Raw genomic sequence first — 56960 nt, 5'->3', positions numbered from 1 at the left:
CATCATCCTCGGCGCGACGGACAAGCGCGTCAGCCCGGCGGTGGCGGGCCTCGCGATCGGCCTTGCGCTCACGCTCATTCACCTCGTGACCATTCCGGTGACCAATACGGCAGTGAACCCCGCGCGCAGCACGGCACCGGCGCTGTTCGTGGGCGGCGCGGCCCTGTCGCAACTCTGGCTGTTCTGGGTGGCGCCGCTGCTGGGAGGCGCGATCGCGGGCGCTGCCTACGGGTTGCTGCGCAGCAAGGACTGACGGGGCCGTCCGGTCGCTGTAGAGTGGGAAACAAGCCCAAGACCAATGAAGGACGATCCCCCATGTTCATCAAGAGACTCGCCCCGCTCGTCCTGGTCGGACTTCTGCCGCTGGCGGCCGCCGCCCAGCAAAATGTCGAGCTGAAGTTCCGCTTCAAGGAGAATCCCAACAGCATCTCGGGCTGCATCCAGCTCGATCCCTCCTTCACCCGCGAACACACCTTCACGATCGCCAACGGTCAGGTCGAACTCAAGTCGGCCGGCGGCATCGACGTGAAAATGAAACCGATCCGCGCGAACGTCTATGAAGGCCGCTTCGATCTCGGCCGCATGAACATCATCTACACCGCCGATCTCGGCGCCACCCCGCCCACCCTGGTCGCGCAGAGCCAGGATGGCGGCTGCAAGTGGAATGCGGTGAAGGCCTGACGCTTGCGGCTTTCGCGTTGTTCTAGGGGTTGAATCCGGTGCGCCGGTCCATTCCGTTCAGCGTCACCATCCTGACGCTGATGGCGCTGGTCGTGGTGCCGCTGACCAGCGTGCTGCTGTGGCTCGGCTGGCGTTCCGTCGATCTGCTCGAACAGCGCAGCGCCGACCAGAAGGTCTCGCATCTCGAATCGGCGGTGGAAGACTTCCTCACGGATGGCCTGCATGTGGTGATTTCGGTCGGCCAGGCCCTGGCCTACGGTCCGAGTTTCAACGCCACGGAAAATCCGGTCGTCGACGAGGAGCGGCGGCACCAGCTCATCGCCATGCTGGAGCGTCACCCGGCAGTGCAATCGGCGTATGTCGGTTACGCCGACGCCAGCTTCATCTATGCCGGGCGTCCGGAAACCTTCACGATCGAGCAACGCATCGAACTGGATGCGCCGGATGGCGAATCGATCATCGTGCGGGTGATCGAGGCGGGCGAGCCTCCGCGCAAGGAAACCTACTGGTTCTATCTGCCGGACGGCAGTCACGGCCCCGCCCGGACCGCCACGACGACCTTCGATCCCCGTACCCGGCCCTGGTACGTCCAGGCGATGAAGGCGAAGCAGGCGATTCTCACCGAGCCGTATCGCTTCGTTCAGACGCCGGACGCCGGCATCTCCGCCGCCATTCCGCTGCGCACCGATATCGGCGTCATGGGCTTCGATTTCACGCTCCGGACGCTCTCGGAGCTGCTCACCGCCTACAAGATCACCGAGAACTCGGTGATCGTGGTGGGCCATTCCGGCGGCGCGGTCGAGATCGAGTCGGAGCCGTGCGCGCCGGCGCTGCCCGGATGCCTGCCGTCCGACGCGGCCGTGCGGCAGATCCTGCACAAGGCCGTCGAGGAGGCGGTCGCCACCGATGCCAAGATCGATCGCCAGGTCGAGGCCGGAGGCCACACGTATCGCGTGATCGTTCATCGCATGCCGCCGTTGCTGGGGCAGCGCTTCGTGATCGGAGCGGCGGTGCCGGTCTTGGAGCTGACGGCCGAGTCGCGCGTGCTTCTGCAACGCGCGGGCGCGGCCGCAGCCATCGCCGTGGCGCTCGCCGCGCTCGGGGCGCTGGCCGCCTCGCTCATCCTCTCGCGCTCGATCGCGCGCATCGCTCTCAAGACGGAAAGCATCCGCCGGCTCGATTTCTCCGACCAGCAGCCGGTGCGAAGCCGCATCACCGAGATCGTGCGCCTGTCCGACGCGGTCGAGAACATGCGCGAGGGGTTGGAAATCTTCGGGCGCTACGTGTCCAAGGACCTCGTGCAGCAGATCATGCGTTCGCCCGAGAGCAGCGGCGTCGGCGGCACGCGCCGCGAGATCACGGTGATGTTCACCGACATCGAAGGCTTCTCGCTGCTCACCGAGACGATGGAGCCCGAACTGCTGACCAGCCGCCTGTCGCGCTACTTCGAGGCGCTGGGCTCGGCGATCTCGGCCAACCGCGGCATGATCGACAAGTATATCGGCGACAGCATCATGGCGTTCTGGAACGCGCCGGAGACCGATCCCGAGCACATCGCCAATGCCTGTCGCGGCGCGCTGCAGGCCGCCGCCGCCGGCCGGGCCCTTTCTGAGAAGTGGCGCGAGCGCGGCCGACCGGGCTTCCGCACGCGCTTCGGCCTGCATACGGGGCCGGCCGTGGTCGGCAATGTCGGCGCTCGTGAACGCATCAACTACACGCTGGTCGGCCAGGTCGCGAACCAGGCCTCGCGCCTCGAAGGCATGAACAAGGTGTACGGCACCGAGATCCTGGCGAGCGGCGAGGTCGCCGAGCCGACTTCAAGCTTGTTCGTCTGGCGCCACATCGATCGTGTCATAGCCGTCGGCACGACCGAGCCGCACGATGTCTATGAACCCATGGGAGAGGCCACCGTCCGGGCCGAGCACGCGGCGTTCCTCGTCGCTTGGGATCGCGCCCGCGCCGCCTATGTCGAGGGCCGCTTCGACGACGCGCTGGCCGGCTTCCAGGCCGCGGCGGCGATGCGTGAGGAGGACGCGCCGTGCCGCGTCTTCATCCGGCGGTGCGAGAGATTCCAGAAGGAGGGCGCGCCTGCTGCGTGGGACGGCACCTGGCACATGGACCAGAAGTAGCGCGTTCAGAACCGTGCCGAGAGCCGTCCGCTGAAGACGTGGACCGGGCCGCGCACCGCGTTGTAGGCGGGGTTGGCCAGCAGCTGATAGTCGGCAGTTGCCACGACGCCCTTTACGATCTGGAAGGCATAGTAGGTCTCGACGACCGCTTCGGAGGCATAGGTGAGGGCGCCGTCGCCCACCAGGACGCCGAGGCCGCCGGCGGCCAAGTAATTGCTGTGATCGGCCGAAATGGAGTTGAGGGCGCCCGCGATGCCGATCCTGTCGTCGGGCCGGCCCCAGCGCGTGCCCTTGATCGAGGCACCGAGCGAGATGCTGGTGTCGATGTCGGTGAAGGCCATGATCTCCGACGCGCCGTTGTTCCAGCTGAAACGGCCGAACAGGCCGATATCGTCGGTGATCTCCTGTTCGAGATTGAGGTAGAGCCCGTACTTGGTGCGGCCGCGCCGCGTCTGGTCGATCGTGTCGTTGGCGGTCAGGCCGGGCGTCTGCGCGGCAAGGGCGACGGCCTCGTTGTAGGAGCCTGAGAAGGCGCTGTTCATCCAGGTGCCGAGACGCACCGCGCCCGCCCGGTCGAACGGCCGGTAGCGCAGCTCCAGTTCGGCCACATAGCCGCCGCGGACGAACAGGGCCGTATCGAACGTGTTGGCGTTGGGCTCGTTGCCCACGAGGAAGTAACCGGCGCGCAGGCTCCAGCTCGGCTGGTTGAGTTCCGCGGCGAAGCCCCAGGTGAGGCCCAGGCGATCGGCGGGATAGTCGAAGGCGCCCGAGGCCCAGATCGACCAGTTGAGAAAGTCGATGCGCGGATCCTCGGCGTAGGTGTTGCCGTCGAACAGGTCCTTCACCGAAAACTTGCCGATCTGCAGCGTGACGCGCGAGACGTCGCGCTCGCCCGAAAGCTGGCCGTATTCGCTTTCCACCTTTTCGCGCTCGCCGCCCAGCCCGATCTCCTGCCGCAGGAACAGGCGCGAGGTGTTGTAGCGGGGGTAGGGGAAGTTCGACTTCTGCGCCTCGCCGTTGGGATAGCCGCCGGCGCCCGTCGTGTTGGCGACTCCGAAGCCCTGCAGCAGTTCGGGATTGTAGTAGAGCTCGCCCCCCTGCCAGAGCCGCACGCCGAGGAAGGCCGAGACCGTCCAGGTCTCGCGGCTCTGTCCGTCCGCCGGCAGGCTGTTCGCGCCCGAATAGGCCGCCGCGATCGGTGGATAGCCCTGGAAAATGAAGGTCGTCTGGCCGTGGATTTCCCACGAGCCCGGCCCACGATCGGGCTTGTCGTCAGGATCCTTGTCGGCGGCGCCGAACTTGTAGTTCAGGCCGACCCTGACCCGGTGCAGGTCGTAGAGCGAATCGTAGCGTGACGGCGCGGCGAAGGTGAAGCCGTTCAGGGGCAGGCTGGTGTAGAGATGTTCCGCGCGCGCCGACCACTTCGAGTCCAATCGGTAGTCGACGCCGGCTCCCAGCACGTAGCCTGCGCGGACATTACCTGGCGTGGCGTCGTCGTTGCCCGTCGTGAGATCGATGCGCTCGGTGCGCGTGCTGGCCCAGGCGATGCCGCCGGTGACGAAGGGCGTCCACCGATCGAGCGCGTAGCCGACGCGGCCGCGCAGGGTCGCGAGATATTCGAGTTGCTGGTTGGCGGTGGCTGTCCCGGTCGCCCGGTACGACATGACCTGCCCGAGATCCTGCGCACCGGGGAAAGACATGTCGAGCTCGAGGCCGAGCATCAGCCGGGACGGAAAGTAGTGCTCGTAGCCCGCCTGCACGCCGCCGAACACGGTGCCGTAAGGTGTCGTGCCGCCGGCGGTCGCGCCGGGGATCGGATCGGCGAAGGTGGCGGTGGCATTGCCGAAGAGATAGCCGACATGGCCGCCGACATAGAATCCCGAGCGTGGTGCGTCGGGCTCGTCGCCTCGCGCGGGCGCAGTCGCGAGCAGGACTGCGGCGACCGCGGCGATGGCCGTTGCGGCCCGGCGGGTCCGTGTTTCGGAGGGTGATCGTCTCGTCGTCATGGGCGGCTCGGTATCACATGGGCAGCGTTACCGCCCTGTGACGATTTCAGAACCTGACGGTTACACCCAACGTAAAGAATTTGGTGTTCACGACATCGTAGGTGGTCCCCACGAGGAGGTCGAAATCGAACCTGGGATGGGCGGCCGGTGTGTAGCGAAGGCCCATCTGGTTGCCGATCACGCCGGGCTGGCGGCCGAAGGCTTCCATCATGAGCGTGACGTCCCAGCCGACGTCGACCTCGACCTGGCCGCCCCAGAAGAACGCGGTGGGATTGTCGCTGTCCAGGTAGCTCCATCCGCCGTTGACGTTGACCCTGAACTTTTCCGTGACGGGAATCGTCACGAGCCCGGTCAGGCCTGCCAGACCCAGCTCGCCGGTTCGCGTATTGACGGCGGCGTTGAGGCCCAGGCCGAAGCCCACGCCCTTCGATGCGGGCTGGAAATTGATCTTCATCTGCGGCCCGATCAGCGGTCCGGAGATCACCTGATCCCAGTAATGGGCGTAGGCCGCCCCGATCTCGAGCCACGGAATCTTCAGGGTGGTGCAGGCCGGTGCGACGTTGGCGTAGCCGTCGCCCGGCACGAATTCCGCTGCCCAGAGTTCGACGTGGCAGGTGCCGGGAGTCTCGACCTCGGAATCGTCGACGACATGGGCACCGCCGGCCGCCAGTGTCGGCCCGGCGGACACAGCGGCGGCGACCCAAAGCAGAGTGCCGATGAGAATGCAGTAGCTGTTATTTTTCACGCAGCGAGAAGTTCGCCCGGGACCGTTACACCCGCAAGTCGTTTCAGGTGCGCATCAATGTCCGCACATGCGTGGCGACGGATTCGGCAAGCGCCGCGAGATCGTAGCCCCCCTCCAGGACCGACACGAGCCGGCCCTGGGCATGGCGATCGGCGATGGCGAGCAGCTCCTCGGTCAGCCAGACGAAATCCTCGGTCTCGACGTCGAGCTGGGCCAGGGGATCGCGGCGATGGGCGTCGAAGCCCGCCGAGACGATGACGAGTTCGGGTGCGAAATTGTCGAGCGCCGGCAGGAGCCGGTCGGCCCAGGCGGCGCGGAATTCGGGGCTGCCGGTCCCGGCGGACAGGGGCACGTTCACGACATTGCCGTCGATGCCGCGTTCGCGCGGCGAGCCTGTGCCGGGATAGAGCGGATACTGATGCGTCGAGGCATAGAACAGGTCGGGATCGGTCTCGACCACGGCCTGCGTGCCCTGGCCGTGATGGACGTCGAAGTCGATCAGGGCGATGCGCCGGACGCCATGGGCGGCCCGCGCATGCAGGGCGCCGATTGCGGCATTGCTGAACAGGCAGAAGCCGCCGGGCACGTCGGGCGTGGCGTGATGGCCGGGCGGGCGTACGGCCGCGAAGGCGGTGCGGGCCTGGCCGCCCAGCACGCCGTCGACGGCGGCCACGACGGCCCCGGCGGCATGGCGCGCGGCATTGGCGCTGCCGGTGCTCATCACGGTGTCGGCATCGACATGGACCAGTTCGCCGGGTGGCGGGCGGATGCCCAGGATAGCGTCGACATAGGAGAGCGGATGGACGCGCGTCAGCTGCTCGATGGTGGCGGCGGGGGCGATCAGCCGTGTGAGGCCGTCGAATTCCTCGTCCGCCAGGGCCGCCGTCACCGCCCGCAGCCGGTCGGGCCGCTCCGGATGATAGTCGCCGGTGTCGTGCTCGAGGAACGACGGGTGGCTGATCAGCAGCGTCATGCATCCCCCTCTAGCGCGCTTCGGCGATCTGCGACAGAGTCACCCGCAACCCATCGATCGCTGTGAGGTTGTTTTGTCAAAGTTGCATTGTCTGGTCGCCGCCGTCCTGGTCCTTTTCGCCGGGCAGGCCTCCGCCCAGGAAACCACCTTCCGGCTGAAGAATTCGATGGAGTATCCGATCGCCCAGCTCTCGGTTTCGCCGACCCAGCTCAACATGTGGGGGCCGAACTTCCTGCGGCCACCGGTCATCCGGCCGGGCGAGGCACGCGAAGTGTCCTATCGGGCGCCGACCGACTGGTGCATGGGCGATCTCAAGGTCACCTTCGCCGATGGCGGTCCGCCCGCCGTCTGGGGGTACCTGAACCTCTGCACCCTGCAGAACATCTCGCTCCACTACGACCGCATGAGCGGCATCACCACCGCGCGCTACGACGAGTAGGAAAATGGACGCCTTGCCGGGACTGCCGTTCGACAACAGCTATGCGAAGCTGCCGGAGCGGTTCTATGCCCGGCTGGCGCCGACGCCGGTGGCGGCACCGCGCCTCGTGAAGCTGAACGAGGCGCTCGCGCTGCAGCTCGGCCTGGAGCCTGCCGCGCTGGCCTCACCCGAGGGCGTGGAGATGCTGGCCGGCAACCGCGTCGCGCCGGGCTCGGAGCCGATCGCGCTGGCCTATGCCGGGCACCAGTTCGGCAACTTCGTGCCGCAGCTCGGCGACGGGCGCGCCATCCTGCTGGGCGAAGTCGTGGACCGCGACGGTCGGCGCCGCGACATCCAGCTCAAGGGTTCGGGCCCCACCCCCTTTTCGCGCAGCGGCGATGGCCGCGCCGCGGTCGGGCCTGTGCTGCGCGAATACATCGTGAGCGAGGCGATGGCCGCGCTCGGCATTCCCACGACGCGCTCGCTGGCCGCCGTCACCACGGGTGAGCCAATCTGGCGCGACGGCGAGCTGCCGGGCGCCGTGCTGACGCGCGTCGCCTCGAGCCACGTGCGTGTCGGCACCTTCCAGTTCTTCGCCGCGCGCGGCGATACCGAGGCGTTGCGCCTGCTCGCCGACCACGTGATTGCACGGCACTATCCAGAGGCGCGCGAGGCCGCCGCACCCTATCGCGCGCTGTTCGAAGGCGTCATCGGCCGCCAGGCTGCACTGGTGGCCAAGTGGCTGCTGGTCGGCTTCATCCACGGCGTGATGAACACCGACAATTGCTCGATTGCGGGCGAGACCATCGACTACGGTCCGTGCGCCTTCATGGACGCCTACAATCCCGAGACGGTGTTCAGTTCGATCGACCAGCAGGGCCGCTACGCCTATGCGCATCAGCCGGGCATTGCCCATTGGAACCTGGCGCGGTTCGGCGAGACCCTGCTGCCGCTGCTGGCCGACGACAGCGACAAGGCCCTGGCGATCGCCAACGAGACCCTCGCGACCTTCCGCCAGCATTACGTCGCCGCCCTGGTCGGCGGTTTGCGCCGCAAGCTCGGTCTGTTCGCGGAGGAAGAGGGCGATGCCGCGCTGGCGCAGGACCTGCTCAACGCGATGACCGACGGGCAGGCCGATTTTACGCTCACCTTCCGCCGCTTGGGAGACGTCGCCGCCGATGCCGCGTCCGATGCCGGGGTGCGCCGCCTGTTCGGCGACAAGCCGCAAGCGTTCGACGCCTGGCTGCCGCGCTGGCGTGACCGCCTGTCGCGCGAGGCGCAGGACGGGTCCAGCCGGCGAGCGGCCATGCATGCCGCAAACCCGCTCTACATTCCGCGCAATCACCGGGTCGAGCTGGCGCTGACAGCCGCCGCCGAACGCGAGGATTATTCGCCCTTCGAGGAGTTGCTGGCGGTGCTGGCCAAACCGTTCGAGGAGCGGCCGGAATTCGCCGCGTATGCCGAACCGGCGCCGGCCGACCAGGGTATCTACAGGACCTTCTGCGGTACGTAGGGCCGAGCAAAGCTCGGCCCCCGGAGCGTCAGGACATCGCTTTGCGATGTCCGGGAGCGCCGAAGAAAGTACGATCAGACACGAGCCCTCAGCATCGCCTCAGAGATTGACGGCGCTGGGCCGTGCATCCTTCCAGTCGATCCACCGGTCGAGATGCATGAAGCGCCCGTCGTCGGCGCCGATCTCGCGGGCGATCAGGGCGTTCAACTTGCCGTTCATCATCGCGATCAGGTCGCGGTTGTGCTCGAAATCGTGGGCCAGGTTCACGATCTCGTCGGGATCGTTCGCGAGGTCGTAGAGTTCGAGATCGTTCTTCGCCCGCAGTTCCTCCAGCGTCGCCGGCGTGTTGAAGCCGTGGAACGAGAAGTAGCGGCTGAACTTGTAGCGCTCGTCGACGATCGAGCGGATGCACACGCGCAGCTTCCAGTCGACCGGGAACGATTCGATCTTCTTGAACTGCTCGGATCGCGCGATCGATTTGTCCTGCAGGGTCTCGTAGAGCGTCCGCGTGAAATTCGCGTCGTGCACCATGAGCTGGCTGTAGCAGAACAGCGTGCCGCCGCGCTGCTGCGTGAAGGCGGGGTTCACCGGCTGGCGCAGCAGGGGCGAGAAATCCTGGCCCTTCATCTGCTTCATCGTGTCGGCCACCGGCGCCGTCGACTTTGCCGTCATCGCGACGATGGTCGGCACGAAGTCGAGATGCGACGTGAGTTCCCGGCAGCTCTGCCCGCCCTTGATCTCCGGATGGACCACGAGCATCGGCACGTGGTTCTGCTGGCGGTAGGTGGTCGTGCCCTTGCCCTGCAGGCCGCCATGGCTGGCCAGCAGCTCGCCGTGATCGGACGTGAAGATCACGATGGTCTTGTCGGTGAGGCCGAGCCGGTCGAGCTGTTCCAGCACCTGCACGATCTGCTGGTCGGCGTCGCGAATGGCGTTGAAGTAATAGTTCTGCCGCAGCCGCATGCGCCATTCCTCCTGCGGGATCAGCCCGGTCAGGATGGCATTGGCGCCCTTGTAGATGCGATGCGCCGGCACGCGGTCGGGTGTGTCGAGCGACTGCTGCCAGGTCTTCTGCAGCGGGATCTCGTTCCATTCGCGCCGATAGAAGGAATCGTCCGGCGGATAGTCGATCTTGAGCTTGGCCTCGATGGCTTGAACCGGCTTCTCGCCGCGTCTGTCGGTGTTGACCCACATGACGTCGTGCGGATTCACGAGGTTCACCGCGAGATACCAGGGCTGATTCCGGTCGGTCATCGGCCGGCCCTTCGCTTTCAGCCACTGGATCGCCTGCGCCGCCGTGATCTGGTCGTACTGGTAGCCGCCCTGCGCGCCTTCGATGAAGTCGCCGACGCCGGTATAGTCGTAGAAGCCGTAGTCGCGATCCATCATGGTCTCGAACAGCGTCTTGATGTCGTCGGCGTGGTTCTCCATCGCCATCGCGCCGTTCAGGTGCCACTTGCCCTTGTAGGCGGTGTAGTAGCCCATCTTGCGCAGGATCTTGCCGATGGTCGGCAACGACGAATCCAGGCTCTTCATGTAGGGCACGCCGGCATTGTCGAAGATGCCGTTGTGCGGCATGTGCAGGCCCGTATAGATCACCGCGCGCGAGGCCGAGCACATGTCCGCCGCGATCTGGTGATTTTCGAAATAGGTTCCCGTCGTGCGCAGCCGTTCGTGTCCCGGCAGCGGTATGGGCCAGCCCGGACCCATGTAATGCTCCTGGTCCGTCAGGATGAACAGGATGTTGTAGCCGCCCTCGTTCGAACCCGGCGCGTCGGCGGACGGAAAGGCCGATTCGGTGCCGCCGGTGATACGGGTCGTCTGCGCCTGGGCCGGCGTATCGCAAGCGACCGTGGCGGCGAGCGCGGCACTGCCGGCGATGAAGGACCTGCGCGATGGATCGGTCATGGCTTCCTCGTAGAGAGCTCGCTCACCTCGTAGCACCGAATCGGGGCGGGGGTGTGAATTCGAAGAGCCGCGCGCTCGCATCGAATCTTCGTGCCCGCCGCGAGGAAGCGCGTCGACAGGCGCCTTTCCGGACCCTATCTGAAACGCGGACGCGCCCCAAGACGTCGGAACCCGGCGCGTTCGGGCAGGTTAGGACAAACGATCGGTGGAGTTGATGGCGACGCATCCGCATTTCGACGCGGCCTTCCGGGCCGAGTTTCGCGAACTGGTTCTGTGGCGGCGCGACGTGCGGCGGTTCCGCACCGATCCAATCCCCCGCGAGCGCATCGACGCGCTGCTGGAAGTGGCAAGCCACGCGCCGTCGGTCGGGCTCAGCCAGCCCTGGCGGTTCGTGCATGTCGAATCCCCGGCGCGTCGCCTCGCTGTGGTCGAGAGCTTCACGCAGGCGAACGAGGAAGCGCTTGCCGGTTACGACGGCGAGAAGCACGCGATCTATGCCGGCCTGAAACTGGCCGGCCTCAAGGAAGCGCCGGTCCATCTCGCGGTCTTCTCCGACGACGGCACCCATACCGGCAGCGGGCTGGGCCAGCAGACCATGCCGGAGACGCTGCATTATTCCGTGGTCGCGGCGATCCAGACCCTGTGGCTGGCTGCGCGCGCCGACGGCATCGGCATGGGCTGGGTTTCGATCCTCGATCCGAAGAAGGTGACCCGGGCGCTCGATGTTCCGGCCGGCTGGAACCTCGTCGCCTATCTCTGCCTTGGCCTGCCGGCGGAGGAACATCTCGATCCCGAACTGGAACGGCATCACTGGGAAGTGCGCAGCGACCTCAGCGACATCGTCCTGACTCGCTGATTCTTTGACACGCCTCCCCCGGCGGGCATTATTGCACCGCAGCAAGGGAGGGCAGGCGTGAGTTCAGGGGATCGGCCGGCGGAGCAATCGATCCCCGATGCTTTGCTTTATGTGCTCGCGGCCCTTTGTGGGGTGGCTACCGGTGTGCTGGGAGCCGCCTTCCATCTTGTCGTCGATACGCTGGTCCGGTGGCCTTCGTGGCTGGTGGCGTACATGGGGCACGGGCCCCTCACCTTGGCCGCAGCGGCCGCCACGGCTGCCATCGCACTGGTGGCGGCCTTCTTACTCACGCGCTCGGTTGCGCCCGAAGCGGCCGGCAGCGGCGTGCAGGAAATCGAAGGCGCCATGGAAGGGTTACGCCAAGTGCGCTGGCGCCGCATCCTGCCGGTGAAGTTCGTCGGCGGCGTGCTCGCTTTGTCGTCGGGCCTCGTGGCGGGACGCGAGGGTCCGACCATTCATATGGGCGCGTCGATCGCGCAGGCCATTTCCGAGCGCTTCAAGCTCAGCGAAGCGGAGTTGCGCGGTCTGCTGGCGGCGGGCGCCGCCGCCGGCCTCGCGGCGGCCTTCAACGCACCTCTGGCGGCGATCCTTTTCGTCGTCGAGGAGACACGCAAGCAGTTCCGCTACACTTTGCGCTCCTACACCGCCGTCATCATCGCCTCGGCGACCAGCGCCATCGGCATGGAGCTGGTGGGCGGCACCGCGCCACAACTCAAGCTCGACAATGCGGAGATGCCGCTGTCGCTGCTGCCGGCCTTCCTGGTGCTGGGCGTGTTCCTGGGCGGGCTGGGTATCGTCTTCAATCGCACGCTGCTGTTCCTGCTCGACTGGGTAGCGGACACGTTCCGAAGGGTGCCGTACGTGCCGGCCCTCGTGGTCGGCGCCGCAATCGGCGCACTGGCGCTGGTGCTGCCGCAGGCGGTGGGCGGCGGCGAGCTGCTGATCCCCGGTATCGTCACCGGCAACCTGCCGATCCAGATCCTGCTGCTGCTGTGCCTGCTGCGTTTCGTCGGCGTCATGCTGAGCTATCCGGTGGGCGTTCCCGGCGGCATCTTCGCGCCGCTGCTGACCCTGGCCACCACGGTCGGCCTGATCGCGGCATCGCTGCTCCAGATGGCCGTGCCGCTGCCGCCCCTGGCGGGCGCTGCTTTTGCCATCGCCGCGATGGGGGGGCTGTTTTCAGCGTCGATTCGCGCCCCGCTGGTCGGCGTCGTGCTCGCCGCAGAGTTGACGAACGGCTACGCGCTCATCCTGCCGCTGATCGTAACCTGCGTGACGGCCAACGCCGTATCGCAGGCGCTGGGCGGCCGGCCGATCTACGAACTGCTGCTGGAGCGCACCCTGCGGCTTGCCGGAAAGGTGCCGCCGCCGGCGGTCACGACCGGCGTTCTTTCACCGGTCGGCGTGGACGAGGAGCGCCGTTCCTAGCCCGGCGTTCACATCGGTGTAGCCGCGCTCAAGGGGGAAGATGACATGACACGCGTTTTGCTCGTTGGGCTACGGCCCGAAGCCGTCGACTTTTCAGATCCCGCACTGCCGCCGGGCATGACTGCAGAGAAGATTCATGCGGGAATTGCTCTGGCCCTGACGCAAATGGCCGATCGCGGCTGGCATGCCGAGGCCTGCTTGGTCGAACCCGACGCGACGGCCGCTCCCACTCTGGAACGGCGGCTCAGCACCGCGCCGTACGATTGCATCGTCGTCGGCGCCGGCGTTCGACTGCCGCCCAAAAGTCTCTTGTTGTTCGAGAGCATCATCAACGCCGTTCATCGGTGCGCGCCAAATGCTTCGATCGCATTCAACACGCGACCGGAAGACAGTGCCGACGCCGCTGCCCGCGGGTTATCCTCGGCCGCGCCCGCGAGATGATGGGGCTCTAGGTGGCGCGGGGCAGGAACCAGTCGAGGATCCGCGCATTCTCGTCGCGCGGATAGGTGTGGGAGAGGTCGGCGATCTCGCGATAGGTGACGTCGGCGCCGGCCTGCCTCAGCGCGCGCTCTGCGCCCTGGGCCATCTCCGGTGGAAACATCCAGTCCTGCGTTCCATGCACGATGTGGACGGGCAGGCCGCGGACGCGATCGGGATCGGCGGCGGTCATCAGCATCGGATGGAAGCTCGCGGCGACCGGCGCGAGGTGGGTGAAGCGGCACTCGCCGTCGAGGCCGACGACATAGGTGAAGGTGCCGCCGTCGCTCATGCCGGTCAGGAGCTGGTGCGAGGCATCGACGTTCCAGTCATTGGCGACGCCGGTCGCCATTCGGTCGATCAGCGGCCCGTCGATCTCCGGTTCCATCAGCGACCAGGTATTGCCCGAGGCCGTGGGCGCCAGCACGATGAAGCCGCGCGTGCGCGCCTCGCGCACCCAGCTCCACAGGAACGCGCCGCCGTTGCCGCTGCCGCCATGCAGGGCCACGACCAGCGGCCAGCGCCTGGCAGGGTCGTAGTATTCCGGCACGTACAGCGAGAAGGCGCCGCGTGTGCCGGACGGACCGCCGACATGCATGAAGCCCACGTCTTCCCGCGTCGGATCGGCAGCGGCCAGACGCGCCTGCAGGTCCGCGTCACTGCGCGCCGGCTGTTCGAGGAAGAAGTTGCCGATGGGCCGAAGGAACGGCGACAGCGGATAGAGCGCCTCGCAGGCCCGGGGATAGCCGCGCAGGCTGCCATAGGCCGCCATGATCGGTTGCGGTGCTTGTGGCGCGGCGAGCAGGCCCTGGATCGCCTCGGCGGCAAATACCGCCGCACGTTCGAGGTGATCGCGCACCGGCGCCAGCCGGCCCGGCCAGTCCAGGGCGCGCGAGGTGGCGAGCGCGGGCGCCAGATCGTCGTTGCGGCCGGCGAGGGCCTCGACGACCTGCGGCAGGGTGTGCGGCGAGAGGTGCCGGCTGGCGAACTCGATGGCGTGCAATGCCCGCAGGGTCGCCGGTACCAGCGCCGAGAGGGCCTCGGTGGCAGCCTCGTCGGCCATCAGTCCTTCAGCATCACGGCGTCGAGTGCGGGTTTGCCGCGGATCATGTCGGCCGCCTTCTCGGCGATCATCAGGACCGAGGCGTTGAGGTTCGCCGACGGCATGGTCGGCATGATCGAGGCATCGACCACGCGCAGCCCTTCGAGCCCGCGGACGCGCAGCTGGTCGTCGACGACGGCGGTCGGGTCGGTGTCGGGCGCCATGCGGCAGGACCCCATCAGATGGAACGTCGTGGTGCCGCGCTCCTTGGCGGCCTGCATCAGGTCGGCATCCGACTGCTTCTCGGCGCCGGGGAATTCCTCGCGATCGTAGTATTTGCTGAGCGCCTTGGAGCCCAGCAGCCGGCGCGCCAGCTTCATGCCGGCCAGCAGCACCCGACGGTCGCTCTCCGCGGCGAGATAGTTCGGCTGGATGATCGGATGCTCGAACGGATCGGCCGAGCGGGCGCGGACGTAACCGATCGAATCGGGCCGCTGCTGCCACGAAGCGATGGTCATGCCGGGGAAGTCGTCGAGCGTCGACTGAACGCCTTCCTTGTAGCTGGCGGGGGTGAAGGTGAGCTGCAGGTCGTAGTTCTCGATGCTCTCGTCGGACTTCCAGAACACGTAGATCAGTGTCGGATTTAGCGTCAGCAGGCCCTTGCGCGTCGTGACGTATTTCAGGACCTCGCCGGCCAGGCGCAGTCCCTTGGAGCGCTCGTTGATGCTCATGGCGTTCTTCACGCGCGCCACGAAGCGCGGCGCGTAATGATCGCGCAGATTCTCGCCGACCCCCGCCAGCTCGTGCTTCACCTCGATGCCGAGCGACTTCAGCAACGGTCCCGGGCCGATGCCCGAGAGCTGCAGGAGCTGCGGCGAGTTCACCGTGCCGCCGCTCAGGATCACTTCCCGCGTGGCGCGGATCTCCATGGCCGTGCCGTTGCGCCCGCCCTTGCGGTAGCGCACGCCCACGGCGCGCTTGCCCTCAAGGACGATCGACGTCGCCTGCGCGTGGGTGCGCACGGTGAGGTTGGACCGCGACATGGCCGGATGCAGGTAGCCGCGGGCGGCGCTGACCCGGCGGCCGTTCTTGATGATGCGCTGGACGTAGCTCACGCCCGCCTGTTTCGTGCCGTTGTAGTCTGGATTGCGCGGGATGCCTTGCTCCACGGCGCCTTCGATGAAGGCCTCGCACAGGGGATCGCGCCATTCGAGGTCGGTGATCGGCAGGTTGCCCTCGCTGCCGCGGAAGGTGGCGTCGGCATCGCTTGCCATGCGGTGCTCGCTGCGGCGGAAGTAGGGGAGCACGTCGGAGTAGCCCCAGCCGCGATTGCCGCGCTGCGCCCAGCCGTCGAAGTCGAGGCGCTGGCCGCGATTGTAGATGTGGCCGTTGATCGAGCTCGATCCGCCCAATGTCTTGCCGCGCGGGGCGGCGATGGCACGGCCGCCGGTCCATTCGCTGGGCTCGGACTTGTAGAGCCAGTTCACCTTGGGATCGACCAGCGTGTACATGAAGCCGGCCGGGATATGGATGAAGGGGTGCCAGTCGCGAGGGCCCGCTTCGAGCACGCAGACCGTGACCTTGGGATCCTCGCTCAACCGGCTGGCCAGCACGCTGCCGGCCGAACCGGCCCCCACGATCACGTAGTCGAAACTCTCCATCCGGTTGCTTCCTCCCTAGGAACGGGATTGACCACCGGATTTGGGCAGGAAGCAATGCTCCATCGCGGGAAAACGTCGAGCCCGCACATCGGCCCCGTAGGCGGCGGCCGCCTCGGCGATCTTTCCGCCGAGATCGGCATAGCGCTTCACGAACCGCGGGGTGAAATCGCTGAACAGGCCGAACACGTCCTCCGAGACCAGGATCTGGCCGTCGCAGGCCGGCGAGGCGCCAATGCCGATGGTCGGAATCGGCAGCGACCTGGTGATGGCGGCGGCCACCGGCTCCAGCGTGCCTTCCAGCACGATCGCGAAGGCGCCGGCCTCGGCCATCGCCTCGGCATCGCGGGCCACCTGCTGCGCTTCCTCCTCGGAGCGACCGGTCGCCTTGAAGCCGCCGGCCACGTTCACGGCCTGCGGCATCAGCCCGACATGGGCGCAGACCGGGATGCCGCGCTGGGTGAGGTAGCGCACCGTCTCGGCCATGACCTCGCCACCCTCGAGCTTCACGCCACTGGCGCCGGTCTCGGACATGATGCGTGCAGCGCTGTGGAACGCCTGTTGCGGACTGGCCTGGTAGCTGCCGAACGGCAGGTCGACGATCACGCAGGCGTGGCTCGAGCCGCGCATCACGGCGGAGCCGTGGGCGATCATCATGTCGAGCGTCACGGGCAGCGTGCTGTCGAACCCGTAGAGCACCATGCCCAGCGAATCTCCGACCAGCAGGAGATCGACATGCGGATCGAGCCAGCGTGCCATCTGCGTGGTGTAAGCGGTGAGACAGACGATCGGTTCGCCGCCCTTGCGGGCGCGGATCTGCGGCGTGCTCACTCTCTTGGCTGCGGTGACGGCGCTCATGATCTCCTGACCTTTCGAAAGCCGGCTAGTGGACGACGAACCGGGGCAGCACCATCCTGACCGACAGACCTCCGGCGGGGCGGTTGGCGACCTTCACCTGGCCTCCCAATGCCTCGACGTTGCGGCGCACGATCCAGAGGCCGAGACCCGAATGCTCGACGCTGCGATCGCTGCCTATGCCATCGTCGGGACGCGAAGAGAAGTAGCGTTCGAACACGCGGTCGATCTTCTCGTCGTCGATGCCGGGCCCTTCGTCCTCGACCGTCAGTTCGACCGTGTCGGCGGACGCGTGCAGCGAAACGGTCACCGTGGTGCCGCCCGGCGAAAAGCTGATGGCATTCTCCAGAACGGCCTGCAGAGCGGCTTCGATCATGCCGGCCGCGGTGCGAACGGCGATTCCGCGATCGAGCCTCAGGACAAGGCCGATCTCGCGCACCGCGACGATCTCCTGGACATGCCGCGCCGCTTCTTCGACCAGGGGCGCGAGTTCGGTCGGCACGCGCGGCGCGTCGATCATGTCGGCCGTTCCCATGTCGTGGCGCTGCGCGGCATTCACGAGGCCGAGCAGGCGCGCCAGCGAGGAGTCCACGATCTCGAGGGCCCGCCGGGCGCGCTGATCCTGCTCCGGCACGGCGCGGTGCACCGGACGCAGCGCCGACTGCACGGCGGCGAGCGGCGTCTTGAAGGAGTGCGCATTGTCCTCCGCGGATTGCCGGATCTCGCGCGACACCCGGCGGAGTTCATGGACCAGGCGGTCGAAATCGCGCGCCACGCCCGCGAGTTCGGGCACGGTGTTGCGCTCGACGAAGGTCGCATCGGCGGCGCGGCCCAGTGCGATCTCGTCGGCGACGTTGCGGAAACGGCGCAGGCTGAGACGCATCCCCAGCGCCACCAGGACGGCGAGCAGCGCGCCGCCGAGATAGATCGCGGCGGCGATGCGGACCTCGCGCGTTTCCCAGTAGGGGCGGCCGATCGAGGTGTTGAGGAAATCCGACGCGACGTGGGTCGTCGTCAGGATCCAGCAATTGCCGCGGGCGCGGATCGGAATGATCGAGGTCAGCAACTCGACCGTGCCGTCGGCACGGCGGTAGCGCATCTCGTCGGAAGCGTTCCACGTGCAGGCTTCGGACAGGCGCTGCAGGAGGCCGCGCTGGCTCAGTTCCTCAAGTTCCGCGCTCACCGCCTCAGGCGCGAGCGGTGGCGCCGAGCCCACGAGAAAGAAGCGGCTCGCCGAACGCGCCGCGGGCGGCTGGTACATCAGCTTCAGAACGGTCCCGCTGCTCGCATACTTCTCGAGCTCGCGGTTCATGTTCATGGGCGCTGCCGGATCGGTATCGCGCAGCACCGGCGCCAGCGCTTCGGCGATCAGCGCGCTGCGATCCTGGATGGCGCGCGTCACCAGGTTCCGCATCTGGCTGTCGGCGCTTTCGAACTGGCCGTAGAGCACGATGGGCAGCGCCACGAACAGGCCGATCAGCACCACCAGCTTCAGCGTCAGCGAAGCGGCGAGGCGGCGCAGCAGAGGCTCCACGGGCCTAAGGTTCGCCAAGGAGAGGCACCGTCGTCTCGACTGGAGCGCCCCTCGGAAGCCTTGGGGCAGGCTCCACACCTTCGGTGCTCCGGTCGAGACGACGGAACCCATTCTTAGGGCGCCTTTGCCTCATGCCAGGCTAGTCCTTGCCCCAGCGGTAGCCGAACGACTGGTAGTTCTGAATCTCGCCGAACTCGGGATCGATCGCGCGGAACTTGTTGCGGATGCGCTTGATGCAGGAACGGACATTGGTCCGGTAGCCGTTCTCGCCACTGCCGGCGATGAAGCCGACATAGTGCATGCAGTCGTAGACGGCGCGGTAGCTCACATAGCTGCCGACATTGGCCGCGAGCGTATGGACGATCTTGAACTCGGTGACCGTCAGGTTGAGATCGGTCTCGTTCCAGTAGGCACGGCTGACGGCGGGCTTGAGCAGCAGGCGCCCGCAATGGAAGTTGCCTTCGCCATCGGCCGCCATCGGCTTGCCGGCGCGATCGGCGATCAGGCGCAGGCGGCGCGCGAGGATCGGCACGCCGCGCGACTTGTCGACGAAGTCGATGGCGCCGCGATCGAGGGCGATCTGCTCGTAGTTGGGCTCGCTGCGGCCGGTCAGGAACACCACCGGCAGATTGATGCCGGCGCGCCGCAGCCGGGGTAGAAGGTCGATGCCGGAGATGCGCGGCAGGCTCCAGTCGAGCACGACGATCTCGATGTCGTCGGCCGTCTCCAGGAATTCGACGAGACCGGTGCCGTCGGCGAAGGCCGTGACGTCGAAGCCATGGTCGCCCAGTTCGCCGCTCGCGGCCTCGCGGAAGTCGTCGTCGTCTTCCACGAAGGCGATTCGGACCCGCCGGCCGGTTTCGCTCTCAGCGTCCTGCGGGAAGCCGGGATTGGAGTTGGGCCAGGCAGAACCGTCGTCCTTCGTCTGTGTCGTCATCGCTCTTCACCTTGTACGCGAGGGTTCCGTACTGCTTGGTTTCGACATCCGGGTAGAGCTGGATGTCGAGAGTGCACCTGCCGGTGCGATAGCGCCACTGCTTGCCGGGGGGGTGCACCTCCTCGCTGGTCGGCGGCCCCAGCATCGCGCGCAACTCGGACTCCCGGTAGCCCGTGAGCACCGGCGGCGGGGCGCTGGCGGCGACAGGAGCGGGCGGCGCAACCGGGGCAGAGGTCTCCGGACTAACGGCGTCGGCGGCCGGGGCAGGCTTGGGCGCGACGCGCACCGCTGCCGGCTTGACGGCAGCCGTCGTCTTGCGCGCGCTCGCGGACGCAGGCGGCGAGGGCGTCGTGAGACGCTCGAAATCCGCGCGCATCGCGTCGCACCCGGAAAGGAGCAGCAATCCCAATCCCGCGCCCAGGGTCCGTGCTGCCAAAGTTCCAATCGTCATCCGCACTCGAGAAGCCTGCTGGAGGCCTAAAGCGGCCATGTGGCGGGTTTGCGGCACGGCCCCCGTGCCACATTCGCGCGGTCCGGTCGGGAACCGCGCTTCCATGGCTGAGGATTGCGGCGAACCGTCACCAGGGGCAAGCCCGATTTCCGTGGAGGGCGCGGCTGTCGTATTGAGGAACCATGGATATCAGCAAGGACATGACCGCCAGTCCGCGGGCGATTCACCGGGGCGACTACACGCCGCCGCCGTTCCTGATCGATACCGTCGATCTCGACGTGGATCTGGGACAGGAGACGACCAGCGTCGTCGCGCGATTGGCCGTACGTCGCAATCCTGCAGCGGCGACCAGGGCCGCGGACCTGATCCTCGATGGCAAGAAGATGGAACTCGTGTCGGTCCGGCTCGAGGGCAAGCCCGCTGTCCACGAGGTCACGCCGGAGACGCTGACGGTTCGCGGCGTGCCCGACGCCTTCACGCTCGAGATCACGACGCGCCTGCGTCCGCAGGACAATACCGAGCTCACCGGCCTCTACAAATCGCGCGATCTCTTCTGCACCCAGTGCGAGGCCGAAGGCTTCCGCCGCATCACCTACTTCCTCGACCGTCCCGACGTGATGGCCCGCTACACCACGCGCATCGCGGCCGACCGGCCGCTGGTGCCGGTGCTGCTGTCCAACGGCAACCTGGTCGACAGCGGTGCGCTCGACGGCGGCCGGCACTTCGCCACCTGGGAAGATCCGTTTCCCAAGCCGTCCTATCTCTTCGCGCTGGTCGCGGGGCGCCTCGACTGTCTCGAGGACCGTTTCACGACGCGCTCGGGCCGCGAGGTCACGCTGCGCATCTACGTTCGCCCCGGCGATGTCGGGCGCTGCGGCCATGCGATGGAGTCGCTCAAGAAGTCGATGAAGTGGGACGAGGATGTCTACGGTCTCGAATACGATCTCGACACGTTCATGATCGTCGCCATCGACGACTTCAACATGGGCGCGATGGAGAACAAGGGGCTGAACGTCTTCAACTCCAAGCTCGTCCTCGCCAATCCGGAGACGGCGACGGATCTCGACTATCATTCGATCGAGGCCGTCATCGCCCACGAATATTTCCACAACTGGACGGGCAATCGCGTCACCTGCCGCGACTGGTTCCAGCTCTCGCTCAAGGAAGGCCTGACCGTCTTCCGCGATCAGCAGTTCTCGGCCGACATGGGCTCGGCCGCCGATGCGCGCATCGACGATGTCCGCCGCCTGCGCGCCGGCCAGTTCCCCGAGGATGCGGGGCCGATGGCCCATCCGGTGCGGCCGGACTCGTATATCGAGATCAACAACTTCTACACCGCGACCGTCTACCAGAAGGGCGCCGAGGTGGTGCGGATGATGCACACGCTGCTGGGGCCGGAGCGCTACCGCAAGGGCATCGACCTCTACTTCCAGCGCCATGACGGCCAGGCCGTGACCTGCGACGACTTCGCGAACGCGATGGAAGACGCCTCGGGTGTGGACCTCACGCAGTTCCGCCTGTGGTACGCCCAGGCCGGCACGCCGGACCTCAAGGTCGACGGCAGCTACGACGCCGCGGGCAAGCGCTACACGCTGACGGTCGGCCAGAGCCTGCGGCCCACGCCGGGCCAGCCCGAAAAACAGCCGATGCACATTCCGCTTTCGGTCGGCCTGCTCGACGGTGCGGGCCGCGACCTGCCGCTGCGGCTTTCGGGCGAAGCCAATGCCGGCGGCACGACGCTCGTGCTCGACGTGCGCACGCCGAGCGACGTGTTCGTGTTCGAGGACGTGCCGGAGAAGCCGGTCGCGTCGCTTCTGCGCGGCTTCTCCGCGCCGGTGAAGCTCGAGGCGCCACGCTCCGACGACGAGCTGACCTTCCTGATGGCGCATGACAGCGATCCGTTCGCACGCTGGGAAGCCGGCCAGCAGCTCGGCGCGCGCCTGATCCTCCAGCTAGTCGCGGCGCGCAAGGCCGGCCAGCCCCTGGTCGTGCCGGATCATTACGTCGATGCCATCCGCCGCACGCTCGACGACCAGCGGCTCGATCGCTCCTTCATCGCCGACGCGGTGGCCCTGCCGGGCCTCGCCTTTCTCGGCGAACTCATGCCGGAGATCGACATCGACGGTCTGTGGGCCGCGCAGCAGCGCGTGCGGTCGGTGCTGTCGGATCGTCTCGCCGATCGCTGGAGTTCTGCCTACGACGCGAGCCACGCCGCCGGGCCGTATCGCTTCACGCCCGACGAGGTCGGACGCCGGCGTCTGCGCAGCACCGCGCTCCAGTATCTCTCGACCGACAAAGGCGAGGCGGCGCGGCGGCGGGCGGTCGCCTACTTCGAGAGCGCGACCAACATGACCGAGCAGGTCGCGGGCCTCACCGTGCTCGCGGAGCTGGGCGGCGCCGAGGGCGAGGCGGCGCTCGCGTCCTTCTACGAGCGCTGGAAGGACGAAGCGCTGGTGCTCGACAAGTGGTTCGGCATCCAGGCGCGGACGCCGACCGAGGGAGCGCTGGAACGCGTGAAGCGCCTGGTCGACCATCCGTCCTACGATCGCAAGAATCCCAACCGGGTCTATTCGCTGATCGGCGCCTTCGCGTCGGGCAATCCGGTGCAGTTCCACGCGGCAGGAGGCGGGGGCTATCGCTTCCTCGCCGACCAGGTCCTGGCGACCGACAAGCTCAATCCGCAGATCGCGGCCCGCCTGCTCGGGCCTCTCGGCGCCTGGCGGCGCTACGACAAGGACCGGCAGGCCCTGATGAAGCACGAGCTCCAGCGCATCGTCGCGGAACCTGGCCTGTCGCGCGATGTCTTCGAGATCGCCTCGAAGAGTCTCGCCTGATGCCGGGCAGGCCGGTTGAAAGGTTGCCATCGAAGTGCAAGAATTAGAGATATGGCAATGAACAAGAAACTCATCGTTTCGGGCGTGGCCGCGGCGGTTGTCGCGCTCGCGGCCTACTTCTTGGCGCAGACCTTCCTGTTCGGCGATTCGGCCGTCGCGCGCGCCGAGGCGCAGTTCGCGGCGGCCCCTCGGGCGGCCCTGGCCGCAGGTGATTCGACCTGCGCCTCGCAGCATCAGGAACGGCCGGGCGTGGCGGCGTGGGACCTGCTGGCCGATGGCTACGAGGTCAAGGCGGCCGTCCCCGGCGGCATCTGGCTGCAGAAGAGGAAGGACGTCTTCTACTGCAATTCCGGCATCGTCCGGGACGACGAGACGATGTGCTGGAAGATCCGGGCGCCGCTCAAGGGCCAGAACTGCACCGACGCCGTCAACAAGGCGCGCGCCAAGGACATCCGCGGCTAGGAGGCGTTCTGCGGACGAGAGCGTTTCAGCTCGTCCGCCATCTTCTCCGCAATCATGACGGTCGTGAAATGCGTGTTGGCGCGCACCACGGTCGGCATGATCGACGCATCGATCACCCGCAGTCCCGAACAGCCGATCACGCGGCACTCGGGATCGACCACCGAGAGCGGATCGTCCGGTGCACCCATGCGGCACGTGCCGCTGGCGTGCTGGGCGTCTGAGCATTCGGTGAACATCCAATCGTCCATTGCTTGCGCTTCGAACGGGTCCTCGATCGAACGTCCCGTCGTGCCGTACTCGACCCGCGTCGAGATCGCCTTGAAGGCGGGCTGCAGGCAGAGGTCGCGCATCCGCTGCACGCCGTCGCGCATGCGTAACAGATCGCTTTCGTCGGAAAGCATGCGTTCGTCGACCTGCGGGTCGATGCCGGCGTCGCGCGTGGTGATGCGGACCGTGCCTTCGCTGAAGGCCTGGAAGGCCGAGACGGCGAGGCGCGCGCGTGCCGTGCCGCCATCTTCCTCCGGCCTGAGATTGCCGGCGATCATGATCATGTCGTTCACGCCGGCGCCGCCGAGCAGCGAGGAGTAGCGCAGGCAGCAGTTGGTGTGGCGATGCATCAAGGTGCTCACGCGCGCATCGTCGCGCAGCTCGAGCATCAGGCCCAGGATCGGATGATCGAGCAGGTGCTTGCCGACCGGCCGGTCGGCCACGACCTCGATGCCCAGGGCGCCGAGCCAGTCGCGCGGGCCGATGCCGGACCGTTGCAGGATGGCCGGCGAATGGATCGCGCCGGCCGACAGGATGACCTCGCGCCGGGCCCGGACGTGCCGCGCCTCGCCACCGATCTGCACGCGCACGCCACTGACATGAGGACGATTGCCTTCGAATTGCAGCGTGTCGACGATGGCTTCGCCGACGATCGTGAGATTGGGACGACCGCGCGCCGGCTCGAGATAGCCGTCATTGGTCGAGATGCGCAGTCCCTCGCGGCTGTTGATCGCGTAGGGCCCGACGCCGCCGCCCGTCGGCGCATTGTGGTCGTCGCACCAGGGATAGCCGAGGGCCAGCGCGGCTTCCCGCAGCGCGCGGTCGACGGTGCCCCATTGATCGATCGGGGCGCGATAGACCGGCAGCGGGCCATCCTTGCCATGATAGGGCGCGTCGCCGAAATCCATGTCGGTTTCGAGCTTACGGAAATAGGGCAGGCAGGCATTCCAGTCCCAACCTGTGGCCCCCATCGAGGCCCAGTCCTCGAAATCCTCCGGGATGCCGCGGATGGCGATCTGGCCGTTGATGGTCGAGCTGCCGCCGATCGCGCGGCCGCGCCACAGCAGCTTGGGTTCCTGGCGCTCGGTCCGACGCGCCAGCAGTTTCGGGTAGCGGTAATTGTCGTCGCCGATGGCGCGCAGCGGATTGGGAATGCGCAGATGGTGCGGCGTCTCGGCGGTCCGGAAGTCGCGGCCGGCTTCGAGCAGCAGCACCCGCAGCGCAGGATCCTCGCTCAGCCGGGCGGCGAGGGTCGCGCCGGCCGAACCGCCGCCGATGATGATGTAATCGTAATCGTCGTCCATGATGTCTTCGTCGCTTTCGCTGGCTGGCACGCTTCTTGGTTAGAATGCCACCACCCGTTCAGAAAGCCGCACGCAAAAGGAGCGCCGCATGGTCGCAAACGTCCTGGAGGTCAATCCCGAGCGCCTGTGGGAGAGTCTTGAGCGGTCGGCGGAGATCGGACGCTTCCGCGACGTCGGCCTGCGCCGCCTCGCGCTGTCTGCCGAAGACAAGCAGATGCGCGACCTGTTCGTGGATTGGGCGAAGTCGGCGGGCTGCACCGTCGAGATCGATCGTCTCGGCAACATCTTCGCGCGCCGAGCTGGCACCGACCCGTCGCTGCCGCCGGTCGCGATCGGCAGCCACCTCGATACGCAGATCTGCGGCGGCCGCTACGACGGCATTCTGGGCGTACTGTGCGGCCTCGAAGTCGTGCGGACCTTGAACGATCGCGGCCTGCAGACCAAGCGCGGCATCGAGGTCATCTGTTGGACCAACGAGGAGGGCGCGCGCTTCAACCCGCCGATGATGGGCTCGATGGCCTTCGCCAAGGTGATAACCCTCGAGAGCGTGTTGGCCACCACCGACGATGCCGGCATCACGGTCGAGCAGGCGCTCGACGAGATCGGCTACGCTGGCGCCGCGCCGGTGGGACGCGAATTCGATTCCTATCTGGAACTGCACATCGAGCAGGCGCCGGTGCTGGATCGCGAGGGCTGCGACATCGGCATCGTGGTGGGCGGCTACAAGACCCAGGCGCTGCGGCTCACGATCAACGGCGACACCGGACATGCCGGCGGCACGCCGATGGCGCAGCGGCGCAATGCGCTGGTCGGCGCCGGCTACGTCATCGCCGCCGTCAACGACATCGGCCTCGCCTATGCCGCTGACGAGGGCCGCACCACGACGACGCGCATCGAGAGCTTCCCCAACCTGGCCGGCACCTATGCCGAGCAGGTCAAGCTCACCATCGACTTCCGCCATATCGATGGCGACCGCTTCAAGGCGATGCGCGCCGAGGTCGATGCCGCGATCGCCGCAGCGGCGAAGAAGGCCAATGTCGAGATCGAGGTCGCCGAGGGATGGAGCTGGGGCAGCGAGCTGTTCGCGCCGGAATGTATCGAGCTGCTGAAGTCGACCGCCGACGAGCTTGGCCTGCCGTATCGCGAGATGCGCAGCCAGGCCGGCCACGATGCCTATGCGGTGGCCACGATGGCGCCGACGGCGATGATCTTCACGCCCTGCTTCGAGGGTATCAGCCACAACGTGAACGAGGCGATCGAGCTCACCCGCTCGGTGCCGGGCGCCAACCTCCTGCTGAACGCTGCCGTCACTCGGGCCAATCGCTAACTCATCCTTCTCCTCCTCCGTCTCACGGGGGAGGGACGAATTGGCATCGGATCGGTGGCATGGCTTTTGCGTCCATCTCGCCAAGACTGTTCGCGTTTCACGGCCCGTAACGGCGGGTCGGCATGGGGGTGCAGTCATCGTCGAAGCCGCGTGTGGCGTGGCCGATCGATGACGTGAAGGCGGCGAACGGCGTCCTTTCATCCGGCGAATGGTGGCGACATGAAGCGGCGAGTTCTTCTGCAAGGTGCGGCGGGTGCAGCGTTTCTGGCGGGAGGGGCGTGGCCGGCATCGGCACAGTCCCGCGCCGAGACGCTGAGATACGTGACCGGCGCGACCATCAACACGCTCGACACGACGATGCCCGGCGCCACGCGTGAGTCGTTCGGTCTCAGCATGAACGTCTACGACCGTCTCTTCAGCTTCGGCCGTAAGAAGGTGGGCGACAACTGGACATTCGATCCCGACACGATCCGTGGCGAACTCGCCAAGTCCTACAGCATCAGCCCGGACAGCAAGGTCATCACCATCACCCTGCGGCCGGATGCGACCTGGCACGACGGGACCCCGGTCACGGCAGAGGATGTGAAGTGGTCGCTCGACAGGCACGTCACGGCGAAGTCGCTCGCGGCGCCGCAGTTCACCACCGGCTCGCTGACCAGTGCCGACCAGTTCAAGATTGTCGATCCGCAGACCGTGACGGTGACGCTCGACAAGCCCGACCGACTGGCCCTGGCCAACCTCTGCGTCTGCTACGCCATCATGATCAACAGCAAGCTGGCCAAGAAGCACGCGACGGCCGACGATCCGTGGGCGATGGAGTGGATGAAGACGAACACGGCGGCCAGCGGCGCCTACATCATCGACAGCCACAAGCCCGGTGAGAGCACCGTGCTTCGCCGCAACGAGAAGTGGATCGGCGGGGCCGGCGGTGCGCTGCCCTTCTTCAAGCGGATCATTATCCAGACCGTGCCGGAACCGGCGACGCGCGCCAACCTGATCGAGCGCGGCGATGCCGACCTCGCGATCGACCTGGCGGCCAGCGACCTGCCGACCATCGAGAAGTCCGCAAAGTCCAAGGTCGTGTCGATCCCGCAGACCAACGGCTTCACGCACATCTCGATGAACACGCAGATGGCGCCGTTCGACAATCTCAAGGTGCGCCAGGCCGTTGCCATGGCGCTGCCCTACGAGGATATGTTCAAGGCGGCGATCTTCGGCCGCGGCACCAAGCTCTACGGCGGCACCTGGGCCACCGTGCCGCCCGATGCGAGCTTCCCGCAGGCGATTCCCAACAAGACCGATCTGGCGAAGGCCAAGGCCCTGCTGGCCGAGGCCGGCCATCCCAACGGCTTCTCCACCACCTTCGCCTTCACCGCGGGCCAGACGGCGACGGCGGAGCCGATGGCAGCGCTGGTCAAGGAGTCGCTGGGCAAGATCGGCATCCAGGTCGAGATCCAGAAGAAGCCCGATGCCGAGTTCAACACGCTCGAGTCGGAGAAGAAGATGCCGCTCTTCACCGATGGTGCGACCGCCTGGCTGCCCTACACCTACTACTTCTTCTATCTCTACTTCACGCGCGACCAGCGTTGGAACTTCTCGAGCTGGAAGAGCAAGAAGATGGAGGATCTGACGCTCGACGCCCGCTATCAGACCGACAAGGCGAAGTACGACGAGGGCTGCAAGCAGATGATCGAGCTGTTCAACGCCGAGACGCCGTTGATCATGCTGTGGCAGCCCAACCACGACGCCGTGATGGCCAAGTCGGTCGACGGTTACACCTACCAGTTCTACCGCCAGGCCGACTTCCGCGACCTCAAACGGGTCTAGCACGATGCTGGCGGGGATCCTGCGCCGGGTCGGACGACGCCTGCTGGCGTCGATCCCGGCCCTGTTCGGCGTGGTGGTGGTCACCTTCGTGCTGATGCGCGTGCTGCCGGGCGACCCGGCGGTGTTCTTTTCCTCCGGCCCTTCCGCGGGCAAGGAGGAGATCGAGGAGCTGCGCCGGACAATGGGCCTCGACAAGCCGATTCCCGTCCAGCTCGTGCGCTATCTGGGAGAGGTTGCCACGGGCAATCTCGGCCGCTCGATGACCACGGGGCAACCGGTCGTGGTCGACATGACCCGTCGCCTGCCGGCCTCGCTCGAACTCACCTGCACGGCGCTGTTCATCGCGCTGATGTTCTCAATCCCGCTCGGCGTGGCCGCCGCGCTGCGGCCGGGCACCGCGATCGACCATATCGTGCGCATGTTGTGTACCCTGGGAGTCTGCGTGCCGACCTTCGTGTCGGGCCTGCTGCTGATCTACGCCTTCTACTACCTGCTGGGCTGGGCGCCCGATCCCACCGGTCGAATCGACATCTTCGCCGGAGCGCCGCCCGACATCACCGGCTTCTTCCTGATCGACTTCGCCCTGAAGGGCGATTGGGAGGGTTGGTGGGCCGCCTTCTCGCAGCTCCTGCTGCCGGCCTGCACCATGGCGCTGTTCGTCCTGGCGCCGCTGGCGCGCATGACGCGGGCCTCGATGCTGGCGGTGCTGGGAAGCGACTTCATCCGCACCGCCCACGCCATGGGCCTGTCGCGGCTGCGCATCATCGTGGCCTATGCGCTGCGCAACGCGCTGCTGCCGGTGCTTACCATCACCGGCATCGTGTTCTCGACCATGCTGGGCGCCAACGTCCTGGTCGAGAAGGTCTTCTCCTGGCCCGGTGTCGCCTCCTATGCGCTCGATGCGCTGCTCGCCTCCGACTATGCGCCGGTGCAGGCCTTCGTGCTCCTGATGGCGATGATCTTCGTCATGGTGAACGTCACCATCGACGTGCTGTACGGCATCGCCGATCCGCGGGTCTCCGTCGCATGAGTGACCTCGTCCTCAACGGGTCCTCGACCGGCCGCCACATCGTCTACGTGCTGCGCTCGAACCCGGTCACGGCCCTGGCGGCCACGGGCACGCTGCTGCTGGTGCTGATCGCGATTCTCGCCCCCGTTCTGGCGCCCTACGATCCCGTCGCCTCCAACGTGCCGCAGGCGCTTCAGCCGCCTTCGTGGTCGCATCTCGCCGGCACCGATCAGCTCGGACGCGACATCCTGAGCCGCATCATCTGGGCGGCGCGACTCGATTTGGTGATCGCGGTCTCGGCCGTCAGCCTGTCGTTCGTCACCGGGGCCGTGATCGGCGGCTTCTGCGGCTATCGCGGCGGACGGCTCGACCGCTGGGTCGGCCGCTTCGTCGACGTGCTCATGGCCTTCCCACTGTTCGTGCTGGCGATGGCCATGGTCGCCGCGCTGGGCAACCGGGTGGAGAACATCGTCATCGCCACCGCGGTCATCAACCTGCCTTTCTACATCCGGTTCGCGCGTGCCGAGGTGAACGTGCGGCGCAATGCCGGCTGGGTCGAGGCGGCGCGCGCCTGCGGCGACAGCCATCTCTCGGTCGTTCTGCGCGTCCTGCTGCCCAACGTCCTGCCGGCCATGGCGGTGCAGATTTCGCTCAACCTCGGCTGGGCGATCCTGAATGCCGCCGGCCTCTCCTTCATTGGCCTCGGCGTGACTGCCCCGACGCCGGAATGGGGAATCATGGTGGCCGAGGGCGCGCGCTTCATCACCACGGGCAAGTGGTGGCTGGTCGCGATGCCGGGGCTCGCGCTGATGCTGACGGTGTTGTGCTTCAACCTGCTGGGGGACGGGCTGCGCGACATCCTCGACCCGCGGATGCGCACATGACGCAGACCCTGCTGCAGGTCGAGAAGCTGCAGGTTGCCTTCTCGACCCGCCACGGCACCGTCACGGCGCTGCACGGCATCGACATCGCGCTGGCGGCGGGCGAAACGCTCGGTGTCGTGGGCGAAAGCGGGTCGGGCAAGTCCGTGACTTCGCTCGCCATCATGCGGCTGCTCGATCGGGCGGGCAGGATCACCGGCGGCCGCGTGATGTTCGAGGGTCGAGACATCACCCATGCCGGTCACGCCGATCTGCGGCGGTTGCGCGGTTCGGCCCTGTCGATGATCTTCCAGAATCCGCGCGCGGCGCTGAACCCGATTCGCACGGTGGAGCAGCAGATCGTCGACGTGCTGGCCGCCCATGGCAAGCTGTCGCGTGCCAATGCGCGCGCGCAGGCGCTCGACCTGCTGCGCGCCGTGCTGATCCGCGATCCCGAGGCCCGGCTCAGCGCCTATCCGCACGAACTGTCCGGCGGCATGTGCCAGAGGGTCATGATCGCCATGGCCATCGCCTGCGAACCCGTCCTGTTGATCGCGGACGAGCCGACCACGGGCCTCGACGTCACGACGCAGCAGACGGTGATGGAGCTGCTGGCCCGCATCAAGGCGGAGCGCGGCATGGCCATGATCCTGATCACCCACGATCTCGGGCTGGCCGCGCGCTGGTGCGATCGCATCGCGGTGATGGAGTCGGGTCGCGTGGTCGAGCAGGGCGAGACCATGTCGCTGTTCGAAGCGCCCGCCCATCCCTACACGAGGCGTCTGGTGGCGGCGTCGCCGACGCGGCGCTCGACCCTGGCCGACCTGGCGCCGCCCGGACTGGCGCGTGACGCCGCGCCGGTCGTCACGGTGCCGCGCGAGCATGGGCCGGGCACGCCGCCGCTCCTCGAACTCGTGAATGTGGTGAAGTCGTTCGGCGGGCCGACTCGCGCGGTGGACGATGTGTCGTTCAAGATCCCGCAGGGCGGCGCGCTCGGCCTGGTCGGCGAATCGGGGTCGGGCAAGAGCACGCTCTCGCGCCTGATCTGCCGGCTGATCGATCCGGACGACGGCGACATCGTGTTCGACGGCGAATCGATCGCCCGCGTGCCGGCGCGCGAATTCCACCAGTCGCCGCGCCGCCGGGACATCCAGATCGTGTTCCAGGATCCCAACGACAGCCTCAACCCGCGGCATACGGCGTTCGACAGCATCGCCTATCCGCTGCGCCGGCTCGAAGGCCTGCGCGACGGGGCGGTCCTGCAGACGCGGGTGCGCGAGGCGGCCGCGCGCGCCGGCCTGCCGATGGATCTGTTGCAGCGTTTCCCGCACCAGCTTTCCGGAGGCCAGAAGGCGCGGGTCGGCATCGCGCGCGCCGTTGCGCCGCGCCCCCGCCTGCTGGTTCTGGACGAACCCACGGCGGCGCTCGACGTGTCGGTCCAGGCGGTGATCCTGCAACTGCTCGACCGGCTGCGGCGGGAAGACGGGATCGGCCTGCTGTTCGTCAGCCATGACCTCAACGTCGTGCGCATGCTGTGCGACGATCTCGTCGTGCTGCAGGCCGGACAGGTCGTGGAGGCGGGACGCAGCCAGGAGGTCTTCCAGCGGCCGCAGGCGGTCTACACGCGGATGCTCCTGGACGCGGTGCCTTATTTCGACCCGCAGCGCACAGAGCTTTTGAAGACGGCGTGAGGTCATGACGATAGGCGATCTCTCTTCCCTCGAGGCCCGGGTCAGCCGCGACCTCGAGATGACGGCGCATCCGCGCACCGAGTGGATGGTGCCGCGCCTCCATCAGGGCAAGCCGGCGCTCGATGCGTTGATCGTGGGCGCGGGACAATCGGGCCTCTGCATCGGCTTCGCGCTGATGCGCGACCGCGTGCACAACATTCTCCTGATCGATCGTGCGCCGGAGGGAAAGGAAGGGCCGTGGGTCACCTTCGCCCGCATGCCGACCCTGCGCAGTCCCAAGGACCAGACGGGGCCAGATCTGGGCATTCCGAGCCTCACCTTCGAGGCCTGGTACGATGCGGTCCAGGGTCCGGGCAGCTTTGCCGGCCTGCACCTCATTCCCAGCAAGGCCTGGCACGATTACCTGCAATGGTATCGCCGCGTGCTCGACATTCCCGTGCGCAACGACGTGGCCGCCATGGCGATCGCGCCCGGCCGGCTCGACGATGGCGGCAGCTGCCTGCTGGTGACCCTCTCGACAGGCGAGGTGCTGGCCGCCCGCAAGCTGGTGCTGGCCACCGGCCAGGACGGCACGGGCGAATGGTGGATGCCTGATTTCGTGCGCGCGCTGCCGCAGGACCGCCGCGCGCATACCTGCGAGATGATCGACTTCGAGCGGCTGCGCGGCAAGACGGTCGCCGTGCTGGGGGCGGGCGCCTCCGCGATGGACAATGCCGCGGTGGCGCTCGAGCACGGCGCCGACGTGCATCTCTTCGTCCGGCGCGCCGTGCCGTCGGTGGTGCAGCGCTATCGCTGGCTCACCTTCTCCGGCTTCCTGAAGCATATCGGCGAGATGCCGGACGAATGGCGCTGGCGGATCATGGGCAACATCCTCACTGCCCGCGAAGGGTTCCCGGCCGGCACCTACGAGCGGGTCATGGCCTTCCCGAATTTCACCATGGAACTCGGCCGGGCGTGGACCGATGCCCGGATGGACGGGGACCGCATTCTCATCGAGACGGCCCGCGGACCGTTCCGCGCGGACTATGCGATCTGCGGCACCGGAATCCGCCAGGATCTGGCGCAGCGTCCCGAACTCGCCGCCTTCGCCGACAAGATCGCGCTCTGGAAGGACCGCTACACGCCGCCGCCGGGCGAAGAAGACGAGTTGCTCGCGGCCTATCCCTATCTCGGTCCGGACTATGCCCTGCTCGAACGCCAGCCGGGCGAGGCGCCGTGGCTGGCCGACATCCACGTCTTCGGCATCGGCTCCACCCTGAGCTTCGGACCGTCGGGCAGCAGTATCAACGCCATGACGAGCGCCGTGCCGAAAGTGGCGGCGGGCGTCACGCGTGGCCTGTTCGCCGGCGACCTGCGGCGCCACTGGGAATCGCTGCTGGCCTACGACGTCAAGCAGGTCGAGTTGGACTGGAGCCGGATGGCGACGGGGGAGGCGCCTGCTAAGGAGCTCGAGAGCCGGCAATGACGGCGCGATCCGCCGCATCGAGCGTCATCGGTTGACCGTTGCGGATCATTTCGGCGAAGCCTTCGTTGGGCACCATGACGGTGAGGCAATAGAGCCTCTCGCTACCGGTATTCTCGATCACATGCTCGCGGCCGGGCGGCAGCACCAGCGCGTCGCCCTGCGCAATCTCGTGGACGCTGCCGTCGTTGCAGCGGCAGCAGCCGGTTCCGCTCAGCACGTAGAACATCTCGTGCGCCGTCGCGTGGAAGTGCGGCGGTGTCTTGCCGCCGACCTCGAAGATCTCGACGGCGGAGACGAAAGGGGTGCGGTCGGCCAAAGGATTCACCAGCATCGCGAACTTGTTGGTGTCGCCCGGCGAGATGCGCGACACCGGACAGTCGACGGCGCGTCGCAGCAGAACTTCCTTCGCTGAAGTCATCGGTTCACTCCCTCGCGGGCGCGCCGTAGCCGCCGCCGCCCGACGTTTCCATGACGATGCGGTCGCCCTTGGCCAGGGCCAGGTTCTCCTTGCCCGACAGTTCACGGCTGCCGCCCGCGGCACGGTGCAAGGTCACCCGGAACGGCGCACCGTCGGTGCCGCCCTGCAGCCCGTAGGGCGCGATCACCCTGCGCTCGAACATGGTTGTGAGGGAGAGCCCGTCGGCCATGACGGTGTAGGCGCGTCGCATGCCATCCCCGCCGCGATGCGTGCCTGCGCCGCCGGAGCCGCGCCGCAGCCGCTGTTCGTCGACCCGGATCATGTATTCCGACTCGACGATCTCCGCCGGCGTGTTCATCGTGTTGGTGAGGTGGACGCGCACGACGGGCGCGCCGTCGCGGTCCATGCGCGCGCCTTCGCCTCCGCCATGGGTTTCGTAGAAGGTGCCGATGGCGCCGTCGCGCCGCGTGCCGCCGAAGATCAGCAGGCCGGCCGTGGTCGAGCCGCCCGCTGTGAGCCGCTCGGGCACGGCCTTCTCGAAGGCGCGCATGATGGCGTCGACCGCGCGCTGCGAAGTCTCGTGGTTGCCGCCGACCACCGGCTTGTCGATGCCGGGCTCCAGGATCGAGCCCGGCCGCGTGCGGATTTCCAGCGGGCGATAGCAGCCGCCATTGGGCTGGATCTCCGGCCCGGCCACCGCCTTGATGGCGTAGTAGACCGCCGCCATGGCCACGAACGGCGTCGTGTTGAGGGGACCGGCGACGGCATCGTCGGTGCCGGAGAAATCGAACTTCGCGGTGTCGCCCACGATCTCCACGCGCACGCGGATGGCAGCGGGTCGGCCATCCGGTCCGTCGTCGTCGAGGAAATCTTCGCCCTCATAGATCCCGTCGGGCAGGCCGGCGATGGCTTCGCGCATCTGCGCCTCCGAGAGATCGTCGAGCCGGTCCAGGGCGGCGCGCAGGGTGGCAGCGCCATGCTCCTCGCCCAGGCGCAGCAACCTTCCTTCGGCGGCGCGGGTCGAGGCCATCTGGGCCATCAGGTCGCCCTCGCGTTCGGCGGGGCCGCGCAGGTTGGCCAGCAGGAAGTCGCGCTTCTCCTCGTCGATGCCGTCGGCGGTGAAGAGACGCAGCGGCGGGATGCGCACGCCTTCCTGCCAGGTCTCGGTGGCGGCGGCGAAGTAGCTGCCGGCCCAGGCGCCGCCGATATCGCCCCAGTGGGCGAGGCTGACGGCGAAGGCGAACAGGCGGCTTTCGAGGAAGATCGGCCGGATCGCCTTCACGTCGGGCAGATGGTTGCCGCCGACCTCGGGCAGGTTGAGGAACCAGACATCGCCCGGCTTCAGGCGCTTGGCCGGCACGCGTTCCAGGAACTTCTTCACCGTGAAGCTCATGACGCCGAGATGGATCGGGATGTCGCGGCCCTGGGCGATCAGGTCGCCCTTGTGGTCGGTGAGGGCCGACGACAGGTCGCCGGCCTCGCGCAGCAACGGCGAGCGGGCCGAGCGCATGACCACGAACGACATCTCCTCCGCGGCGGCTGTCAGCGCGTGGCGGATCACCTCGACGGTGAACGGATCGACGCTGTTCCTCATCGTGCATCCTCGCGAATCCAGAGATGGCCCATCGCATCCGCGCTCAGCGTGTAGCCGGGCGCTACCACGATGGTCGACCACGCATCCTCGACGATCGCCGGCCCGGCGATGCGCGCGCCGGTCGGCAGACGGTCGCGATCGTAGCGCGGCGTGGGATGCGGCGCGGCCGGCTCGAACCAGCATGGGGTCACGGAGGTCGGCACCGCGCTCTCGCCGGCGCTGCCGAGCGGCCCGAAGGTCGTGCGTCGCGCAACGAGCGCCCGCATGCGCAGGCTCTGCATCTCCCAATGCTCTTCGGTCGCGTAGCCGTAGATCGCGTGGTGGCGCTGGCGGAAGTCATGCCCGAGGCGTTCGAGGTCGAGCGGCTGGGTGAAGGGCACCTCGACGGCATAGCTCTGGCCGACATAGCGGACGAGGGCGGTGCGTTCGACGGTGATCTCGTCGGCGCCGTGCCCATGGCTGTGCAGCGGCGCCATCAGGGCGGCCAGCATACCGTCATGCAGCGCGGCGAAGCGGACCGCGTCCCAGCCGGTGCTCAGCATGCGCACGGATTGCTGCTGCGTATAGCTCATGTCGGCCACGATGCAGCCCAGCGCGGAGAAGCCCGAGGAAAAGCGCGGCACGACGATCTCGGCAATGCCGAACTCGCGCGCGAGGCCCACGGCATGCATGGGACCGGCCCCGCCGAAGGCGAGGAGGGTGCACTGGCGGCCGTCGACGCCGCGCTCGACGGTGACTCTTGCCAGGGCCCGTACCATCGCGGCGTTGGCGACCCTCTGCACGCCCAGCGCCAGCTCGACGATGCCGACGCCGAGGCGCGCGGCGAGCGGCGCGAGAGCGGCTTCGGCGGCGGCAACGTCGAGTGTGATGGCGCCGCCCAAACGCTTCGCCGGGTCCAGGTATCCAAGGACGGCGTTGGCGTCGGTGACGGTGGGTAAGGTCCCGCCGCGGCCATAGGCGGCCGGGCCCGGCTCCGCCCCTGCGCTCTGCGGGCCGATCGAGAGGCCGCCGGTCCCCAGTGTCACCAGCGAGCCGCCGCCGGCGCCGATCGATTCGACGGCGACCATGGGTTGGCGCACCGGCCTCCCTGCGAGCTTCGAATCGGTGGAGATCTCGGCCGTGCCACCGAGGATCAGGCAGACGTCCGTCGTCGTGCCGCCCATGTCGAAGGTCAGCACCTTCTCCAGGCCGAGCGATGCCGCGACGCTGGCGGCCGCCGAGATGCCGGCCGCGGGGCCGGACAGCGCCATCGACAGTGGCCGCTTCGCCGCAGCCTCGGGCGAGGCCATGCCGCCCGCCGAATGCATGACGTGCAGCCGGGCGCCTTTCACTTCGCGCTGCAGGCGATCGAGGTAGCGCGCCGCGATGGGCATGACGGAGGCGTTGAGCACCGTGGTCGCCGTGCGCTCGAATTCGCGCGTCTCCGGATTGACCTCGTGCGACAGCGACACGAAGGGAAAGGCTTTGGCCAAGGCCGTGCCGACCGCGCGCTCATGGTCTGCATTGGCATAGGCGTGGAGCAGCGACACGGCGATGCTCTCGACGCCCATCGCCTTTGCCTCCCTCACCACCGCATCGATCGCGGCGGTGTCGGGCGTCAGTACGGCAGTCCCGGTGAAATCGACGCGCTCGGCCAGCGCGATGCGGCGCTCGGGCGGCACCTGCGCCTCGCGCCGCGGCAGCAGGTCGAGCCGATAGAGATGCTGGCGCCCGGCGCGGCCGATATCGAGCACGTCCTCGAAGCCCTCGGTGGCCACCAGGGCGACGGGTTCGACCCTGTCCTCGACGATCGCGTTGGTGACCAGCGTGGTGCCATGGACGAGATCCTCCACGGACTCGGGCGACAGGTCGGCCGCTGCGAGGGCGGCGCGGATGCTGGCGACGGGGTCGTTACGCTGGGTCGGCACCTTGATCGAGCGCACATCGCCGGTGGACGGCAACAGGGCTACCAGATCGGTGAAGGTTCCACCGATGTCGATTCCGACCTGCCAGCCGCTTTGCGACATGCTCGACGCTCCCAGAGAAGTCTCAGCCGCGCTGGAGCACGATACGGGCCATTCAGGGTCGGGGAAACGTGCGGTCGCTCAGGTCTGGGCCGGGGTGAAGCGAGCGACCAGCTGGTGCGACTCGCCGGGATAGGTGAGTCGGACATGGGTGACGGGCAGGGCGGACCGCCAGGTGCGGCGTTCGACGATCAGGCAGGCCGTCGTCGCGGGCACCGACAGGAGAGCGGCCCTCTCCCTGCCCGCGCTGCTGGCGCCGATGCGATGCTCTGCCGCGGTCCAGGGGACGCTGTCGAGTAGCCACCGGCCGGGCGCGACATCATCGAACGGCTCATGGATCGCCTCAGGCACTGCCTCGGCATTGATCAGTCGCTCTTCCAGGCAGAAGACCCGGTCGCCGGCGAAATGACGGACCACGAGGTCGACGACGCGACCAGGAGACCTGGACACAAGCCGCTCCCGATCGGCTGCGGTGCTTCGCCGGGTCTCGCGGGAGATCAGCTCGAAGCGATAGGCCTGGCCCAGCGCCAGCACCTCCGCCTTGATGTCGTGGATTTCGAGCACCGCCGCCTGCGACTGCGGCCGCGTGACGAAGGTGCCGGCCTTGCGACGGCGCTCGACCAGGCCGGCGCGCGCCAGCTTGGCCAGCACGTTGCTCACCGTCATGCGCGAGCAGTCGTAGGCTTCCGCCAGCTCGTGCTCGGTGGCGATGCGTGCGCCGGGCGCCAGCTTGCCCGACAGGATCTTGCCCTGCAGGTCGCCAAGGATCTTCTGATGAAGCGACTGGGGCGCGGCCGTCATGAAGCCTTCAGCACCTTGTGCAGCGCCTGACGGTAGCGCCTGCCGATCGCCTCTCGATGGACGTGCCGGCCGCCAGTCACGAGCTTGGCGCCGTCGCGCCAGACGCAGTCCACCGTCTGGTGGCGGCCCGCGAAGATCCAGCCATCGAGCCATCGGTCGCCGTGGCGATGGGCGAGGGCCTCGTCGTCGCCCTTCAGGCTCACCAGGTCGGCAGGGTGTCCCACGGCAACTCCCGACGGCGCGCCGAGTGCCTGGGCGCCGCCGGTCAGGGCCGTGTCGAACAGGCTGCGGCCCACCGACGGGGTCGCGGCCCGCGCCAGCGCGTTGCGCGTGCGCAGCGACAGGCGCTGGCCGTATTCCAGCAGACGCAGCTCCTCGGCGGCGTCGATCAGGACATTGGAATCGGAGCCGATGCCGACCCGGCCGCCGCGCTCCAGGAAGGATTGCGCGGGAAAGAGTCCGTCGCCGAGATTGGCTTCGGTGATCGGGCACAGGCCCACCACGGCGCCCCGCCCTGCGATGCCGGCGCTCTCGGCATCGGTGACATGCGTCGCGTGGACGAGACACCAGCGTTCGTCGACCGGCAGGTGATCGAGCAGAAACGCGACCGGCCGCTTGCCCGACCATGCGAGACAATCCTCGACCTCTTTCGTCTGCTCCGCGACGTGGATGTGGACGGGGCCACCTGCCGCGAGCGGCAGGATGGCTGCGATCTCCTCCGGCGTTGCGGCGCGCAGACTGTGCGGTGCGATGCCGACCACGGCACCGGACAACGGCGACACCGCCTCGCGGCTGGCCTCGATCAATCTTTCATAGCGGTCGACGTCGTTGACGAAGCGCCGCTGGCCGGGCGCCGCGGGCAGGCCGCCGAACCCGGCGTGGAGATAGAAGACGGGAAGGAGCGTCAACGCGATGCCGGTCTCGGCTGCCGCTGCCGCGATCCGCGTTGCCAGCTCGGCGATGTTGGCATAGGGCGCGCCGGCCGGGTCGTGGTGCACGTAGTGGAACTCGCCGACCCGGGTGAAGCCGCTTTCGAGCATTTCCACATAGGCCTGCGCGGCGATCGCCTCGACCTCGTCGGGACCCATATGGTCGACGAAGCGGTACATGGCCTCGCGCCACGTCCAGAAACTGTCCTGCGTGGGGCCGCGCCGCTCCGTCAGACCCGCCATGCCGCGCTGGAAGGCGTGGCTGTGCAGGTTGGGCAGGCCGGGCACGCCGATCTCGTGGACTTCATCCCCCGCCTTGGCCGGTGTGTCCTTCATCAAGGTTTCAATCCGGCCCTCCACGATGACGAGGCGCACGCCATCGGCCCAGCCGTCGGGCAGGAGCAGGGAGCGGAACCAGAGGGCGGTTCTGGACATATTATTATGTATAGTCATAATAAGGGCCACATGCAATGTGACCGCCTCTGGAAGAACGCACGCCTCGCGACCCTGACCGGCGAGGGGTTGGGCCTCGTCGAAGACGGCCTCGTCGCCGCGCGCGACAGCCGCATCGTCTTTGCCGGCACGGCAACGCAAGCGCCGCCGCTCGACGCCGCCGAGACGATCGATTGCGACGGACGCTGGATCACGCCGGGTCTGGTCGACTGCCACACCCACATCGTCTATGGCGGCAACCGCGCGCATGAGTTCGAGCTGCGGCTGGCCGGGGCCAGCTACGAGGAGATCGCGCGCGCGGGCGGCGGCATCGTCTCGACCATGCGGGCGACTCGTGCGGCGTCGGAGGAAGCGCTGGTCGCCAGTGCGTTGCCGCGGGTCGATGCGCTGATCGCCGAAGGCGTCACGACGATGGAGATCAAGTCGGGCTATGGGCTGGACCTCGCCAGCGAACTGAAGTCGCTGCGGGCGGCGCGCCGCATCGGCGAGGTGCGGCCGCTGTCGGTGAAAACGACATTCCTCGGTGCGCACGCGCTGCCGCCCGAGGCGAACGGCGACAAGGATGCCTATATCGCCACCGTCTGCGAGGAGATGCTGCCGGCCGTCGCCAAAGCCGGGCTGGCCGATGCGGTCGACGGCTTCTGCGAGGGCATCGCCTTCACGCCGCAACAGATCGAAAGGGTATTCGAGGCGGCGAAGGCGAGGGGCCTCCGTGTCAAACTGCATGCCGAGCAGCTCTCCAACCTGCACGGGGCTAGTCTTGCGGCCCGTTACGGGGCGCTGTCGGCCGATCACCTGGAGCATGTCGACGAACAGGGCGTGAAGGCGCTCGCAGCCGCCGGCACGGTCGCTGTGCTGCTGCCCGGCGCCTTCTATTTCGTACGCGAGACCCACAAGCCACCGATCGAGCTGCTGCGGCAACACGGCGTGAAGATCGCCCTGGCGTCCGACAACAACCCCGGGACCTCGCCGCTCACCTCGCTGCTGCTGGCGATGAACATGGGCGCCACGCTGTTCCGGCTCACGGTCGACGAGTGCCTGGCCGGTGTCACGCGCGAGGCGGCACGGGCGCTGGGCTGTCTCGACAGCGTCGGCACGCTCGAAGCGGGAAAATGGTGCGATCTCGCCATCTGGGACATCGAGCGGCCGGCCGAACTGGTCTACCGCATGGGTTTCAATCCGCTGCGCGCGCGGGTGTGGAGGGGCAGATGAAGGCGGTCGTCATCACACCGGGAACGGTTCCTCTTTCAGGCTGGCGCGACATCTATCGCGGTGCCGCGGTGAGCCTCGATCCCGCTTCCTACGAGGCGATCGAGACGTCGGCAAAGGCGGTGTCGTCGATCCTTGCCAAAGGGCAGCCGGTCTACGGCATCAACACCGGCTTCGGAAAGCTGGCGAGCGTCCGCATCGAGGCCGCCGATCTCGCGACCCTCCAGCGCAACATCGTGCTCAGCCACGCCGCCGGTGTCGGCGCGCCGATGCCGGTGCCGGTGGTGCGGCTGATGATGGCGCTGAAGCTCGGTAGCCTGGCGCAGGGCGCGTCGGGCGTGCAGCCCGCGACGGTGCGACTGCTGGAGACGATGCTGGCGGAAGGGCTGACGCCGGTCGTGCCCTGCCAGGGCTCGGTCGGCGCCTCGGGCGATCTGGCGCCGCTCGCCCATATGAGCGCGGCCATGATCGGTGTCGGTTCGTTCATCGTCGAGGGCGAGGTCGTGCCGGCCGCGAAGGCACTGGGCGATGCCGGGCTGAAGCCGCTGGTGCTTGGCGCCAAGGAAGGGCTCGCGCTGCTGAACGGCACGCAGTTCTCGACCGCCTATGCGCTGGCCGGCCTGTTCGAGGCCGAGAACCTGCATGGCGCGGCGCTGGTGACCGGCGCGCTCTCGACCGATGCGGCCCGCGGCTCGGACGCGCCGTTCGATCCGCGCATTCATCAGCTGCGCCGTCACGCGGGACAGATCGCGACGGCGGAGGCGCTGCGCCGCCTGATGACGGGCTCGGCGATCCGAGCCTCGCATCTGGTGGGCGACGAGCGGGTGCAGGATCCCTACTGCCTGCGCTGCCAGCCGCAGGTCATGGGCGCCGTGCTCGACATCCTGCGCCAGGCCGCGACCACACTGGAAACCGAAGCCAACGGCGTCACCGACAATCCGCTGATCTTCACCGATCCCGACGAGGCCCTGTCCGGCGGCAACTTCCACGCCGAGCCGGTGGCCTTCGCCGCCGACATCATCGCGCTGGCGCTGTGCGAGATCGGCTCGCTGGCCGAGCGCCGCATCGCCATGCTGGTCGATCCGGCGCTGTCGGGGCTGCCGGCCTTCCTGACGCCGCGGCCGGGTCTCAACTCCGGTTTCATGATCCCGCAGGTCACGGCCGCGGCGCTGGTTTCGGAGAACAAGCAGCGGGCCCATCCCGCCAGCGTCGATTCGATTCCGACCTCGGCCAACCAGGAAGACCATGTCTCGATGGCCGCGCACGGCGCGCGACGGCTGCTCGACATGGCGGCCAATGTTGCGTCCGTCATCGGCATCGAGCTGCTGGCGGCGGCGCAGGGCTGCGACTTCCACCGGCCCTTGGCCTCCAGCCCGCCGCTCGAAGCGGTGCGCAGCTTGCTGCGCCGCGACGTGCCGCATCTCGAGGACGACCGTCACTTCCATCCCGACATGGAGAAGGCCACGGCCCTCGTGGCCAATGGCACCCTCGTCGCAACCGTCGGCCCCGGCTTCCTGCCTGCCCTTCAGGAGACACCATGAACCGCATCGACAATGCCCGCACCATCCGCGCGCCGCACGGCACCGCGCTCACGGCCAAGAGCTGGCTCACCGAAGCGCCCTTGCGCATGCTGATGAACAACGTCGATCCCGACGTCGCCGAGAAGCCGGGTGAGCTCGTGGTCTATGGCGGCATCGGCCGCGCCGCGCGCGACTGGGAAAGTTTCGACCGCATCGTGGCCTCGCTGCGCAAGCTCGAAGCCGACGAGACCCTGCTGGTGCAGTCGGGCAAGCCGGTCGGCGTGTTCCGTACCCATGCCGATGCGCCCCGCGTGCTGATCGCCAACTCCAACCTCGTGCCGCGCTGGGCGACGTGGGAACATTTTAACGAGCTCGATCGCAAGGGCCTCATGATGTACGGCCAGATGACGGCCGGCTCGTGGATCTACATCGGCAGCCAGGGCATCGTTCAGGGCACCTACGAAACCTTCGTCGAGATGGCGCGCCAGCATTACGGCGGCAGCCTCGCCGGCCGCTGGATCCTGACCGCGGGCCTCGGTGGCATGGGAGGCGCGCAAACGCTGGCGGCAACGATGGCCGGCGCCTCGTGCCTCGCCGTCGAGTGCCGCCCCAGCAGCATCGAGTTTCGTTTGCGCACCGGCTATCTCGACGTTCAGGCCAAGGATCTCGACGATGCCCTGGCGATCATCGGCAAGGCGGTGGCGGAGAAGAAGGCGGTCTCGGTCGGCCTGCTGGGGAATGCCGCAGACGTTCTTCCCGAACTGCTTCGGCGCGGCGTGCGGCCCGATTGCGTGACCGACCAGACCTCGGCCCACGATCCGGTGAACGGCTACCTGCCCAGGGGCTGGACCTTGGCCGACTGGGAAGCCAAGCGGGCGAGCGATCCGGCCGGTGTCGCCAAGGCCGCCAAGCAGTCGATGGCCGGTCACGTGCGCGCCATGCTCGAGTTCCACAAGCTGGGCGTGCCCACGGTCGATTACGGCAACAACATCCGCCAGATGGCGCTGGAAGAGGGCGTGGCCGACGCCTTCAGCTTCCCGGGCTTCGTGCCGGCCTATATCCGGCCGCTGTTCTGCCGCGGCGTGGGACCGTTCCGCTGGGCCGCGCTGTCGGGCGATCCCGAGGACATCTATCGTACCGACGCGAAGGTGAAGGAGCTGCTGCCGGACAACAAGCATCTCCACAACTGGCTCGACATGGCCCGCGAGAAGATCAAGTTCCAGGGTCTGCCGGCGCGCATCTGCTGGGTCGGGCTGGGCGACCGCCATCGCCTCGGCCTCGCCTTCAACGAGATGGTGGCCAAGGGCGAACTGAAGGCGCCGATCGTGATCGGCCGCGACCATCTCGATTCCGGCTCGGTCGCCAGCCCCAACCGCGAGACCGAAGCCATGAAGGACGGCTCCGACGCCGTGTCCGACTGGCCGCTGCTCAATGCGCTGCTCAACTGCGCCTCGGGCGCGACCTGGGTGTCGCTGCATCATGGTGGCGGCGTCGGCATGGGCTTCTCCCAGCATGCCGGCATGGTCATCGTCTGCGACGGCACACCGGAAGCGGGCAAGCGCATCGAACGCGTCCTGTGGAACGACCCGGCGACCGGCGTGATGCGCCACGCCGATGCGGGCTACCAGGACGCCATCGACTGCGCGCGCGAAAAGGGGCTCAATCTGCCGAGTCTTTAGGAGCGAGTGTGTTGGCGAGCGATCAACAACGTCCTCACCCTAAGGAGCGGTCCGCCGGACCGCGTCTCGAAGGGTGGGCACGAGCACTTCGTTTGTTGCCCATCCCTCGAGACGCCGCGCTGCACGCGGCTCCTCAGAGTCTGGCCGGAAATGAATGCAGCTAAAACAAGGAGCTATGAATAGCCCCAATGACCTCACCCTGAGGAGCATCGCGCAGCGATGTGTCTCGAAGGGTGGGAACGCGCACCTTGCCTGTTGCCCATCCTTCGAGACGCGCCGCTTCGCGACGCTCCTCAGGATGAGGTAAGTGCTTGAATCGATTCAATTCATTTCCGGCCAGCCTCTCAGGATGAGGTAGGTTTGGTCAACTTGAGACGAAGAGACCGCGGAGCCTCCACATGACCTTCTCGCTCGTCGGACGCTGTGCCCGCACTGGCATGCTGGGCGCCGTCGTCACCACTTCGTCGATCTCGGTCGGCTCGCGCTGCTCGCATGCGCGGGCCGGCATTGGCGCGGCGCTCACCCAGCATCGGACCGATCCCCGGCTGGGGCCGCTGGCGCTGGATCTGCTGGCCCATGGATTCTCTGCGCCGGAAGCGATGCAGGCTGTGGTCGCGGCCACGCCGCACCGGCATTGGCGTCAACTGGCGCTGATCGACGCGGCCGGCCGCACCGCCGTCTATTCGGGTGCCAATGTCCGCGCCGAGCGCGGTGAGGCGCAGGGCCGGGATTGCGCCGCCATCGCCAACATCGTGCGGTCGGCGGCGCTGCCGCAGGCCATGGTCGCCGCGTTCGAGGCGGCGCCCGACCTGCCGCTGGCGCGCCGCCTGACCGATGCGCTCGCGGCCGGCGAAGCGGCTGGCGGCGAGTATCAGCCGGTCACATCGGCGGCCCTGATCGTCGTCGACCGGGAGTCGTTTCCCTATGTCGATCTGCGTGTCGATGATCATCTCCAGCCCATCGCCGAGCTTGCGCGCCTCTGGGCGAAGTACGAGCCCGAAGCCCATGCCTATGTGATCCGCGCGGTCGATCCAGAAGCCGCGGTGCCGCCGCCGGGGATGAAACTCACTCCGACATGATCATGTAATGCAACTTTTTCGCGGCGCCGGCATTTGTCCGATATGCCCCGCGATCATCTGCGCCCTGAAGACCAGTCTGAACCGGCCAACGAGGCCGCCCGCGAACGGCTCGACGCCGAACTGAAGCGGGCGCTGTGGGCACAACAGGCGTCGCGGTCCTGGGCCGCGCTCACCGCCGCCAAGAAGCTTCAGCCAAACCTCTGATTTCCCACAGCATCGAAGCGGCAGCCCAGCCTGTAGCGTGAAGACGGGTGCAGGCAACGCACCATCGTGACCGGCGTTGTGCGAGTCCAGGTGCGGCGGGTCAGCATCAGGCAGGGCTCGGAGGCCGCGATCTCGAGTCGTTCGGCCTGCTCGGCCGTCGGCAGGACGGCATCCACGACATGTTCGATTTCGTCGAACGGCACGTTCTGCACGAGGTATTCGCCCGGCGGGGTGTCGCCGAAATTCTGGTCCAGGAAGTCCGGCACGACGAGAGGATTCACGTAACGGTCCTCCAGCTGGACCGGCACCTCGTTCTCGAGGTGAAGGCACACCGAATGGAAGACGGATTGTCCCGAGCGCAGGCCGAGCCAGGCGGCGATGTCGCCGGGTGCCGCCACGCGCTCCGCCGAGAGCAGCGCGCAGCGATAGTCGTGGCCGCGCTGCCGCACCTCGCGGGCGATGCTGGCGATGTGAAGCAGGGTCGATTGCGGCTTGTCCTCGGCCACGAAGCTGCCGACGCCGGCCACCCGCACGATCCGGCCCTGCTGGACCAGGTCGCGGAGCGCCCGGTTGACGGTCATGCGCGACATGCCGAACCGGCTCACCAGCTCGTGCTCCGAGGGCAGGCGATGTCCGGGCGGCCACGTGCCGTCCTGGATGTGGCGCACGATATAATCCTCGACCTGCTGGTAGAGCGCGGTCGGTTCCATCGGTCCCTCAGTGCGCCGCGGCGATGGCTTCGACCCGGATCTCCTCGGTGAGACGGGCCTTGAGCGCCATGAATTCGGGCGAGGTTTTGATCGTGTAGTGCCTGGGATGGGGGAACCCGACCTCGATCTCGGCCTTGATGCGACCGGGGCGGGCGCTGAACACGACGACGCGGCTGGCCATGAAGATGGCCTCGTCGATGTCGTGGGTGATGAACATCACCGTCTTCTGCGCCTGCTCCCAGATGCCCAGCAGCAGTTCCTGCATCAGCACGCGCGTCTGGTTGTCGAGAGCACCAAACGGCTCGTCGAGCAGCAGAATCTTCGGATCGTTGGCCAGCGCGCGGGCGATCGCCACCCTCTGCTGCATGCCGCCCGAGAGCTGCTTGGGAAAGTGATCCTCGAAGCCGCGCAGGCCGACCTGGGCGATGAACCGGTCGCTGATCTCCCGCTGTTCCGAGAGCTTCATGCCTTTCTCGCGCAGGCCGAAGCAGATGTTCTGGCGGACGTTGAGCCAGGGGAAGAGTGTGTAGCTCTGGAACACGACGCCGCGGTCGGCACCGGCTCCCACGATCTTCGTGCCGTCGAGCGTGATCTCGCCCGTGGTTGGGCTCTCGAGGCCGGCAACGAGGCGCAACAGGGTGGACTTGCCGCAGCCGGACGGGCCCAGCACCGTGATGAAGTCGTTGTCGCCGACCTCGAGGCCGATCGGCAGCAATGCCTGGGTCGGCGGCGCGCTGCGCTTGTGGCCGGGGAAGGTCTTGGAAACGTCGCGGATCGACAGACGGCTCATCGCAGCAGGCTCCAGGAGAAGAGGTGCTGGTTGACCTTTTTGAAGGCCAGGTCCGAGAGCAGCCCGACCAGGCCGATCACCACGATGCCCGCGATGATGTGGTCGGTCGCCATCAGCGCCTGGCTGTCGGTAATCATGTGGCCGATGCCCGACGAGGCGCCGATCAGCTCGGCGACGATGATGTAGGTCCAGCCCAGCCCCAGCACCTGGCGCAGCGCCTCGGCGATGTCGGGTGCGGCGCCGGGCAGGACGACCCGGCGGATCACGCCGCTATCCTTGCAGCCCAGCGTATAGGCGGCTTCGACGAGGTCGCGGCGGGTGCCGCTCACGATCATGGCGATCATGAGAGTGAGCTGGAAGAAGCAGCCGATGAAGATGACGGTGAGCTTCTGCGCCTCGCCGATTCCGACCCACAGAATCAGGAGCGGGATGAACGCCGAGGCCGGCAGATATCGCGCGAAGGAAACGAACGGCTCGAAGAAGGCCTCGATCGGCTTGTAGACGCCCATCGCGATGCCGAGCGGCACGGCGATGACGGCGGCGAGGACGAAGCCGCCGACGACTCGCCAGATGGTCATGCCGACGTCGTGGGTGAAGCCCTGGGTGGCGAACAGGTTCCAGCCCGAGACCAGAGTCTGCCATGGCGTGGCAAGGAAGTGTTTCGGCACCGCCCCGCTCAGGCTGAGGAAGGACCAGAGCGCGACAAAGACGATGAAGAACGCCACGCCGAGGACGATGCGATTCTCCCGTCTGACGGGAACCAGCAGTTTCATGCGAATCTTCTCAAAACGTCCCGCCCGCTTGCACCGGGAAGGTGTCGGCGTCCTACGCCGACTGATGCCACTCGCGACAAGGAAAGGTCCCTCGCTTCGTTCGGGATGACACTATTGTTGAAATCTGCGCGGTGCGCCGAACCAAGACCTGTGTCATCGCGGGCGGGACGACCCCGCCCTGAAGCGTAGCGAAGGACCTTTGACTTATATGCGATAGCCCCTCCCGGTAACGAAAGGGACGAAGCGTTACTTGATGTACGTCGTGTCGAAGAGCGTATCCATGTTGTCGGGCTTGCTCTTGATCACGCCGATCTCGAGCAGCAGCTCGGCGGCTTCCTTGTTGAAGGCCTGGATCTCGCCGTTGAAGAACTTCTTGTTGGCTTCGCGGTCGGCCCACTTGATCTTGGACTGCGACTTCTCGAACTGCTCGGCGGTCTGCTTTACGTCGGCGCCCATGATGGTGAAGGCCTTCTGCTTGTCCTTCTCGATCATGTCGAGGGCCTGGAAGTAGCTCTCGGTGAGCGCCTTAACGGCCTTCGGGTTCTCCTTGATGAACTTCGGCGTGCAGCCGAACGAATCGAACACCATCGGGTACTGCAGCGAATCGGCGATCAGCTTGCCGGTCTCGGGCTTGTCGCGCACCAGGCTGAGATAGGGCTCGTAGGTGACGGCGGCGTCGAGGTCCTTGCCGGTGACGAAGGCGTTGGCGGCCGGCGCCGGCTCGAGGGTGACGAGCTTCACGTCCTTCAGCGACATGCCGTTCTTCTTCAGGATCCAGGCCAGCGTGAAATGCGGGTTGGTGCCCGGTGCCGAGGCCGCGATGGTCTTGCCCTTGAGGTCGGTGACCTTGGAGATGTCGTTGCGGGCGACGATGCCGTCCGAGCCCATGCCCTGGTCCATCTTGAAGAGCTGGGTGGTGGCGATGCCGTTGGTGTTCCACACGATCCAGGTCTCGACCGTGGTCGCGGCGCACTGCAGGTCGCCCGAGGCGATCGCGAGGTGGCGGTCCTTCTGCGGGATCTTCTTGATCGTGACGTCGAGGCCGTTGGCCTTGTAGATGCCGGCTTCCTTGGCCAGCGTGATCGGCGCGAAGCCGGTCCAGCCGGAAATGCCGATGGCGACCTTGGTGTCCTCGGCCTGGGCGACCGAGGCGCCTCCGGCGACGGCGGCCACCGCCACGACGGCGGCGAGTGCTTTGAACTTGGCCATTGATGAACTCCGTTAGAGGTGACTGCTACGAACGATAGACGACGGGAAAGATCGGCACATCGAGCGGTGCGCCGTCTTCGAGCCTGAGGTCGGGAAAGGGCGGCGAGGTCCGGCCGGCGCGCCGGGCGAAGACCGCGTCGTCGCCCACCCAGCGCGCCGAGAAGACGCGGCGGGCGCGCGGCGACTGGTTCCCCGGCGCCCCGTGGACGGTGCGGAAGTTGAAGGCGATGGCGTCGCCCGGCTGCATGTCCCAGCCCGCAATGTCGAGCGTCGGGCGCATCGCCTCGATGTCGGGCATCACCTCGAAATCGTCGTTGGCGTAGAGCCGCGTGCCGTCGAAGCGCATCGGGCGGAAGCCCTTGCCCCAGGTATGCGATCCCTTGATGCACTCCATCACGACATCGCGCGGCACGGGATCGAGCGGGATCCAGAAGCTGACGCTCTGCCGGCCCTCGACACAGTAATAGGGCTGGTCCTGATGCCAGGGGGTGACCGTGCTGCCGCCGGGCTGTTTCACGAGGACATGGTCATGGAAGAAGCGGGCGGTGCGCGAACCCATGAGGCGGGCGGCAATCTCCGCGGCGGGCGAATTGTAGACGAAGGCCTCGAATTCCGGGATGCGCTGCCAGTTGCACAAATCCTGGAAGAAGGGTGCCGAGCCATCGGCCGGCCGGACCGTCCGTTCGAGCGGGCTGGGATTGGCCATCAGCGCGTCGATGCCGGTCCGCAGCGGCTCGATCCAGGCGTCGAAAACCCCGCGCAGGAGGAGGACGCCATCCTGGCGGTAGCGCTCTGCGGAGTCGTCCGTTTCGGCGCGAGAAGGGCTGATCTGCATGCTTTGCCTGTAGCCTGTCTATACAAGTTTATACAGCAGGAAGCGTGCCAAATTTCCCCATTCCCGAGGGGCGGTATTGGCCATTTGCAGTCGCAATGGCCACTCGCTAAGACCGCGCGCTCAGCCCGATACGCAAGCCAGGAGCCGCCAGTGAGTATCGTCAGCTTAAAGGACAAGGTTTCGCCGGAAGAGTGGGCCGTCCGCGTCCAGCTCGCCTCGGCCTATCGGGCCGCCTTCGAAATGGGCTACGAACTTTCGATCTTCGGTCACATCTCGGCCCGCGTGCCCGGCGAACCCGACGCGCTGCTGCTCAATCCGTTTGGCCTGGCCTTCGACGAGATCACCGCGTCGAGCCTCGTGAAGGTCGACAAGAACCGCAGGATCCTGACCGAGAACGGCTACGAGCTGAACCAGGCCGGCTTCAACCTGCATTCCGGCATCATGTTCACCTCGCCGCACGTCAACGCGATCATCCATGCCCATACGCTGGACGGCGCCGCGGTCGGTGCGATGAAGGGCGGCTTCCAGCCGCTGACGCAGGACGGCGCGATGGTCTACCCGAAGGTCCGCTACCTCGACTATGACGGCATCGTCGTGCTGCCGGGCGAGGGCGAAGCCTCGGCCAAGGCGCTGGGACCGGACGGCCGCGTGCTGATCCTCAGGAACCACGGCACGCTGAGCGTCGGCGCCACCATGGGCGAGGCCTTCTTCTACTTCTACTTCTTCGAGAAGGCCTGCAGCATCCAGGTCCGCGCGCTCGCCAATCCCGCGGGCGTCCAGCCCATCTCCGAGAAGATCATGTCGGAGATGCCGGCCGAGGAAGCGACCGTGCTGAAGGGACTGACCAAGCTCGCCGAGCCGCACGAGAAGACGCCGTACGATGACATCTTCGCGGGCTTCATGCGCCGCGCCAAGCGCCGGTATCCCGACCTCGACAGCTGACCGCGGGTAGAGCGCCGAGAGCATAGAAGACGCCGCGCGGCAGACGGACGCCCTCCTCACTGCGCGGCCGCAGGCGCTTGGCATGACGCTTGCGTTCTCAACGTGGAATTTCCTGCGTTCGGAACGGAGAGCGAGGCGTGCCGCAACAGACTCAGCGCCGGATGATGCGTCTCGGCGCGTTCGTCCACGAGACGGGGCAGCACGTCGCTGCCTGGCGTCATCCCCAGGCCCACTTTCACTCGGGCGCGAGCTTTGCCGATGCGGTCGAGGTTGCCCAGACCGCCGAACGCGGCAAGTTCGACTTTCTCTTCCTGGCGGATACGGCCGCCGTCAGCCTCTCGGGAACACCCGAGTCCCGCGGCCGCATGGGCAAGGTGGTCAAGTTCGAGCCGATGACGATCCTGTCGGCGCTCGCCGCCGTCACGAAGCATCTCGGGCTCGTCGCCACGTCGACCACGACCTTCAACGAGCCCTATACGCTGGCCCGCCAGTTCGCCTCGCTCGACCAGATCAGCGGCGGCAGGTCCGGATGGAACCTCGTTACCTCGAACAACGAGGATGACGCGCTGAACTACAGTCTCGAACAGCATCCCGCACATGCCGACCGCTACGAGCGCGCCATCGAGTTCGCCGAGGTCGTCACCGGCCTGTGGGACAGCTGGGACGAGGATGCCTTCATCCGCGACAAGGAATCGGGCGTCTTCTTCGATCCGTCGAAGCTCCACCCGCTGCATCACAAGGGCAAACATTTCCAGGTGCGCGGTCCGCTGAACGTCGGCCGCTCGCCGCAGGGCCGGCCTGTGCTGGTCCAGGCCGGCGCCTCGGGGACCGGACGCGATGTCGCCGCGCGGCTCGCCGAGCTGGTGTTCACCGCGCAGACCACCTTCGAGCAGGGCAAGGAGTTCTACGGCGACGTGATGGGGCGGTTGCCGCGCTATGGCCGTTCGCCGGCCGAGGTTCTGGTGATGCCCGGCCTCTATCCGGTCGTCGCGCCGACGGAATCGGAGGCGCGGGAGAAGTTCGAATACCTGCAGTCGCTGATCCATCCCAGCGTCGGTCTCGCCGTGCTGGAACACACGATCGGCGTGCACGATCTCGACAAGCTGCCGCTCGACGGCCCCGTGCCCGAGATGCCCGACACCAACGGCCCGCTCAGCCGCCAGCGTCTCCTGCTCGACCAGGCACGCCGCGACAACCTCACTCTGTGGGAGCTGTGCCTCGCCAACGCCGGGCCGCGCGGTCACGTGCTCACGATCGGGACGCCGTCGCAGGTCGTCGACGAGATGGAACACTGGTTCAAGGACGGTGCCTGCGATGGCTTCAACGTGATGCCGGCCTGGCTGCCGGGCTCGCTCACCGATTTCGTCGACCTCGTGATCCCCGAACTGCAGCGCCGGGGGCTGTTCAGAACGGAGTATGAAGCCATGACCTTGCGCGGGAATCTCGGGCTGCCGCAGCCGATCAGCCGCTTCCATGCCGACCGTTTCGCGGGAGCCGCGCAATGATCGCCCGGAAGAAGTCCCACGGACCGGTGCTCGGCCGTCGGCAAGCGGTTGGGCTTGCCGCCGGAGCCCTTATGGCGGGGTCGATGAGGTCGGTGCAGGCTGCCGACGCCTCGACCTTCGTCAGCGGCTTTGCGCTGCCGATGAACCTCGATCCGCACCAGGTCTACGACGTGCCGATGCAGTCGATGATGCTGAACGCCTACGACAATCTCTATCGCTACCAGAACGACCCGCCGCAGATCGTGCCGTGGCTGGCCGAAAGCCACACCGTCTCCGACGATGGCCTGCTGTGGGAGTTCAAGCTTCGCCCCGGCATCAAGTTCCATGACGGCAGCCCGATGACGGCCGAAGACGTCGTCTACAGCTTCCGCCGCGTGCTGGCGCTGGCCCTCGCGCCCGCCGGCGCGTTCCTCAAGATCCTGAAGCCCGACAATGTCACGGCGCCCGATCCGCTCACCGTGCGGTTCAAGCTCGAGACCTCCTACGCGCCCTTTTTCGCAGCGATCCCGAGCATCTCGATCGTCAATCCGCGCCAGATCGAGCCCAACGTGAAGAACGGCGACTGGGGCAAGGCGTGGCTCGCGTCGAACGGTGCGGGTTCCGGCTCCTATCGCATCGTCTCCGCCGGCTACCGGCCGCTCGAATATCTCGACATGGAGATCAACGAGGGCCATTTCCTCGGCTGGTCGCACAATCCCAAGCCGGTCAAGAAGATCGCCTACCGGCCGACCAAGGAAACCTCGACCCGCGTGCTGGCCCTGCTGAACGGTTCGCTCGACTGCACCGACCCGAACCTGCCGGCCGACCAGGCGGAGCAGATCAACGCCTCCAAGATCGCCTATGTCCAGAAGGACGTCGTCATGCGGACCTTCGTCATCCGCATGAACAACAGCAAGCCGCCGTTCAACAATCTCAATGCGCGCCTGTGCTTCGCGCACGCCTTCAACTACATGGGATTCATCAACGATATCCTGGGCGGCTACGCGACGCGCGATCCCTATCCCATGCCCGAGAACCTGTGGGGCATTCCCAAGGACGCCAAGGGCTACGACTACGATCTGAAGAAGGCCAAGGAATACTACGCCAAGGCCGTCGCCGAAGGCGCGCCGATGAAGCGGCCGCTGGAGCTGCACGTGCAGTCGGAGAACGAGCAGAGCGTGCAGGGCGCCCAGCTCTTCCAGGCCGACCTGGCGCAGATCGGCATCAACCTCAAAGTCGTGGGCAACATCTGGTCGAACCTGACCACGGCCGCCGCCAAGCCGGACACCACCCCCGACATGTGGGTCCATTGGGTCAGTACCTACTTCGTCGATCCGGAGAACTGGGTCGGACAGATGTACGACAGCCAGTTCCACGGCACCTGGAAGGCTTCGTCCTACTACAAGAACGACCAGGTCGACGCGCTGCTGCGCAAGGCGCGCGCCGCCGTGAAGCAGGAGGAGCGCCAGCCGCTCTACGAGGAGGCCATCCGCAAGATCATGGCCGATTCGCCCGACATCTGGATCTACAATTCGATGCAGCTGCAGGGCCTCAACAAGCGCGTGAAGGGGCGCCGCTTCTGCACCGTCGGCCAGGGCGCGGAGATACGCTGGATCTCGCTCGAAGGCTGAAATGCTCCGGTTCGTCGTCCGGCGCTGCCTGCTCGTGCTGCCGTCGCTCCTCGGATTGCTGGTCATCACCTTCCTGTTGATCCGCGTCGTGCCGTCGGATCCGGCGGTCGCGATGGCGGGCGATGCCGCGACGCCCGAGCAGATCGAGCAGCTGCGCCAGCAATACGGCCTCAATCGCCCGATCTGGGAGCAGTTCGTCTCCTATGTGGGCAAGGTCGCGGCGCTCGATCTCGGCGAAAGTGCCTTCTCGCGTCGGCCGGTCGCGCTCGACATTGCCCAGCGCCTGCCGGCCACCCTGATGCTCACCTTCTGCGCGCTGGCGATCTCGGTCTTCGTCGGCGTGCCGTTGGGCGTCGTTGCCGGGCTCTCGCACAATGCCTGGCCGGATTATCTGCTGCGCGTCTTCTCGGTGATGGGCATTGCGGTGGCGGCTTTCTGGTTCGCCATCATGCTGCAGCTTCTGTTCTCGATGGAGCTCGGCTGGCTGCCCTTGCGGGGCGAACTCTCTCCCACCATCGCACGCCCGCCACGGGTCACCGGCTTCGTGGTGGCCGATGCGCTGATCGCCGGCCGTTTCGACGTGGCCGGCGACGCTCTGCGCCATCTCGTCCTGCCGGCGGTCACCCTGTCCCTGGGCGGGCTCGCCACCATCGTGCGCTTCACGCGCGCGGGCGTGCTCGACACGATGCAGCAGGATTTCGTCTTCTACGAACGCGCCATGGGCTATCGCCGGTGGCGTCTCCACTGGATCTACGTGCTGCGCAACTCGGTGACGGCGACCGTGACCCAGATCGGCCTGTTGTTCGGCGGCCTGATCGCGGGCGGCGTGGTGGTCGAGGCGATCTTCGACTGGCCGGGCATCGGCAGCTACACCGTACAGGCCATCCTGACGGGCGACCGGCAGGTCATGCTGGCCGTCACCCTCCTGGTCGGCGTGGTCTACGCCGCGGTCAACATTCTGACCGATCTGGTGCACGGCGTGCTCGATCCGCGGTTGATGGAGCGGGGATGAGCCCCATCCTGCGCAAACTCAGCCGCGATCTTCCGGCGATGCTGGGGCTCGCCATCGTGCTGTTCGTGCTGGTGATCGCGATCTTCGGGCCGATGCTGGCGCCGTACCCTGAGGATGCGGCGGCGTCGCACCTCACGCGCCGGCTGCGGCCGCCCAGCGCCGCCTTTCCGTTCGGCACCGACAATCTCGGCCGCGATATCTTCTCGCGCGTGATCCTGGGCGCGCGTGGCGCGCTCACGATCGCGCTGACCGTCGTGTCGACCGCCATGCTGATCGGCGTGCCCCTCGGCCTGGTCGCGGGCTATCGCGGCGGCTGGGTGTCCGAAGGCATCATGCGCGTCACCGACGTGGTGCTGGCGATCCCGCAGCTGATCCTCGCGCTCGCGCTCGCACAGCTCATGTCGCCCTCCCTCGAAAGCGCGATGCTCGCGCTCTCGCTCACCTACTGGCCGTATTTCACGCGCATCGTCTATGCCGAGACGCGGCGGCTCTCGTCGTCGCTGTTCGTCGATGCCCTGCGCGGCATCGGCGCGGGCAGCGGTCGCATCGTGTTCCTGCACATCCTGCCCAACGCGCTCTCGCCGGTGATCGTGCGCGCCACCATCGGGCTGGGCTTCACCATCCTGGTTGCGGCTGTCCTCGGCTTCCTCGGCATGGGCGCGACGCCGCCGGCGCCGGACTGGGGTCTCGCCATCGCCGAAAGCCGGACCTACCTGCCGCGTGCCTGGTGGTACGCGACCTTTCCCGGTCTCGCGATCCTGATCACGGTGATGGGCTTCAATCTCCTGGGCGACGGTCTGCGCGACATCGTCGATCCGCGCATCCGGCGGTCGCGATGATCCCGGTCCTCAATGTGCGCGGCCTCAAAGTGTCGATCCGCACCGACGAAGGCAGGGCCGAGATCCTCGACGATATCGGCCTCACCCTGGAGCGCGGCCGCATCCTGGGCGTCGTGGGCGAATCGGGCTGCGGCAAGTCCACGCTGATCCGCTCGATCATGGGCATCCTGCCGCGCGCGGCCACGGTGGACAGCGGAGAGATCTGGTTCGAGGGCGAGAACCTGCTGGCCTTCAGCGAGGCCGAGCTCAACGACGGCGTGCGCTCCAGCCGGATCGGCTTCATCCCGCAGGACCCGCTGCTGGCGCTCAATCCGGTGTTCAAGGTCGGCGCACAGATGCTCGAGATCATGCGTTGGCATGCGCCCGACGAAGGGCTGCGCGGTGCGGCGCGCCGGAAGGCGCATGTCGCCCGGCTGGTCGGCCTGCTCAAGCGCATGCAGGTGCCGGACCCGGAAACCGCGCTCGAACGCTACCCCCACCAGTTCTCGGGCGGTCAGCGCCAGCGCCTGCTGATCGCGGCAGCCCTCGCCTGTGCGCCGGGCTTGGTGATCGCCGACGAGCCCACGACCGCACTCGACGTCACGACGCAGCACCAGATCCTGCTCCTGCTGCGCGAGCTGGTGGCCGAGTTCGGAATCTCCTTGCTGTTCGTCACCCACGATTTCGGCGTCGTCGCCGAGCTGTGCGACGACCTTTGCGTCATCTATGCCGGTCAGACGGTGGAAGCGGGCAAGGTGCAGGCAATCCTCGATGCACCTTCGCATCCCTACACACGGGCCTTGCTCGCCTGTCATCCGGACCGCGCGACGACGTTCATCGGCATTCCGGGCACGGTCCCTTCGCCGCTGGCCCGCCCGCCGGGTTGTCTGTTTGCGCCGCGCTGCAACGATGCCCGAGCGCTTTGCCTGGCTGGACGACCGCCCCAGGGACGTGCGGACTCCGGCGCCGCGGTCCGTTGCGTGCAGTTCGCATGACCGCTGATCCGCTTCTGACGTTGCGCGACGTGTCCGTAAGGCTGGGCGGCCGCAAGGGCTTCCTCCAGCGCACACTGCCGCCGGTGCAGGCGGTCAAGCAGGTCAGCCTCGACCTGCGCGGTGGCGAGATCCTCTCGCTGGTGGGCGAGTCCGGCTGCGGAAAGACGACGCTCGGCCGCACCATCCTCGGCCTGCAGCGCGAGAGCGAGGGCGAGATCCTGCTGGAGGGACAGCGGGTGAGCGGCCTCGCGCCGGAAGAGGCGCGGCGGGCGCGCAGCATCGTGCAGTATTCGCACCAGGATGCCGGTGCGGCGCTCGATCCGTGGTGGAGCATCGGGCGGACCCTGGAAGAGGGGCTCAGGATCCATGGCGTGCGCAACGCTTCGGAGCGGCGCGAGCGGGTTGCGGCGATGCTGCAGGCGGTCGGGCTCGATCCGACGGCGGCGCGGCGCTATCCGCACGAATTCTCCGGCGGCCAGCTTCGGCGGCTGGCGCTGGCGCGCATACTCCTGCTGCGGCCGCGCGTGCTGATCCTCGACGAGCCGACGTCGGGCCTCGACATGTCGGTTCAGGCGACGGTGCTGAACCTGTTGCTGGAACTGCGGGAGCGCTTCTCGCTGACCTATCTCTTCATCTCGCACGACCTGTCGGTGGTGGAGCGCCTGTCCGACCGGGTGGCGATCATGTATCTCGGCCGCATCGTCGAGCTGGGCACGGCGAAGACCGTGTTCGCCCATCCGACCCATCCCTATACCCGCACGCTTCTCGCGGCGGCACCCAGGCTCACGGGACGGCGTGCAGGGGGGCCTTCCCTTGTGCGGGGCGATCCGCCGAATCCGCGCCTCGTCCTGCCCGGATGTTCCTTCTTCGACCGCTGCCCGATGGCCGTGCCGGCGTGCCGGGAAACGACACCCGTCCTGCAAGCCGTTGCGACCGGCCAGGATGTCGCGTGCCTTCGGGCCGACGCGATGACGCAGGAAGGGCCGCTCGTCGAGCAGACTGCTTCCATCGGAGCAAAGCGCCGCGCCTGACCGGAGGGTGCGGCAGCTCTTTCCGTGCGATTCCGGGATGCGCGTGGATGGCATGCCGCTTGCTGCCTGTCCGGGATCAAAGGCAGGTGCAGGATGGAAATCGGCGTCTTCATTCCGATCGGCAACAATGGCTGGCTGATCTCGTCGACCTCGCCGCAATACACGCCGAGCTTCGACCTTAACC

Annotated in this window: 50 protein-coding genes (2 of these 50 running past the window's edge); 29 read left to right on the top strand and 21 right to left on the bottom strand. The window is 67.3% G+C overall.

The features are described from left to right. The 3 genes from aqpZ to ACP15H_RS20975 all read left to right on the top strand — a co-directional run. Window positions 1-253, top strand: partial view of an aquaporin Z gene (gene aqpZ, locus ACP15H_RS20985; protein ID WP_425068082.1) — the end only. 440 nt of this gene lie to the left of the window's left edge; the window shows 253 of its 693 coding nt (coding positions 441-693); its start codon lies beyond the left edge, outside the window; it ends in the stop codon at window positions 251-253. 62 nt (window positions 254-315) lie between these two features. Continuing rightward, complete coding sequence (locus tag ACP15H_RS20980) at window positions 316-681, top strand: hypothetical protein (RefSeq protein ID WP_425068081.1); 366 nt, start codon at window positions 316-318, stop codon at window positions 679-681. A gap of 38 nt (window positions 682-719) precedes the next feature. Further along, window positions 720-2810: an adenylate/guanylate cyclase domain-containing protein gene (locus ACP15H_RS20975; RefSeq protein ID WP_425068080.1), complete on the top strand. Its 2091-nt coding sequence runs from the start codon at window positions 720-722 to the stop codon at window positions 2808-2810. 5 nt (window positions 2811-2815) lie between these two features. Here the strand turns inward: ACP15H_RS20975 and ACP15H_RS20970 are convergent, their stop codons facing one another. From ACP15H_RS20970 to ACP15H_RS20960, 3 genes are read right to left on the bottom strand one after another with little or no spacing between them, the layout of a single operon-like run. Then, the gene (locus ACP15H_RS20970; protein ID WP_425068079.1) at window positions 2816-4816 is read right to left on the bottom strand and encodes a carbohydrate porin; all 2001 of its coding nucleotides are present in this window, start codon (window positions 4814-4816) and stop codon (window positions 2816-2818) included. Window positions 4817-4862: 46 nt separating this feature from the next. Continuing rightward, on the bottom strand, window positions 4863-5561 hold the full coding sequence (locus ACP15H_RS20965) for a hypothetical protein (protein WP_425068078.1): 699 nt from the start codon (window positions 5559-5561) through the stop codon (window positions 4863-4865). Window positions 5562-5604: 43 nt separating this feature from the next. Further along, on the bottom strand, window positions 5605-6534 hold the full coding sequence (locus ACP15H_RS20960) for a histone deacetylase family protein (protein WP_425068077.1): 930 nt from the start codon (window positions 6532-6534) through the stop codon (window positions 5605-5607). A gap of 73 nt (window positions 6535-6607) precedes the next feature. Here ACP15H_RS20960 and ACP15H_RS20955 point away from each other — a divergent pair, with 73 nt between their 5' ends. Together ACP15H_RS20955 and ACP15H_RS20950 are read left to right on the top strand one after the other, a co-directional pair. Continuing rightward, window positions 6608-6973, top strand: coding sequence for a hypothetical protein (locus ACP15H_RS20955; protein ID WP_425068076.1), 366 nt, complete (start codon window positions 6608-6610; stop codon window positions 6971-6973). A 4-nt stretch (window positions 6974-6977) separates the two neighbouring features. Next, window positions 6978-8465 (top strand): protein adenylyltransferase SelO, encoded by a 1488-nt coding sequence (locus ACP15H_RS20950; RefSeq protein WP_425068075.1) that lies wholly within the window; start codon window positions 6978-6980, stop codon window positions 8463-8465. Between the two features lie 99 nt (window positions 8466-8564). Here the strand turns inward: ACP15H_RS20950 and ACP15H_RS20945 are convergent, their stop codons facing one another. After that, window positions 8565-10373 (bottom strand): sulfatase-like hydrolase/transferase, encoded by a 1809-nt coding sequence (locus ACP15H_RS20945; protein ID WP_425068074.1) that lies wholly within the window; start codon window positions 10371-10373, stop codon window positions 8565-8567. Between the two features lie 214 nt (window positions 10374-10587). Here ACP15H_RS20945 and bluB point away from each other — a divergent pair, with 214 nt between their 5' ends. The 3 genes from bluB to ACP15H_RS20930 are packed head-to-tail and all read left to right on the top strand — an operon-like array spanning window position 10588 to window position 13098. Beyond that, window positions 10588-11229 (top strand): 5,6-dimethylbenzimidazole synthase, encoded by a 642-nt coding sequence (gene bluB, locus ACP15H_RS20940; RefSeq protein ID WP_425068073.1) that lies wholly within the window; start codon window positions 10588-10590, stop codon window positions 11227-11229. 57 nt (window positions 11230-11286) lie between these two features. Beyond that, window positions 11287-12657, top strand: coding sequence for a H(+)/Cl(-) exchange transporter ClcA (gene clcA, locus ACP15H_RS20935; protein ID WP_425068072.1), 1371 nt, complete (start codon window positions 11287-11289; stop codon window positions 12655-12657). A gap of 45 nt (window positions 12658-12702) precedes the next feature. Further along, window positions 12703-13098 (top strand): hypothetical protein, encoded by a 396-nt coding sequence (locus ACP15H_RS20930; RefSeq protein ID WP_425068071.1) that lies wholly within the window; start codon window positions 12703-12705, stop codon window positions 13096-13098. Window positions 13099-13105: 7 nt separating this feature from the next. Here ACP15H_RS20930 and ACP15H_RS20925 read toward each other — a convergent pair whose 3' ends face one another. From ACP15H_RS20925 to ACP15H_RS20900, 6 genes are all read right to left on the bottom strand, one after another. Continuing rightward, entirely contained in the window at window positions 13106-14197 is a 1092-nt protein-coding gene (locus tag ACP15H_RS20925) for a phospholipase (RefSeq protein WP_425068070.1), read from the bottom strand. Further along, the gene (locus ACP15H_RS20920) at window positions 14197-15837 is read right to left on the bottom strand and encodes a GMC family oxidoreductase (protein WP_425068069.1); all 1641 of its coding nucleotides are present in this window, start codon (window positions 15835-15837) and stop codon (window positions 14197-14199) included. Before ACP15H_RS20920 ends, ACP15H_RS20925 begins: the two co-directional genes overlap by 1 nt. 15 nt (window positions 15838-15852) lie before the next feature. After that, window positions 15853-16692 carry a 3-methyl-2-oxobutanoate hydroxymethyltransferase gene (gene panB, locus ACP15H_RS20915; protein WP_425068068.1) on the bottom strand — a complete coding sequence of 280 codons (840 nt, stop codon included), beginning with the start codon at window positions 16690-16692 and terminating at the stop codon, window positions 15853-15855. Between the two features lie 25 nt (window positions 16693-16717). Continuing rightward, a complete protein-coding gene (locus ACP15H_RS20910) occupies window positions 16718-18223 on the bottom strand; it encodes a sensor histidine kinase (protein WP_425068067.1) in 1506 nt (501 codons plus the stop codon). A 139-nt stretch (window positions 18224-18362) separates the two neighbouring features. Next, a complete protein-coding gene (locus ACP15H_RS20905) occupies window positions 18363-19160 on the bottom strand; it encodes a response regulator transcription factor (protein WP_425068066.1) in 798 nt (265 codons plus the stop codon). Then, the gene (locus ACP15H_RS20900; RefSeq protein WP_425068065.1) at window positions 19090-19611 is read right to left on the bottom strand and encodes a hypothetical protein; all 522 of its coding nucleotides are present in this window, start codon (window positions 19609-19611) and stop codon (window positions 19090-19092) included. Before ACP15H_RS20900 ends, ACP15H_RS20905 begins: the two co-directional genes overlap by 71 nt. Before the next feature lie 182 nt (window positions 19612-19793). Here ACP15H_RS20900 and pepN point away from each other — a divergent pair, with 182 nt between their 5' ends. Beyond that, window positions 19794-22445 (top strand): aminopeptidase N, encoded by a 2652-nt coding sequence (pepN, locus tag ACP15H_RS20895; protein WP_425068064.1) that lies wholly within the window; start codon window positions 19794-19796, stop codon window positions 22443-22445. A gap of 57 nt (window positions 22446-22502) precedes the next feature. Next, a complete protein-coding gene (locus tag ACP15H_RS20890) occupies window positions 22503-22907 on the top strand; it encodes a hypothetical protein (RefSeq protein ID WP_425068063.1) in 405 nt (134 codons plus the stop codon). On the opposite strand, the gene ACP15H_RS20885 is transcribed toward ACP15H_RS20890, so the two are convergent. Further along, a complete protein-coding gene (locus tag ACP15H_RS20885) occupies window positions 22904-24481 on the bottom strand; it encodes a GMC family oxidoreductase (protein ID WP_425069942.1) in 1578 nt (525 codons plus the stop codon). The genes ACP15H_RS20890 and ACP15H_RS20885 overlap by 4 nt on opposite strands. 85 nt (window positions 24482-24566) lie before the next feature. Here ACP15H_RS20885 and ACP15H_RS20880 point away from each other — a divergent pair, with 85 nt between their 5' ends. The 6 genes from ACP15H_RS20880 to ACP15H_RS20855 all read left to right on the top strand — a co-directional run bounded on the left by ACP15H_RS20880 (window position 24567) and on the right by ACP15H_RS20855 (window position 32657). Further along, complete coding sequence (locus ACP15H_RS20880; protein WP_425068062.1) at window positions 24567-25805, top strand: Zn-dependent hydrolase; 1239 nt, start codon at window positions 24567-24569, stop codon at window positions 25803-25805. A gap of 219 nt (window positions 25806-26024) precedes the next feature. Continuing rightward, complete coding sequence (locus tag ACP15H_RS20875; protein ID WP_425068061.1) at window positions 26025-27632, top strand: ABC transporter substrate-binding protein; 1608 nt, start codon at window positions 26025-26027, stop codon at window positions 27630-27632. 4 nt (window positions 27633-27636) lie between these two features. After that, the gene (locus ACP15H_RS20870) at window positions 27637-28662 is read left to right on the top strand and encodes an ABC transporter permease (protein ID WP_425068060.1); all 1026 of its coding nucleotides are present in this window, start codon (window positions 27637-27639) and stop codon (window positions 28660-28662) included. Then, window positions 28659-29525: an ABC transporter permease gene (locus ACP15H_RS20865; RefSeq protein ID WP_296319863.1), complete on the top strand. Its 867-nt coding sequence runs from the start codon at window positions 28659-28661 to the stop codon at window positions 29523-29525. Before ACP15H_RS20870 ends, ACP15H_RS20865 begins: the two co-directional genes overlap by 4 nt. After that, window positions 29522-31192, top strand: a complete 1671-nt coding sequence (locus tag ACP15H_RS20860; RefSeq protein WP_425068059.1) for a dipeptide ABC transporter ATP-binding protein — start codon at window positions 29522-29524, stop codon at window positions 31190-31192. The genes ACP15H_RS20865 and ACP15H_RS20860 overlap by 4 nt, the downstream gene beginning before the upstream one ends. 4 nt (window positions 31193-31196) lie before the next feature. Further along, window positions 31197-32657 carry an FAD/NAD(P)-binding protein gene (locus tag ACP15H_RS20855; RefSeq protein ID WP_425068058.1) on the top strand — a complete coding sequence of 487 codons (1461 nt, stop codon included), beginning with the start codon at window positions 31197-31199 and terminating at the stop codon, window positions 32655-32657. Here the strand turns inward: ACP15H_RS20855 and ACP15H_RS20850 are convergent. The 5 genes from ACP15H_RS20850 to ACP15H_RS20830 all read right to left on the bottom strand — a co-directional run bounded on the left by ACP15H_RS20850 (window position 32632) and on the right by ACP15H_RS20830 (window position 38837). Next, window positions 32632-33075: a cupin domain-containing protein gene (locus tag ACP15H_RS20850; RefSeq protein WP_425068057.1), complete on the bottom strand. Its 444-nt coding sequence runs from the start codon at window positions 33073-33075 to the stop codon at window positions 32632-32634. The two genes, ACP15H_RS20855 and ACP15H_RS20850, sit on opposite strands and share 26 nt — an antisense overlap. Window positions 33076-33079: 4 nt before the next feature. Further along, the gene (locus tag ACP15H_RS20845; RefSeq protein ID WP_425068056.1) at window positions 33080-34669 is read right to left on the bottom strand and encodes a hydantoinase B/oxoprolinase family protein; all 1590 of its coding nucleotides are present in this window, start codon (window positions 34667-34669) and stop codon (window positions 33080-33082) included. Further along, entirely contained in the window at window positions 34666-36675 is a 2010-nt protein-coding gene (locus ACP15H_RS20840; protein WP_425068055.1) for a hydantoinase/oxoprolinase family protein, read from the bottom strand. Before ACP15H_RS20840 ends, ACP15H_RS20845 begins: the two co-directional genes overlap by 4 nt. Window positions 36676-36753: 78 nt before the next feature. Continuing rightward, window positions 36754-37473 (bottom strand): histidine utilization repressor, encoded by a 720-nt coding sequence (gene hutC, locus ACP15H_RS20835; RefSeq protein WP_425068054.1) that lies wholly within the window; start codon window positions 37471-37473, stop codon window positions 36754-36756. After that, the gene (locus tag ACP15H_RS20830; RefSeq protein ID WP_425068053.1) at window positions 37470-38837 is read right to left on the bottom strand and encodes a formimidoylglutamate deiminase; all 1368 of its coding nucleotides are present in this window, start codon (window positions 38835-38837) and stop codon (window positions 37470-37472) included. The genes hutC (ACP15H_RS20835) and ACP15H_RS20830 overlap by 4 nt, the downstream gene beginning before the upstream one ends. A 30-nt stretch (window positions 38838-38867) precedes the next feature. Here ACP15H_RS20830 and hutI point away from each other — a divergent pair, with 30 nt between their 5' ends. From hutI to ACP15H_RS20805, 5 genes are all read left to right on the top strand, one after another. Then, window positions 38868-40067 carry an imidazolonepropionase gene (gene hutI / locus ACP15H_RS20825; protein WP_425068052.1) on the top strand — a complete coding sequence of 400 codons (1200 nt, stop codon included), beginning with the start codon at window positions 38868-38870 and terminating at the stop codon, window positions 40065-40067. Further along, window positions 40064-41605 carry a histidine ammonia-lyase gene (gene hutH, locus ACP15H_RS20820; RefSeq protein ID WP_425068051.1) on the top strand — a complete coding sequence of 514 codons (1542 nt, stop codon included), beginning with the start codon at window positions 40064-40066 and terminating at the stop codon, window positions 41603-41605. Before hutI ends, hutH begins: the two co-directional genes overlap by 4 nt. Further along, window positions 41602-43263, top strand: a complete 1662-nt coding sequence (gene hutU, locus ACP15H_RS20815) for a urocanate hydratase (RefSeq protein WP_425068050.1) — start codon at window positions 41602-41604, stop codon at window positions 43261-43263. Before hutH ends, hutU begins: the two co-directional genes overlap by 4 nt. Window positions 43264-43661: 398 nt before the next feature. Then, the gene (locus ACP15H_RS20810; protein ID WP_425068049.1) at window positions 43662-44342 is read left to right on the top strand and encodes a DUF1028 domain-containing protein; all 681 of its coding nucleotides are present in this window, start codon (window positions 43662-43664) and stop codon (window positions 44340-44342) included. A 42-nt stretch (window positions 44343-44384) separates the two neighbouring features. Beyond that, window positions 44385-44546 (top strand): hypothetical protein, encoded by a 162-nt coding sequence (locus ACP15H_RS20805; protein WP_425068048.1) that lies wholly within the window; start codon window positions 44385-44387, stop codon window positions 44544-44546. Here ACP15H_RS20805 and hutC (ACP15H_RS20800) read toward each other — a convergent pair. From hutC (ACP15H_RS20800) to ACP15H_RS20780, 5 genes are all read right to left on the bottom strand, one after another. After that, on the bottom strand, window positions 44531-45256 hold the full coding sequence (hutC, locus tag ACP15H_RS20800) for a histidine utilization repressor (RefSeq protein WP_425068047.1): 726 nt from the start codon (window positions 45254-45256) through the stop codon (window positions 44531-44533). The two genes, ACP15H_RS20805 and hutC (ACP15H_RS20800), sit on opposite strands and share 16 nt — an antisense overlap. 7 nt (window positions 45257-45263) lie before the next feature. Continuing rightward, window positions 45264-46046, bottom strand: a complete 783-nt coding sequence (locus ACP15H_RS20795) for an ABC transporter ATP-binding protein (protein WP_425068046.1) — start codon at window positions 46044-46046, stop codon at window positions 45264-45266. Beyond that, complete coding sequence (locus tag ACP15H_RS20790) at window positions 46043-46819, bottom strand: ABC transporter permease (RefSeq protein WP_425068045.1); 777 nt, start codon at window positions 46817-46819, stop codon at window positions 46043-46045. The genes ACP15H_RS20795 and ACP15H_RS20790 overlap by 4 nt, the downstream gene beginning before the upstream one ends. Before the next feature lie 246 nt (window positions 46820-47065). Continuing rightward, window positions 47066-48028 (bottom strand): ABC transporter substrate-binding protein, encoded by a 963-nt coding sequence (locus tag ACP15H_RS20785; protein ID WP_425068044.1) that lies wholly within the window; start codon window positions 48026-48028, stop codon window positions 47066-47068. A 25-nt stretch (window positions 48029-48053) separates the two neighbouring features. After that, window positions 48054-48863, bottom strand: coding sequence for a phytanoyl-CoA dioxygenase family protein (locus ACP15H_RS20780; RefSeq protein ID WP_425068043.1), 810 nt, complete (start codon window positions 48861-48863; stop codon window positions 48054-48056). A 150-nt stretch (window positions 48864-49013) separates the two neighbouring features. Between ACP15H_RS20780 and ACP15H_RS20775 the strand changes: the two genes are divergently transcribed. From ACP15H_RS20775 to rutA, 8 genes are all read left to right on the top strand, one after another. Next, window positions 49014-49805: a class II aldolase/adducin family protein gene (locus ACP15H_RS20775; RefSeq protein ID WP_425068042.1), complete on the top strand. Its 792-nt coding sequence runs from the start codon at window positions 49014-49016 to the stop codon at window positions 49803-49805. A gap of 137 nt (window positions 49806-49942) precedes the next feature. Then, window positions 49943-51310, top strand: a complete 1368-nt coding sequence (locus ACP15H_RS20770) for an LLM class flavin-dependent oxidoreductase (protein ID WP_425068041.1) — start codon at window positions 49943-49945, stop codon at window positions 51308-51310. A gap of 83 nt (window positions 51311-51393) precedes the next feature. After that, on the top strand, window positions 51394-52920 hold the full coding sequence (locus tag ACP15H_RS20765) for an ABC transporter substrate-binding protein (RefSeq protein ID WP_425068040.1): 1527 nt from the start codon (window positions 51394-51396) through the stop codon (window positions 52918-52920). A gap of 1 nt (window position 52921) precedes the next feature. After that, entirely contained in the window at window positions 52922-53932 is a 1011-nt protein-coding gene (locus ACP15H_RS20760; RefSeq protein WP_425068039.1) for an ABC transporter permease, read from the top strand. Beyond that, window positions 53929-54771, top strand: coding sequence for an ABC transporter permease (locus ACP15H_RS20755; RefSeq protein WP_425068038.1), 843 nt, complete (start codon window positions 53929-53931; stop codon window positions 54769-54771). The genes ACP15H_RS20760 and ACP15H_RS20755 overlap by 4 nt, the downstream gene beginning before the upstream one ends. Further along, window positions 54768-55745: an ABC transporter ATP-binding protein gene (locus tag ACP15H_RS20750; RefSeq protein ID WP_425068037.1), complete on the top strand. Its 978-nt coding sequence runs from the start codon at window positions 54768-54770 to the stop codon at window positions 55743-55745. Before ACP15H_RS20755 ends, ACP15H_RS20750 begins: the two co-directional genes overlap by 4 nt. Then, window positions 55742-56776 (top strand): oligopeptide/dipeptide ABC transporter ATP-binding protein, encoded by a 1035-nt coding sequence (locus ACP15H_RS20745; RefSeq protein WP_425068036.1) that lies wholly within the window; start codon window positions 55742-55744, stop codon window positions 56774-56776. The genes ACP15H_RS20750 and ACP15H_RS20745 overlap by 4 nt, the downstream gene beginning before the upstream one ends. 93 nt (window positions 56777-56869) lie before the next feature. Then, window positions 56870-56960, top strand: partial view of a pyrimidine utilization protein A gene (gene rutA, locus ACP15H_RS20740; RefSeq protein WP_425068035.1) — the start only. It continues 989 nt past the right edge of the window; only the first 91 of its 1080 coding nucleotides appear in the window; it begins with the start codon at window positions 56870-56872; the stop codon falls past the right edge of the window.

It is taken from the genome of Reyranella sp. (assembly GCF_965249915.1).
GTDB lineage: Bacteria > Pseudomonadota > Alphaproteobacteria > Reyranellales > Reyranellaceae > Reyranella.
The sequence above is the reverse complement of the archived record's forward strand: the minus strand, read 5'-3'. Positions and strand labels throughout refer to the sequence as shown.

Excerpts from the sequence above, each read along its gene's own strand:
- ACP15H_RS20980 (WP_425068081.1), top strand. The coding sequence starts at position 316 with ATGTTCATCAAGAGACTCGCCCCGCTCGTCCTGGTCGGACTTCTGCCG.
- ACP15H_RS20970 (WP_425068079.1), bottom strand. The coding sequence starts at position 4,816 with ATGACGACGAGACGATCACCCTCCGAAACACGGACCCGCCGGGCCGCA.
- ACP15H_RS20960 (WP_425068077.1), bottom strand. The coding sequence starts at position 6,534 with ATGACGCTGCTGATCAGCCACCCGTCGTTCCTCGAGCACGACACCGGC.
- ACP15H_RS20950 (WP_425068075.1), top strand. The coding sequence starts at position 6,978 with ATGGACGCCTTGCCGGGACTGCCGTTCGACAACAGCTATGCGAAGCTG.
- ACP15H_RS20945 (WP_425068074.1), bottom strand. The coding sequence starts at position 10,373 with ATGACCGATCCATCGCGCAGGTCCTTCATCGCCGGCAGTGCCGCGCTC.
- bluB (WP_425068073.1), top strand. The coding sequence starts at position 10,588 with ATGGCGACGCATCCGCATTTCGACGCGGCCTTCCGGGCCGAGTTTCGC.
- ACP15H_RS20930 (WP_425068071.1), top strand. The coding sequence starts at position 12,703 with ATGACACGCGTTTTGCTCGTTGGGCTACGGCCCGAAGCCGTCGACTTT.
- ACP15H_RS20925 (WP_425068070.1), bottom strand. The coding sequence starts at position 14,197 with ATGGCCGACGAGGCTGCCACCGAGGCCCTCTCGGCGCTGGTACCGGCG.
- ACP15H_RS20920 (WP_425068069.1), bottom strand. The coding sequence starts at position 15,837 with ATGGAGAGTTTCGACTACGTGATCGTGGGGGCCGGTTCGGCCGGCAGC.
- panB (WP_425068068.1), bottom strand. The coding sequence starts at position 16,692 with ATGAGCGCCGTCACCGCAGCCAAGAGAGTGAGCACGCCGCAGATCCGC.
- ACP15H_RS20905 (WP_425068066.1), bottom strand. The coding sequence starts at position 19,160 with ATGACGACACAGACGAAGGACGACGGTTCTGCCTGGCCCAACTCCAAT.
- ACP15H_RS20900 (WP_425068065.1), bottom strand. The coding sequence starts at position 19,611 with ATGACGATTGGAACTTTGGCAGCACGGACCCTGGGCGCGGGATTGGGA.
- pepN (WP_425068064.1), top strand. The coding sequence starts at position 19,794 with ATGGATATCAGCAAGGACATGACCGCCAGTCCGCGGGCGATTCACCGG.
- ACP15H_RS20890 (WP_425068063.1), top strand. The coding sequence starts at position 22,503 with ATGAACAAGAAACTCATCGTTTCGGGCGTGGCCGCGGCGGTTGTCGCG.
- ACP15H_RS20880 (WP_425068062.1), top strand. The coding sequence starts at position 24,567 with ATGGTCGCAAACGTCCTGGAGGTCAATCCCGAGCGCCTGTGGGAGAGT.
- ACP15H_RS20875 (WP_425068061.1), top strand. The coding sequence starts at position 26,025 with ATGAAGCGGCGAGTTCTTCTGCAAGGTGCGGCGGGTGCAGCGTTTCTG.
- ACP15H_RS20870 (WP_425068060.1), top strand. The coding sequence starts at position 27,637 with ATGCTGGCGGGGATCCTGCGCCGGGTCGGACGACGCCTGCTGGCGTCG.
- ACP15H_RS20865 (WP_296319863.1), top strand. The coding sequence starts at position 28,659 with ATGAGTGACCTCGTCCTCAACGGGTCCTCGACCGGCCGCCACATCGTC.
- ACP15H_RS20860 (WP_425068059.1), top strand. The coding sequence starts at position 29,522 with ATGACGCAGACCCTGCTGCAGGTCGAGAAGCTGCAGGTTGCCTTCTCG.
- ACP15H_RS20855 (WP_425068058.1), top strand. The coding sequence starts at position 31,197 with ATGACGATAGGCGATCTCTCTTCCCTCGAGGCCCGGGTCAGCCGCGAC.
- ACP15H_RS20850 (WP_425068057.1), bottom strand. The coding sequence starts at position 33,075 with ATGACTTCAGCGAAGGAAGTTCTGCTGCGACGCGCCGTCGACTGTCCG.
- ACP15H_RS20845 (WP_425068056.1), bottom strand. The coding sequence starts at position 34,669 with ATGAGGAACAGCGTCGATCCGTTCACCGTCGAGGTGATCCGCCACGCG.
- ACP15H_RS20840 (WP_425068055.1), bottom strand. The coding sequence starts at position 36,675 with ATGTCGCAAAGCGGCTGGCAGGTCGGAATCGACATCGGTGGAACCTTC.
- hutC (WP_425068054.1), bottom strand. The coding sequence starts at position 37,473 with ATGACGGCCGCGCCCCAGTCGCTTCATCAGAAGATCCTTGGCGACCTG.
- ACP15H_RS20830 (WP_425068053.1), bottom strand. The coding sequence starts at position 38,837 with ATGTCCAGAACCGCCCTCTGGTTCCGCTCCCTGCTCCTGCCCGACGGC.
- hutI (WP_425068052.1), top strand. The coding sequence starts at position 38,868 with ATGCAATGTGACCGCCTCTGGAAGAACGCACGCCTCGCGACCCTGACC.
- hutH (WP_425068051.1), top strand. The coding sequence starts at position 40,064 with ATGAAGGCGGTCGTCATCACACCGGGAACGGTTCCTCTTTCAGGCTGG.
- hutU (WP_425068050.1), top strand. The coding sequence starts at position 41,602 with ATGAACCGCATCGACAATGCCCGCACCATCCGCGCGCCGCACGGCACC.
- ACP15H_RS20810 (WP_425068049.1), top strand. The coding sequence starts at position 43,662 with ATGACCTTCTCGCTCGTCGGACGCTGTGCCCGCACTGGCATGCTGGGC.
- ACP15H_RS20805 (WP_425068048.1), top strand. The coding sequence starts at position 44,385 with ATGCCCCGCGATCATCTGCGCCCTGAAGACCAGTCTGAACCGGCCAAC.
- hutC (WP_425068047.1), bottom strand. The coding sequence starts at position 45,256 with ATGGAACCGACCGCGCTCTACCAGCAGGTCGAGGATTATATCGTGCGC.
- ACP15H_RS20795 (WP_425068046.1), bottom strand. The coding sequence starts at position 46,046 with ATGAGCCGTCTGTCGATCCGCGACGTTTCCAAGACCTTCCCCGGCCAC.
- ACP15H_RS20790 (WP_425068045.1), bottom strand. The coding sequence starts at position 46,819 with ATGAAACTGCTGGTTCCCGTCAGACGGGAGAATCGCATCGTCCTCGGC.
- ACP15H_RS20785 (WP_425068044.1), bottom strand. The coding sequence starts at position 48,028 with ATGGCCAAGTTCAAAGCACTCGCCGCCGTCGTGGCGGTGGCCGCCGTC.
- ACP15H_RS20780 (WP_425068043.1), bottom strand. The coding sequence starts at position 48,863 with ATGCAGATCAGCCCTTCTCGCGCCGAAACGGACGACTCCGCAGAGCGC.
- ACP15H_RS20765 (WP_425068040.1), top strand. The coding sequence starts at position 51,394 with ATGAGGTCGGTGCAGGCTGCCGACGCCTCGACCTTCGTCAGCGGCTTT.
- ACP15H_RS20760 (WP_425068039.1), top strand. The coding sequence starts at position 52,922 with ATGCTCCGGTTCGTCGTCCGGCGCTGCCTGCTCGTGCTGCCGTCGCTC.
- ACP15H_RS20755 (WP_425068038.1), top strand. The coding sequence starts at position 53,929 with ATGAGCCCCATCCTGCGCAAACTCAGCCGCGATCTTCCGGCGATGCTG.
- ACP15H_RS20750 (WP_425068037.1), top strand. The coding sequence starts at position 54,768 with ATGATCCCGGTCCTCAATGTGCGCGGCCTCAAAGTGTCGATCCGCACC.
- ACP15H_RS20745 (WP_425068036.1), top strand. The coding sequence starts at position 55,742 with ATGACCGCTGATCCGCTTCTGACGTTGCGCGACGTGTCCGTAAGGCTG.